Source organism: Marinicella gelatinilytica (assembly GCF_026410405.1).
Taxonomy (GTDB): Bacteria; Pseudomonadota; Gammaproteobacteria; order Xanthomonadales; family Marinicellaceae; genus Marinicella; species Marinicella gelatinilytica.
In genome coordinates this window covers 1-57,671 of the sequence record NZ_JAPMLN010000017.1, presented here as the reverse complement: position 1 = coordinate 57,671, position 57,671 = coordinate 1, and the positions used below count along the sequence as shown (strand labels likewise).

Annotated in this window: 49 protein-coding genes and 1 other RNA gene (1 of these 50 running past the window's edge); 22 read left to right on the top strand and 28 right to left on the bottom strand. The window is 43.7% G+C overall.

All coding sequences use genetic code 11. The features are described 5' to 3' along the window. From OS173_RS13345 to OS173_RS11530, 3 genes are all read left to right on the top strand, one after another. Nucleotides 1–337, top strand: the 3' end of a protein-coding gene (locus OS173_RS13345) for a S8 family peptidase (protein WP_323373189.1). It extends 1,670 nt beyond the left edge of the window; 337 of the gene's 2,007 nt are visible here — the last part of the coding sequence; its start codon lies off the left edge, out of view; it ends in the stop codon at nt 335–337. Between the two features lie 187 nt (nt 338–524). Further along, nucleotides 525–2,378, top strand: coding sequence for a PLP-dependent aminotransferase family protein (locus tag OS173_RS11535; protein ID WP_267184445.1), 1,854 nt, complete (start codon nt 525–527; stop codon nt 2,376–2,378). A gap of 138 nt (nt 2,379–2,516) precedes the next feature. Then, nucleotides 2,517–2,690 carry a CCGSCS motif protein gene (locus OS173_RS11530; RefSeq protein ID WP_267184444.1) on the top strand — a complete coding sequence of 58 codons (174 nt, stop codon included), beginning with the start codon at nt 2,517–2,519 and terminating at the stop codon, nt 2,688–2,690. A gap of 582 nt (nt 2,691–3,272) precedes the next feature. Here OS173_RS11530 and OS173_RS11525 read toward each other — a convergent pair. From OS173_RS11525 to fusA, 3 genes are all read right to left on the bottom strand, one after another. Continuing rightward, nucleotides 3,273–4,538: an OmpA family protein gene (locus OS173_RS11525; RefSeq protein ID WP_267184443.1), complete on the bottom strand. Its 1,266-nt coding sequence runs from the start codon at nt 4,536–4,538 to the stop codon at nt 3,273–3,275. Between the two features lie 472 nt (nt 4,539–5,010). Beyond that, entirely contained in the window at nt 5,011–6,483 is a 1,473-nt protein-coding gene (gene dgt / locus OS173_RS11520; protein WP_267184442.1) for a dGTPase, read from the bottom strand. A 75-nt stretch (nt 6,484–6,558) separates the two neighbouring features. Continuing rightward, the gene (gene fusA, locus OS173_RS11515; protein ID WP_267184441.1) at nt 6,559–8,646 is read right to left on the bottom strand and encodes an elongation factor G; all 2,088 of its coding nucleotides are present in this window, start codon (nt 8,644–8,646) and stop codon (nt 6,559–6,561) included. A 356-nt stretch (nt 8,647–9,002) separates the two neighbouring features. Here fusA and OS173_RS11510 point away from each other — a divergent pair, with 356 nt between their 5' ends. Together OS173_RS11510 and OS173_RS11505 are read left to right on the top strand one after the other, a co-directional pair. Continuing rightward, entirely contained in the window at nt 9,003–10,298 is a 1,296-nt protein-coding gene (locus OS173_RS11510; protein WP_267184440.1) for an acetyl-CoA C-acyltransferase, read from the top strand. Between the two features lie 4 nt (nt 10,299–10,302). Then, the gene (locus tag OS173_RS11505) at nt 10,303–12,408 is read left to right on the top strand and encodes a 3-hydroxyacyl-CoA dehydrogenase NAD-binding domain-containing protein (protein WP_267184439.1); all 2,106 of its coding nucleotides are present in this window, start codon (nt 10,303–10,305) and stop codon (nt 12,406–12,408) included. Nucleotides 12,409–12,464: 56 nt separating this feature from the next. Here the strand turns inward: OS173_RS11505 and OS173_RS11500 are convergent, their stop codons facing one another. From OS173_RS11500 to OS173_RS11485, 4 genes are all read right to left on the bottom strand, one after another. Next, a complete protein-coding gene (locus OS173_RS11500; RefSeq protein WP_267184438.1) occupies nt 12,465–13,427 on the bottom strand; it encodes a GGDEF domain-containing protein in 963 nt (320 codons plus the stop codon). 169 nt (nt 13,428–13,596) lie between these two features. Next, complete coding sequence (rpsI, locus tag OS173_RS11495; protein ID WP_267184437.1) at nt 13,597–13,989, bottom strand: 30S ribosomal protein S9; 393 nt, start codon at nt 13,987–13,989, stop codon at nt 13,597–13,599. Between the two features lie 2 nt (nt 13,990–13,991). Continuing rightward, a complete protein-coding gene (rplM, locus tag OS173_RS11490; RefSeq protein WP_267184436.1) occupies nt 13,992–14,420 on the bottom strand; it encodes a 50S ribosomal protein L13 in 429 nt (142 codons plus the stop codon). A 153-nt stretch (nt 14,421–14,573) separates the two neighbouring features. Continuing rightward, a complete protein-coding gene (locus OS173_RS11485) occupies nt 14,574–15,122 on the bottom strand; it encodes a UPF0149 family protein (protein WP_267184435.1) in 549 nt (182 codons plus the stop codon). A gap of 191 nt (nt 15,123–15,313) precedes the next feature. On the opposite strand from OS173_RS11485, the gene OS173_RS11480 reads away from it, so the two are divergent. The 5 genes from OS173_RS11480 to rpiA all read left to right on the top strand — a co-directional run bounded on the left by OS173_RS11480 (nt 15,314) and on the right by rpiA (nt 17,246). Continuing rightward, nucleotides 15,314–15,517: a TIGR02449 family protein gene (locus OS173_RS11480; protein WP_267184434.1), complete on the top strand. Its 204-nt coding sequence runs from the start codon at nt 15,314–15,316 to the stop codon at nt 15,515–15,517. Then, the gene (locus OS173_RS11475) at nt 15,514–15,807 is read left to right on the top strand and encodes a cell division protein ZapA (RefSeq protein ID WP_267184433.1); all 294 of its coding nucleotides are present in this window, start codon (nt 15,514–15,516) and stop codon (nt 15,805–15,807) included. The genes OS173_RS11480 and OS173_RS11475 overlap by 4 nt, the downstream gene beginning before the upstream one ends. Nucleotides 15,808–15,822: 15 nt before the next feature. Beyond that, nucleotides 15,823–16,010, top strand: a non-coding RNA gene (ssrS, locus tag OS173_RS11470) — 6S RNA. A 16-nt stretch (nt 16,011–16,026) separates the two neighbouring features. Continuing rightward, nucleotides 16,027–16,587 carry a 5-formyltetrahydrofolate cyclo-ligase gene (locus OS173_RS11465; RefSeq protein ID WP_267184432.1) on the top strand — a complete coding sequence of 187 codons (561 nt, stop codon included), beginning with the start codon at nt 16,027–16,029 and terminating at the stop codon, nt 16,585–16,587. Continuing rightward, entirely contained in the window at nt 16,584–17,246 is a 663-nt protein-coding gene (gene rpiA / locus OS173_RS11460; protein WP_267184431.1) for a ribose-5-phosphate isomerase RpiA, read from the top strand. The genes OS173_RS11465 and rpiA overlap by 4 nt, the downstream gene beginning before the upstream one ends. A gap of 1 nt (nt 17,247) precedes the next feature. Here rpiA and OS173_RS11455 read toward each other — a convergent pair whose 3' ends face one another. The 10 genes from OS173_RS11455 to ndk form a co-directional block, all read right to left on the bottom strand. Beyond that, entirely contained in the window at nt 17,248–18,411 is a 1,164-nt protein-coding gene (locus tag OS173_RS11455; RefSeq protein ID WP_267184430.1) for an FAD-dependent monooxygenase, read from the bottom strand. A gap of 11 nt (nt 18,412–18,422) precedes the next feature. Beyond that, on the bottom strand, nt 18,423–19,619 hold the full coding sequence (locus OS173_RS11450) for an FAD-dependent oxidoreductase (protein ID WP_267184429.1): 1,197 nt from the start codon (nt 19,617–19,619) through the stop codon (nt 18,423–18,425). After that, complete coding sequence (purF, locus tag OS173_RS11445) at nt 19,609–21,081, bottom strand: amidophosphoribosyltransferase (RefSeq protein ID WP_267184428.1); 1,473 nt, start codon at nt 21,079–21,081, stop codon at nt 19,609–19,611. Before purF ends, OS173_RS11450 begins: the two co-directional genes overlap by 11 nt. A gap of 16 nt (nt 21,082–21,097) precedes the next feature. Next, entirely contained in the window at nt 21,098–21,718 is a 621-nt protein-coding gene (locus OS173_RS11440) for a CvpA family protein (RefSeq protein WP_267184427.1), read from the bottom strand. A 2-nt stretch (nt 21,719–21,720) separates the two neighbouring features. Beyond that, on the bottom strand, nt 21,721–22,770 hold the full coding sequence (locus OS173_RS11435; protein WP_267184426.1) for an SPOR domain-containing protein: 1,050 nt from the start codon (nt 22,768–22,770) through the stop codon (nt 21,721–21,723). 3 nt (nt 22,771–22,773) lie between these two features. Next, nucleotides 22,774–24,051, bottom strand: a complete 1,278-nt coding sequence (gene hisS / locus OS173_RS11430; protein ID WP_267184425.1) for a histidine--tRNA ligase — start codon at nt 24,049–24,051, stop codon at nt 22,774–22,776. A gap of 111 nt (nt 24,052–24,162) precedes the next feature. Then, entirely contained in the window at nt 24,163–25,116 is a 954-nt protein-coding gene (locus tag OS173_RS11425) for a helix-turn-helix domain-containing protein (RefSeq protein ID WP_267184424.1), read from the bottom strand. Nucleotides 25,117–25,151: 35 nt separating this feature from the next. Then, nucleotides 25,152–25,874, bottom strand: coding sequence for a type IV pilus biogenesis/stability protein PilW (gene pilW / locus OS173_RS11420; RefSeq protein WP_267184423.1), 723 nt, complete (start codon nt 25,872–25,874; stop codon nt 25,152–25,154). Beyond that, a complete protein-coding gene (rlmN, locus tag OS173_RS11415) occupies nt 25,871–26,971 on the bottom strand; it encodes a 23S rRNA (adenine(2503)-C(2))-methyltransferase RlmN (protein ID WP_267184422.1) in 1,101 nt (366 codons plus the stop codon). The genes pilW and rlmN overlap by 4 nt, the downstream gene beginning before the upstream one ends. Before the next feature lie 11 nt (nt 26,972–26,982). Continuing rightward, nucleotides 26,983–27,402 carry a nucleoside-diphosphate kinase gene (gene ndk, locus OS173_RS11410; protein WP_267184421.1) on the bottom strand — a complete coding sequence of 140 codons (420 nt, stop codon included), beginning with the start codon at nt 27,400–27,402 and terminating at the stop codon, nt 26,983–26,985. Nucleotides 27,403–27,691: 289 nt separating this feature from the next. Here ndk and OS173_RS11405 point away from each other — a divergent pair, with 289 nt between their 5' ends. From OS173_RS11405 to OS173_RS11385, 5 genes are all read left to right on the top strand, one after another. Continuing rightward, entirely contained in the window at nt 27,692–28,315 is a 624-nt protein-coding gene (locus OS173_RS11405; protein ID WP_267184420.1) for a TetR/AcrR family transcriptional regulator, read from the top strand. 19 nt (nt 28,316–28,334) lie between these two features. Then, nucleotides 28,335–30,650, top strand: coding sequence for an acyl-CoA dehydrogenase domain-containing protein (locus tag OS173_RS11400; RefSeq protein ID WP_267184419.1), 2,316 nt, complete (start codon nt 28,335–28,337; stop codon nt 30,648–30,650). Continuing rightward, entirely contained in the window at nt 30,640–33,006 is a 2,367-nt protein-coding gene (locus OS173_RS11395; protein WP_267184418.1) for a 3-hydroxyacyl-CoA dehydrogenase/enoyl-CoA hydratase family protein, read from the top strand. The genes OS173_RS11400 and OS173_RS11395 overlap by 11 nt, the downstream gene beginning before the upstream one ends. 48 nt (nt 33,007–33,054) lie before the next feature. After that, nucleotides 33,055–34,242 (top strand): acetyl-CoA C-acyltransferase, encoded by a 1,188-nt coding sequence (locus OS173_RS11390; protein WP_267184417.1) that lies wholly within the window; start codon nt 33,055–33,057, stop codon nt 34,240–34,242. 633 nt (nt 34,243–34,875) lie between these two features. Further along, nucleotides 34,876–35,592: an SDR family NAD(P)-dependent oxidoreductase gene (locus OS173_RS11385; protein WP_267184416.1), complete on the top strand. Its 717-nt coding sequence runs from the start codon at nt 34,876–34,878 to the stop codon at nt 35,590–35,592. Between the two features lie 121 nt (nt 35,593–35,713). On the opposite strand, the gene OS173_RS11380 is transcribed toward OS173_RS11385, so the two are convergent. Next, nucleotides 35,714–39,205: a Kelch repeat-containing protein gene (locus tag OS173_RS11380; RefSeq protein ID WP_267184415.1), complete on the bottom strand. Its 3,492-nt coding sequence runs from the start codon at nt 39,203–39,205 to the stop codon at nt 35,714–35,716. Nucleotides 39,206–39,257: 52 nt separating this feature from the next. Then, nucleotides 39,258–41,321, bottom strand: coding sequence for an IPTL-CTERM sorting domain-containing protein (locus OS173_RS11375; protein WP_267184414.1), 2,064 nt, complete (start codon nt 41,319–41,321; stop codon nt 39,258–39,260). A gap of 257 nt (nt 41,322–41,578) precedes the next feature. Here OS173_RS11375 and OS173_RS11370 point away from each other — a divergent pair, with 257 nt between their 5' ends. After that, nucleotides 41,579–42,508: an AraC family transcriptional regulator gene (locus OS173_RS11370; RefSeq protein ID WP_267184413.1), complete on the top strand. Its 930-nt coding sequence runs from the start codon at nt 41,579–41,581 to the stop codon at nt 42,506–42,508. Between the two features lie 686 nt (nt 42,509–43,194). Then, the gene (locus OS173_RS11365; RefSeq protein ID WP_267184412.1) at nt 43,195–43,389 is read left to right on the top strand and encodes a DUF2061 domain-containing protein; all 195 of its coding nucleotides are present in this window, start codon (nt 43,195–43,197) and stop codon (nt 43,387–43,389) included. Here OS173_RS11365 and OS173_RS11360 read toward each other — a convergent pair. Then, nucleotides 43,386–44,342 carry a peptidylprolyl isomerase gene (locus tag OS173_RS11360; protein WP_267184411.1) on the bottom strand — a complete coding sequence of 319 codons (957 nt, stop codon included), beginning with the start codon at nt 44,340–44,342 and terminating at the stop codon, nt 43,386–43,388. The genes OS173_RS11365 and OS173_RS11360 overlap by 4 nt on opposite strands. Before the next feature lie 94 nt (nt 44,343–44,436). Between OS173_RS11360 and OS173_RS11355 the strand changes: the two genes are divergently transcribed. Both OS173_RS11355 and OS173_RS11350 read left to right on the top strand, forming a co-directional pair. Then, nucleotides 44,437–45,360: an EamA family transporter gene (locus OS173_RS11355; protein WP_267184410.1), complete on the top strand. Its 924-nt coding sequence runs from the start codon at nt 44,437–44,439 to the stop codon at nt 45,358–45,360. Further along, entirely contained in the window at nt 45,347–45,847 is a 501-nt protein-coding gene (locus OS173_RS11350; RefSeq protein ID WP_267184409.1) for a hypothetical protein, read from the top strand. Before OS173_RS11355 ends, OS173_RS11350 begins: the two co-directional genes overlap by 14 nt. A 419-nt stretch (nt 45,848–46,266) precedes the next feature. Here the strand turns inward: OS173_RS11350 and OS173_RS11345 are convergent, their stop codons facing one another. The 4 genes from OS173_RS11345 to OS173_RS11330 are packed head-to-tail and all read right to left on the bottom strand — an operon-like array spanning nt 46,267 to nt 48,654. Next, nucleotides 46,267–46,743, bottom strand: a complete 477-nt coding sequence (locus OS173_RS11345; RefSeq protein ID WP_267184408.1) for a GNAT family N-acetyltransferase — start codon at nt 46,741–46,743, stop codon at nt 46,267–46,269. Between the two features lie 5 nt (nt 46,744–46,748). Then, complete coding sequence (locus tag OS173_RS11340; RefSeq protein ID WP_267184407.1) at nt 46,749–47,297, bottom strand: GNAT family N-acetyltransferase; 549 nt, start codon at nt 47,295–47,297, stop codon at nt 46,749–46,751. Nucleotides 47,298–47,305: 8 nt separating this feature from the next. Further along, on the bottom strand, nt 47,306–48,016 hold the full coding sequence (locus tag OS173_RS11335; protein WP_267184406.1) for a DUF3307 domain-containing protein: 711 nt from the start codon (nt 48,014–48,016) through the stop codon (nt 47,306–47,308). Next, nucleotides 48,013–48,654, bottom strand: coding sequence for a hypothetical protein (locus OS173_RS11330; protein WP_267184405.1), 642 nt, complete (start codon nt 48,652–48,654; stop codon nt 48,013–48,015). Before OS173_RS11330 ends, OS173_RS11335 begins: the two co-directional genes overlap by 4 nt. A gap of 214 nt (nt 48,655–48,868) precedes the next feature. Between OS173_RS11330 and OS173_RS11325 the strand changes: the two genes are divergently transcribed. Beyond that, nucleotides 48,869–50,998, top strand: a complete 2,130-nt coding sequence (locus OS173_RS11325) for a pilin (RefSeq protein ID WP_267184404.1) — start codon at nt 48,869–48,871, stop codon at nt 50,996–50,998. A 65-nt stretch (nt 50,999–51,063) separates the two neighbouring features. Here the strand turns inward: OS173_RS11325 and OS173_RS11320 are convergent, their stop codons facing one another. Together OS173_RS11320 and OS173_RS11315 are read right to left on the bottom strand one after the other, a co-directional pair. Continuing rightward, nucleotides 51,064–52,113, bottom strand: coding sequence for an NAD(P)-dependent alcohol dehydrogenase (locus tag OS173_RS11320; RefSeq protein ID WP_267184403.1), 1,050 nt, complete (start codon nt 52,111–52,113; stop codon nt 51,064–51,066). Nucleotides 52,114–52,208: 95 nt separating this feature from the next. Beyond that, nucleotides 52,209–52,505, bottom strand: a complete 297-nt coding sequence (locus OS173_RS11315) for a hypothetical protein (protein ID WP_267184402.1) — start codon at nt 52,503–52,505, stop codon at nt 52,209–52,211. 118 nt (nt 52,506–52,623) lie between these two features. On the opposite strand from OS173_RS11315, the gene OS173_RS11310 reads away from it, so the two are divergent. Further along, on the top strand, nt 52,624–54,210 hold the full coding sequence (locus OS173_RS11310) for a leucyl aminopeptidase (RefSeq protein WP_267184401.1): 1,587 nt from the start codon (nt 52,624–52,626) through the stop codon (nt 54,208–54,210). Nucleotides 54,211–54,487: 277 nt separating this feature from the next. On the opposite strand, the gene OS173_RS11305 is transcribed toward OS173_RS11310, so the two are convergent. After that, nucleotides 54,488–55,438: a hypothetical protein gene (locus tag OS173_RS11305; protein ID WP_267184400.1), complete on the bottom strand. Its 951-nt coding sequence runs from the start codon at nt 55,436–55,438 to the stop codon at nt 54,488–54,490. 204 nt (nt 55,439–55,642) lie between these two features. Further along, nucleotides 55,643–55,924, bottom strand: coding sequence for an RNA recognition motif domain-containing protein (locus OS173_RS11300; protein ID WP_267184399.1), 282 nt, complete (start codon nt 55,922–55,924; stop codon nt 55,643–55,645). A gap of 541 nt (nt 55,925–56,465) precedes the next feature. Between OS173_RS11300 and yghU the strand changes: the two genes are divergently transcribed. Next, nucleotides 56,466–57,344 carry a glutathione-dependent disulfide-bond oxidoreductase gene (gene yghU, locus OS173_RS11295; RefSeq protein WP_267184398.1) on the top strand — a complete coding sequence of 293 codons (879 nt, stop codon included), beginning with the start codon at nt 56,466–56,468 and terminating at the stop codon, nt 57,342–57,344. Nucleotides 57,345–57,671: the final 327 nt, after the last annotated feature.

Sequence of the window (57,671 nt, the reverse complement as noted above, 5' to 3'; positions counted from 1 at the left end):
CACCTCAAATGTCACAATCTCTACGGGTGCAGCAGGTGTTGTAAACTCTTATATCAATGTGCCACGTTCAGGTGCAATCGGAAGCATTACAGTGAAAGCTGACATCAAGCACACGTACCGTGGTGACTTGTCTGTGAAAGTATTTACACCCACAGGTGCCAGTGGTACTGTCCATGCGCGGAATAATCCGTCTGACAGTGGCGATAACTTACTACTTGATGTTAATTTGAACGGTGGAACCCTTGAATCAGCCGGTCAATGGCGTTTAGAAGTGACTGACCATTCTTATCGAGATGGTGGTTACATCGATTCATGGAGTATTCAATTTAACGATTAAATTTGAATAATCCATTTTTATCAATGTTTAGGGAGGCCATGGGTCTCCCTTTTTTTTCGCCCACAAAAACAATCATCTCAGATAAAATCCATAAGGACTGACGTTAATGCTGTGCGGATGTTGAACTAACGACATTTGCCCATATCATTCATGTTCGTCATCACATGTCATCAAACTGGAGAGATCATTGAATACCAACACCGATATATTAAAATCAATTAAAACGCTGCTGAATAACTTGCCTCAAGACTGGCTTAAACTCACCACCCATCGGCTCGATATTTACAATGAATCCAAAGCCAAGACAGAATTTTTAGACGAATTAAAAAAACGACTTTCATCCGGCTTGGTGAACAGTGATGAACTCGAGAAATTACCCACAGCCTATGATTACATCCGATTAGGACATCAGCTATCAAGTTTATTGGAATGGGTTTTGGCCGAGATTAATGGGGTTGACGATGAACAGGTTATTGCCTTTGCCTCTAAAACCATGCCTATTTTGGCTATTTTGCGCCACAATGCCCTGAATAATAAAGCCACCTATATTTATTACGATGGCGAGGAATCACCGCTTCTCGACGAGTCCAGACTCAAAAACATCTACGGTTATCAATACCAATTAACCCAGGTAAAAGACAGCGATGAGATTCCACAACATAACGATGGCCGTATAATTTATGTCACCCAACAGCCGTTTAGTGAGAAGCTAACGAAAAACCCATATATTGACCAAACCGTTAACATCCACCCCGCGCTGGGTTCTATCATCATTATTCACCAATCCGATTCAACGCAGCTGGTCAGTGCAGTGCAACATGTCAGAAGGCGTGAAACCATCGCCATGTCACCGGCTAACTGTTATCAGATTTTGCAGGAACTGGTTGGCAATAAGGTCCCTGTGACAACACTTAACCATGAAGCCAAAAACACTGTGACCAAATGCATTCAAGACAATACCGGCAGTTCATCGATGCCGTTGGTGGCGTCCAGTGGTTTGTCGATTCAATACGCCATTTTGATGGGTCTGGTCGAAAATGCCCGCACCGCACATCCCGACAAACCGATTAAAATCATATTACCACCCAACTGTTACGGCGGTACCAATGACCAATCCCGACGGGTGGCTGATTTAATCCCGCAAGCAGAGATTGTCGATTTATTGGTAGATGGCGGTGCCGATTTAGTTAACAGCTTAGAGACGGTTTTAGCATCGGTTGCAAAGGTTGATGGCGTACCAATTGTCTTGGCTGAAATTCCCACCAATCCAAGGGTTGAAGTGCCCGACATGACCGCTTTGAGCGAAACCCTGAGTCTGCAACGACAAACACCCAACGGTGGCGACGCTGTGCAACCGGTTTTTATGGTGGATCAAACCTTCTGCCCCAATGTGCAATTATTACACTCCGACAGCGAGCTTAACACGGTGAAAACTATTTCATTTGCCAGCGGTTCAAAATTTCCCAGTGGCGGTCGCTGTATCGCCGGCTATTGTGCAGCCAACCAAGTGGCGAGAGATTTAATGCCATTGATCGCCGCCCATTTAAAATTATCTGATAACCAGGCCGATGCCAAGCAACTCAACACCCTGGCTGAAACCATGCCCTCCATGCCTGAACGCATCGTCAAAGCCTACCAAAACACCCGTGAATTTGTCCGACAGATACAAGCCATCCTACCCAAAGCCAAGATTTTTTATGTCACAGATGAGATGGCACAAAGAGGTTTTAAGCCTTCGGTATTTTCCCTCGACCTACCCGTCGAAGCCGAAACCAAAGAAGAACGTCAGGAACGACAAAAAGCACTGAATAAAAAATTAATCGAATTCATGATTAAAAAGCACCCGAAAGACTGCAAAAACTGCGTCAGTTACGGACAACTCAAAGGCAGCTACTGGACCATTCCGGCCACTTCAACGCAAGGCACCACCAAAGAAGAAGACAAAGATTACGTGGTCAGAGTGTCCATATCGCCGGAAACAGATGTGGCTTTACTAACTGCCTCATTTAAAGTATTTTGTCAGGAACATGATTTGATATGAATCAACTTTTAGGCAAATAGAACGCCCAAAGCGCTTAACCATGCCTGATGGCATTGTCTCCACGTAATTTTAAGTCTACACTTTGGCTTTGCGCCGTCACCGGCAGACTTTAATTGAAGATACTGAGAGAACAATCACATGGTTAACATATTTAAGAACATATTCACAAGCAACAACAAACAACAAGCAGTGGAAACAACGCCAGCCCAAAAAGAAGATACACTGGCTCAAGCCACCTCTGAAAATACGCCAACCACTGACAAGAAGCCAAAACATGGTGAAGACGGTGTCTGTTGCGGTGGTTGTTCTTGATTGTAAACAATCACTTAAACTGAACCACTTCAGCCATTGAAATGAATATAAAGGGGTCAGTAAGTACTATCCGGTGCTGACACCTTTATTTAATTGAAGTGTTCCAAATCTATTGGGTATTATTCGTATCATCCCTGATACTCACCCTCATCCATGAGGGCTTGCATGAAAATTCGTTCCTGATGAATTTTTCAGCCGTTGGAACGGTTAAGCAGCTTAAAGAATACTCACAAAAAACACAGCAACCAACAGTAGGGACCACGAGGCCAAATGGTCCGTTGGTATTCGCCTAAAACATGCTTTGAAATAGAATAACCCCAACTATTCTTCTAACCTCTTCACTTCTGTGAGGTCATACCGCTCGGCTTGAATCTGGTAAAAACCAAAAAAATATAGTCAAGAACATTAAGCTCTATACTTTTAACCAAAATACTCTAAAGTTAGTCAACTTTTCACTCTGAAAGTACCATATTATCAGAAGAAATGTATTCTAATATTGCCTCAGTTAATGCATGTCCCAAATTAAAAATCATAAAGAACCTGCCATTCTTTCTCATTCTAAAAAATACTTAAAGATATTTATCACAGAATTCTGTTTGCTTGCTGCCAGTTTCCTTGCCATTTTTCTGCATCACAATATGACCATTTGGCGTCAAATACATCGCGGTTTGGTGAATCAAACTGGATCAGAAGTTTGCCCCAGTATTTGCTACCTGCTTTTTCGGTTTTGCAGGTTTGTGAAGAGCTTTTTTTGATCCAAAAACCTTCAAACACGGTTTCATCGGTAAATTCGCCAATAATTTGGCCGCCACCTTTTTGTGTGTATTCACCACTGATGGTGTCATTGGTTTGGCGTAGTGTAGTCTGACGGTTATCTTTGGAACGCCATATACCTAAGATTCTGATGCGCTCCACATTCTGTGCAGTCTCAGTGGCGATGGATCGGATACTCAGCTCTACCCTGCGGTTCTTACTTCGGCTTTCTTCAGTCTCGTTACTGGCAATGGGGTCACTCTCGCCATGGGCTTGGATTGTTATCTTGTTTTCCTCAATACCGGTTTCGGCAATTAGGTAATCTGCGACAGATTGGGCGCGGTTTTTCGATAACTCTTGGTTTGACTCGGCGCTACCGACATTGTCCGTATGACCGCTGATAATCACCGATTGGATTTGTGCCTGATCAATATTAGCCAGGGCATCAGCAATCGCTTTGCTTGCTTCGCTCTTGAGTTGATATTTGCCGGTATTGAATAACACCGAACTGTCTAAAGCGATGTGTTGTAATGAGCCAATCGCGCCAACCGCATCAATGTCGGCACCCGGTGTATCGCCGCCACATTGTTCTTTTAAGTCAATTAATTTGACATAACGAAAGCTCATGTCACTGTCTACATAAGGCGCAATATCAATCTCCGACTTACCGCCTTCAATTTGACCAATGCCCACCCAATCTTTATTGTTATTGGACACAGCCAACGCCGTGGGCTCAATCGCCGGGCCAACTTCGAACACATACAAATCAGGACCGGGAATATCAATCAATTGGTTATCAGTGAATTTCAATATCAGCTCGCCGCTACAACCCAAGGACACATAGCCTCGCTTGTTACCTTCTTTATAATTCGGCGGACCAAGCGCCTCCTCGGGATCGCCGGCATCTTTAACAGGTTGTTCTGATCCGGTATCGCTATAGATGACTTCATCGGCAAAAGACACATCACCCTGGGGAAAGGTCACTTCACCACCATGGCCATCGGGGTAGGTCTTGGACTGAGCCAAAACCACCTGAGTGGTAAAACACATAAAAAAGCTAAACAGTAATAAAGTGCGATTAACGGATAAATACATAAACAAGTCTCCTTTTATTATTTGGTGTCAGTCAATACGGGCTGTATCTTACCCGTAAGAATTAATTTTAAGTAAATATAACCCGTGGTGCATTTGGAAAAAATCTAAATAAAAACTGTCATATCGACCGAGCGAAGCGAGTGGAGATATCTCCTTAACATGGAAATTTCCGTCAAATTTGAGGAGATTCCTCCATGCGCTTCGCTTAGTCGGAATGACGTGACGTTTTAAGTATTAAAAATATGCTTATGAAGCATTTATCGCTCCAAATGCACCACGGGTTAAATATATCATAAACATATAAAAATATCGTTACATCAGCCGGATGGGTGAAACCTGAATGGAACATCCTGTGTGACTTAATTGAGAATGGTCAAGTTCACTATTAATATCCCTTTCTTGGGCATCTGGCAAGCATCCAATAAAATCATAGCTAAGCGTCATGAATAAAATCCATATTTGCTTAATAACCTTAGCCACTCACCATCAACAACCGATACTCATCATAGGCGCTGTGGTCGGTCATGGCGCTGACGTGATCTTGTAGCAGGCGGCAGCGGTGATAGAAATCCCATAGGCTGTGGTTGGCATCAACGTCTTGCATGGCTAGTTGGTAGGCTTTTAAATGATTGGGATCCATGCGGTTAATGAGCAGACGCTGAGTGGTTAGTTTGCCGTCACTTAATAATTTTTGGAATTCTTCTGTCGATAACTTTAATAAAGAGGCATTGTGGTCCAGTATGCCGGTGATGATTTGTTGGCCTTGTAGTTCCAGGCGTTGTACTTCGTTGTGGCAATAGACGTGCTTTAAGCCCACTAGTTTGAAGGTTTTTAACAGCCGGTGGGCTTCACTGCTGTCTTCTAACAAGGCCCGATTGTAATTACCGTGATAAATGGCTTCGATGTGTTCGACAAATTGTTGCGCGGCATGATTCACCAGGTAGTGAATAATGGGCACCCGAATTTTGATAAAAAAAGCTTGGTTGCTGTTAATACTGACTTGTTGGCTGTCTTGGTAGGCTGTTTGTAAAACATCTTTAAAGCTGACTAAATTATTTGGATTCTGGCCCAAAAATGATTTGCTGATGTCTCCGCCCTCTGTCTGAAAAGCCACCAACAATAACTCAATCAAATAACTTAAAGGAATAATGTCCTTTTCCACCGCGTCTTCAATATCAGCCAAGCAATAGGCAATGTCATCAGCGGCTTCCATTAAATAGGTCAACGGATAACGATGACCGGGTACAACTGAAACGCAACGCCACATGTCATTGACAAAATCTTGTTCAGACAAGTAATAGCCGGCTTTTTTCTGTATGTAGCTGAGATTTTTTGTGGCGGATTGTTCGTTACTGCGGCTGTACTTTAAGATAGCGGCAGTTTGCGCAAAGGTTAAATTCATGCGCTGTAATTTTGCGGTTAAGCGAATGGCCTGGGCGTTGCCTTCAAAAGTGGATAAATCACGTTGCATGATTTTTTGAAGCGAATCTACGGCTTCACCTTCAGTCTTTGGCCAGTGTGATTTATCGGTTAAATAATCACAAAACCAATTAGATATCACCTGTTCACCGAAGTGGCCAAATGGTGGATTACCAATATCGTGCATTAAACAAGCCATTTCCACCAAAGAGGTGATGGCTTGTTGGCCGCCATCCAGGCCGTAATCTTCAGTTTTAGCTGTTAACTTTTTATAAACCGTTTGCACCAGATAGCGCCCGTTTTGTTGTACTTCCAGAGAATGGGTTAGTCGCGAGCGAACAGCGGCATTGCGCTCCAATGGGAATACCTGGGTTTTCTGTTGTAAGCGACGCAAGGAGGGCGAATTGATAATACGGCCACGGTCACTCTCCAAAGCCAGTTCAATGGTCTGCCAGTTGGTTTCAGGCAGGGATTCACCGTAAGGTCGGTCAATATTTATTTTTTGTTTAAAATCAATTTCAGTCATGTCCGTATAATAACGCAAGGCAAAAAAAAGGGCAGCTGTTAAAAGCCACCCTTTCTATGTTTCGTGTAAGCCGTATTAACTGGCTTTACGACGCTCTTTTGCCGCTTCAATCACTTCTTCAGAAATGTTAGAAGGACAAGGCATATAGTGCGAGAACTCCATGGAGAACTGGCCACGACCTGAAGTCATGGTACGCAATGAGCCAATATAACCAAACATTTCAGATAACGGCACATCGGCTTTAATACGAACTGCTGTGGCTGTTGGATCTTGTGATTTGATCATACCGCGACGGCGATTTAAGTCACCAATCACATCACCCACATGATCATCCGGCGTATAAACGTCCACTTTCATAATCGGCTCCATGAGTTGCGGTTTCGCTTTTGGAATCGATTGACGGTAAGCGCCTTTAGAGGCGGCTTCAAAGGCCATGGTTGATGAGTCAACCGCATGATACTGACCGTCCTGTAAAGTGAATTTCAGATCCTGCAAAGGATAGCCGGCCAAAGTACCTTCAACCATACAGCTCTTAAAGCCTTTTTCAATGGCTTGCCAGTATTCTTTAGGTACGTTACCACCGGTCACTGTGGATTCAAACACATAACCGGAACCTGTTTCACCGGGCTCAATGGTGTAGTCAATTTTACCAAACTGACCGGAACCACCGGATTGTTTCTTATGGGTATAAGAGTCTGTAATTGGCGCAGTAATGGCTTCTCGGTACGCCACTTGTGGCTGACCAACTTCAACTTCAACACCATGGGTACGCTTTAAGATATCGACTTTAATATCTAAGTGTAATTCACCCATACCTTTTAGAATGGTTTCGCCGGAATCAATGTCAGTTTCAACCTGGAAAGAAGGATCTTCTTTGACCATTTTACCCAGTACAACACCTAACTTTTCAGCCGCCGCTTTATCTTTAGGGGCCACAGCCATCGAAATAACCGGATCCGGAAATACCATTGGTTCTAAAGTGGCCGGGTCATTCGGATCACATAAGGTGTGACCGGTTTGCACATTTTTCATACCCAAAACGGCCACAATATCACCGGCTTGTGCACGTTCTAATTCAATCCGAGCGTCGGCATGCATTTCCACAATTCGACCAATTCTTTCGGTTTTACCGGTAAAAGTGTTGAGGACAGTCATGCCTTTTTCTAATATACCCGAATAAATTCGAATAAAGGTTAAGGCACCATAACGGTCATCCATAATTTTAAACGCCAATGCGCGTAAAGGTTCTTTCGGATCAACAATCGCAAACTCGCCGGTTTCATTACCTTCTAAATCCACTTCAGGTTGTGGCGGCACTTCTGTCGGTGCCGGCAGATAATCAACCACCGCATCCAATACCAATTGAACACCTTTATTTTTAAAGGCTGAACCACAATAGGTTGGGAAGAATGCCAGTTTGTTGGTACCTTTGCGGATACAAGCCTTAATGGTTTCAATTGAAGGCTCTTCACCTTCTAAGTATTTTTCTAAGGCTTCATCGTCCTGTTCCAACGCTGTTTCAATCATGGCTTCACGGTACTCTTCAACTTCGTCAACCATATCAGCAGGTACGTCTTCAACTGTATAAGCCAACGGATCGCCGCTGCCATCCCAAATGTAGGCTTTACGTTCAAGAACATCAACCACGCCGGTGAATTCATCTTCACGACCAATCGGCAGTGTCATCACCAACGGTGTCGCGCCTAGAACTTCTTTAACCTGTTTAACAACGTCTAAAAAGTTAGCACCAATACGATCTAATTTGTTAACAAAAATGATACGAGCAACTTTTGAATCATTGGCATAGCGCCAGTTAGTTTCAGATTGAGGCTCAACACCACCCGAACCACAAAAAACACCCACACCACCGTCCAATACTTTTAAAGAACGGTAAACTTCAACGGTGAAGTCAACGTGACCCGGAGTGTCAATGATATTTAAGCGGTGATCATTCCACATACAACTGGTGGCTGCGGACTGAATGGTAATACCACGTTCACGTTCTTGATCCATAAAATCTGTGGTGGCATCGCCATCATGGGTATCACCCATTTTATGAATTTTACCGGTTAAACCTAAAATTCGCTCGGTGGTGGTGGTTTTACCTGCATCAACGTGTGCGAAAATACCAATGTTTCTGTATTTACTTAAATCTGTAGTCATGATTGCCTTCTTTTGTCTTGTTAAAAAGTAGATTTGGGAAAGGGTAACTAAAAGTGGCCTTTGCACATCACATTGACGGTACCATTTATTGAAAAAAAGTATGGCAATGTACTGTGCAAAAGCCTCTCAGGTAGTTTTACCTACCCCAAAGTGCGCGCATTCTACACCAAAACTCGCTTCAGGTTAAGGATTTCCTGTTTTATTTGCTTATTTTTAGCCAGGTAAAGTGGTTTTGTTCAGCCACCATTTAATTATGTGTTTTTAAGCAGCGACAAAGTACAATCAACTGGCAAAAACTTGACAATACGCATGCGTATGGTGACAATGTATGTTATTCAATCTTAAACGCGTATAAAATGATATTTAAAGACTCACAAGTGGCTGTTATAGATGGGGTTCGCACACCATTTATGAAATCGCCGGGCGGCAAAGCCCAAGACCTGTCAGCCTACGATTTAGGTAGAATGGCTCTCAATCAAATGAAGCATCGTCATGATTTCCTGCAGTCTGAATGCGACCAGGTTATTATGGGCAACGTCATACAAAATGCAGCCACGTCTAATGTCGCCAGAGAAGCCATGATTGGCGCCGGTATTGATGTGAAAACACCGGCATACACAGTGACCATGGCTTGTATTTCCGGTAACCGCGCCATCACCAATACGGCGCAAGACATTCAGTCAGGCGCCATTAACATTGGCCTGGCCGGCGGTGTTGAGTCAATGTCAGATGCGCCGGTTCGAATCACCCATGAATTAAAAAAGACCTTAATGGCCGCTCAAAAAGCCAAGGGCTTTAAAGATTATTGGCAGGTGTTCAAACAATTTAAGTTTAAATCATTGGTTCCGGTGACACCGGCCATTGCCGAGTTCTCAACCGGTTTAACCATGGGCCAAGATGCTGATCAACTGGCGGCCAAATTTAACATCAGCCGCGAGCAACAAGACGCCTATGCCCTGCGCTCGCACCAAATGGCGGCGAAAGCTTGGCAAGATGGCCAGTTTGATCAGGAGGTTGAGTTTATTAGTATTCCGCCTAAGTTTGAAGTCGTCAAGCAAGACAACACTTTTTATGCCGACAGTTCCATGGAAAAGCTGGCATCCTTAAGACCGGTGTTTGTTAAACCTCATGGAACGGTAACGGCCGGCAACGCCTCACCCATTACCGATGGTGCTGCTGTAAGCTTATTAATGAACTTAGCAGAGGCGAAGAAAAGAAACCTTAACCCGCAGGTGGTGATTGAAGGGTTTGCGTATTCCGGTCAAACACCCAAAGGTGAATTGCTATTGGGGCCGGCCTACACCATCAGTCGATTGCTGAAGGAATCGGGCTTAATTTTAGATGACATTGATGTGTTTGAGATACACGAGGCTTTTGCCGGTCAAGTACTGGCTAACTTAGCCGCCTTACAAGATAAGGAATTTTGTAAAAACCGATTGGGTTTAGATAAACCGGTGGGAGAGATTCCCATGGAAAAAATCAACACCCAAGGCGGCTCACTGTCGTTAGGTCACCCTTTTGGTGCCACCGGAAGCCGCTTATTAACCGCTGCCAAACGGCGCTTACTGCAATCAAACGGCCAATACGCACTGATCAGCGCTTGCGCTGCCGGTGGATTGGGTTCTTCAATTTTACTGAAAAAAATAGGATAACATCATGGCCAATTTTGAATTAGTTATAGACAATAATATTGCCACCATTTGGATGGACCAACCGGGTTCTGAAGTGAACACCTTATCTGTGGCCATGCTGGATGACTTTCGCGGCTTACTCGACACCATTGAACAAAACGGCGACATTAAAGCCGCTATTTTAATCTCCAAAAAACCCAATTGCTTTATTGCCGGCGCTGACATCAAAGATTTTCAACGCATGGAAACCTCTGAAGAAGCAGAGAAATTATCCCGTGAAGGCAATCAAATCCTCAGTCGATTAAGTCAGCTCAAAAAACCCGTCATTGCTGCCATTAACGGTGCTTGCTTAGGTGGCGGCCTGGAAGTGGCCATGGCGTGTCATTACCGCATTGCCACCACGGATGAAAAAACTGTATTTGGCTTACCGGAAATGAAACTGGGATTATTACCCGGCGGTGGCGGCACTCAGCGCATCATTAAATTAACCTCCTTACGATATGGCTTAGATGCTCTACTAACCGGTAAAAACATTTACCCTTACAGCGCCAAGAAAAATGGCCTGGTGGATGAACTCATCCATAAAGAAGGACTTTATCAAGCGGCATTAAAACAGGCTGAGAGCCCGGTTAAACGCAGACCCAAAAAACAAACACTGGTAGATAAAGCTCTTAGCACCTCAGTTGGCCGTAATTATGTACTTAAAAAGGCCCGCGAAACAGTGATGAAAAAAACCCGTGGCAATTACCCGGCGCCTTTAAAAATCCTGGACTGTGTTGAAATCGGTTTAGAAGATGGATTACAGGCGGGATTGGAAGCCGAAGCCATGGCTTTTGGTGAATTACATGCTTCACCGGTCTCGCAAAACCTGATACGCTTATTTTTGGCCATTCAAGACAATAAAAAATTAAAAAACAACAATAAAACTGAGAACACCGACGCCATCACCATGATCGGTGCCGGTTTTATGGGTGCGGGAATTACCGAAGTCTCGATTAAAAATGGCTATCATGTCATTCTTAAAGACATCAACCCTGAAGGCATTGCTTCTGCCTTAAAAACAATTTGGGATGATTTTACAAAACTGGTCAACAAAAAAGCCATGACTGGTGTTGAGCGAGACCAATTGATGGCGAAAATTGAAACAACCATTGATGAGGAAGCCATTTGTGAAGCTGATTTAATTATTGAAGCGGTTTTCGAAGATTTAGGCTTGAAACAAAAAATCTTAGCTGATGTTGAGCAGCGCTGTAAGAAAAGTACGGTATTTGCCAGCAACACCTCCTCATTACCGTTAGCTGACATCACCGAAAAAGCCGCTAACCCGCAAAATGTGGTGGGTATGCATTATTTCTCACCAGTGCCTAAAATGCCTTTATTGGAAGTCATTGTGACCGACAAAACCGCAAAAAAAGCCCGTCAAATGGCCATCAATGTGGGCATAAAACAAGGCAAAACCGTGGTGGTGGTCAAAGATGGTCCTGGGTTTTATACCACACGAGTCCTGTCAGCCATGACCCATGAAGCCATCAAAGTTTTACATGATGGCGCTAAAATTGAAGATGTGGATAATGCCATGAAAGACTGGGGTTTTCCGGTCGGACCGTTGGCATTAATGGATGAAGTGGGGATTGACGTGGGTGCGCACATCGCGCGGGGTGCTTTAGGTGAGATGTTTATGGAACGGGGTATTGAACAAGATGACACCGTACAAAAACTGGCCGAAGCCAAACTTTATGGTCGCAAATCAGGTAAAGGTTTTTACCAATATCCTAAAAAAGGCAAAAAATCTGTCAATACTGACATTTATCAGTACTTTGGCGGTGAAGAACGAAAAACCATAGACAAAACCACCATTCAAAATCGCATCGGTCTGACTTTTGTTAATGAGTGTGTGCTGTGTCTTGAGGAAGGTATTTTAGCCAATGCTGATGATGGTGATTTAGCCGCGATTTTGGGACTTGGATTTCCGCCCTTCACCGGTGGTCCATTTAGATACATTGATAGCCGTGGTGCTGCCGATATTGTAGAAACTTTACAAAGTTTAGCGCGACAACATGGCATTCGTTTCGAGCCGGCTAAACTGTTAACGCAAAAAGCGGAGCAAAGTGAATCATTTCATAGCGACTAACTGAGATTGACCGCCGTTATCAGGAATCAGGTAGCGGCGGTTTGTATGAATAGTTATCAGATTTCACTCATCGTCACTAAGCCCAATGCGGTTACTGCCGAAGCAGCAGTAACGGCTTGATTCTTACCTTGTTGTTTGGCTTGATACAGCGCTTGATCTGCCCGTCTAATGGTTTGTTGTAAGTGGTCTTCTTGTTGATTATGCTCTGCAACCCCGGCACTAATTGTTAATTGTATTTCGTGCTGATGATAATAAATAACCTGCTCTGCAACTTGTTGAATAATCTTATCCGCCACTTGCTTGCCATCTGTTAACTTTGTTTGTGGCAATAACACCAAAAATTCTTCCCCACCCCAACGATAAGCAAGGTCAGATTTTCTTAAGCATTTTGCCATGATGCGACTGATTTCAATTAACACCACATCGCCGGCCGCATGTCCTAAGCCATCATTGACACGTTTGAAGTCATCTAAATCAAACATGAGTACTGAAATTGGTTGTGACAAACGGCGTGAGTTATCTAATAGGTTCTGATGAAACTGTGTAAAATGACGGCGATTATATAAACCCGTTAATTCATCGGTTTCACTTTTTATTCGCATCAACTCGCGGGTGCGACTATTGTAACGAGAAAACCGAGTGGCGCCATAGGCGCCAAAGACATAAGCGGCAACCAGTAAAACGCCACTGATATACCACACCATATTTTCCGGTAGCTGGAATATTTGCGCAAAGCCAATAAAAGCGAAGGCACCATGTCCAAACAAAAACCCCAACGCCATGGAACGCCCGCGCAATTGGGCGGCCAGCAAATCATTCACCACAAAATAATAGTATGAGACGACGGATAAAACACCGTAAATACCAATTAACAAGAAATCGAACTCAGATTTAAGCGGTAATGATTGTAAAAACAGCCAACCTAAAAAACCATTAAAACAAAAAAATACAACAACATATGAAAGCAGGGTCAGGACACTAAAGCCTTGTGATTTATGAGGGTAATGTGCTGTTGACATTGTTCACCGATAGGTAATTTTCACAATTTTAGCAAGCGTTGAATTATGTTTTTATGATGCAGTTCACTTAATATAGCAAATTTTCACTAACAAGTGGGAAGTATATAATTTTCAGGCATAAAAAAACCGGCCATAAAGACCGGTTTTTTGAATCTCTTGTAAAAAGAAATTAACGCTTGGAGAACTGTACCGAGCGACGGGCTTTGCGTAAGCCGACTTTCTTTCTTTCCACTTTACGGGCATCCCGTGTCAAGAAATTGTATTCTTTTAACGGCCCTTTAAGTGACTCATCAGACTCTAACAATGCACGTGACAAGCCCAAACGAATGGCGCCTGCTTGACCGGTGATACCACCGCCAACAACCGTACATCTGACATCAAACTGATCATTTAAGCCTAATTTCTCTAATGGCTGACGAGCTAACATACGTGCTGTTTCTCGACCAAAATAATCTTTAATGTCTTTGTCATTAATCATAATCTTGCCTGAACCCGGTGTTAAAAACACACGTGCTGAAGAAGATTTTCTACGTCCTGTTCCGTAATATTGTTCTGTTGCCATGTTTATACCTCTAAAGCTTTGGGTTCTTGCGCAGCATGAGGGTGCTCATTGCCGGCATAGACTTTTAATTTTCGATACATTTGTCGACCCAATGTGTTTTTGGGTAACATGCCTTTAACGGCTTTCTCAATCACCCGCTCAGGGTGTTTTGCCAACATATCCTTTAAGCCGATGGTTTTTAAGTTACCCACATAACCGGTATGATGCTGATAAACTTTAGCATTCATTTTATTGCCGGTAACAGCCACTTTTTCGGCATTGATGACCACAATGTAGTCACCGGTATCCACATGAGGGGTGTATTCAGGCTTGTGTTTGCCCCGAAGTCTGGTAGCGATTTCAGTCGCCATTCTACCTAAAGTTTTACCTTCGGCATCGATTAAGAACCATTCACGGTTAATTTCTTCCGCTTTTGCGCTAAATGTTTTCATATTTTTCTACGTTATCTGAACCTGGGCCTGACTTGAAACTGCCATCCAAGGCTCGGCCATTCACAAAGTGCGGGAATGTTACTTAATTACCTGCCAACTTGCAAGTAATTTATGCAGAAGTTTACCCATTCTCACCGGTCGTTGAAGACCTGATTAATTCAGCCGCTGTGATGCTGGCTGAATATGATTTAATTCGGTGTATAACAACATCACCCCGCAACGAATATATTCTACCACTTGTTGATAATCCAACTCGTCACTTTCTACCCCTTCAACCTGATTATCCAGTTGTCCTATGGCATTTAAATCACTGATAAATTCACGGCTTTCTTCGGTTAAACCCGCATAACTAAAACCCGCTTGTCCAATCCCGGATAAAAAAGCGTTGACCCAATCTGACACGGCCTTTAACCGTATCGCCAAATCGTCATTGTCATCGGGTAAAATTAAATAGTAACCATATTCAGGATCTTTTAATTCTTTTTTAGCCAACTCAAAAACCGCCGAAAAAACCTCTGTAACCGCTTCCGGCGCAGTCTCTGACAAGCAAAAATCAGCCATTGTTAACTGTAACCAGTTTTTAAAGTGGGTGTCAGCATTAAAACAAAGCATGGCACTGGCCTGGGCATGTAATTCTGCCGGCGAGGCTAAAACCTCCAAGGATTTTAAGTGTGCGGCAAATGCTTGATAGGGAATTTTCATATATTTTATAGATTTTTCATAAACTTGCCACAATAATCTAATAAGTTCATTGACCTTTTATCGTTAACAAATTATATTAAATCGGTAGAAAACCACCTGATATCGGGGGATTCCTGTAACTGGTGTGCATTATGGGGATAAAACGTTTAGGCATCAAGGATTTTTAAATATTTTAATGGCTCAATAAATCTATGAACGACATAAAAGAATTAGAGAAAAACATTGAAAAATGTCTCGAAAAAATCGAACAGTTTTCCATTGAAAATAACGCACTGCGAACTCGAATGGAAGAGCTGACCCATGAAAAAGCCCAGCTCATGCAGAAAAACGATCAAGCTAAAACCCGATTGGAGTCTATGATTTCGCGCTTAAGAAACCTGGAGCAAGTGGTATGAGTAAAGAACGTATAACGGTTAAATTACTCAATCGGGAATATCCCTTCAGTTGCGAGCCGGAAGAAAGGCCGTCGTTACTGATGGCTGCAGATTATCTTGACAGTACCATGCGAGAAATTAAGCAGAACAACAGCACCCTCTCACATGAGAAAATCGCATTAATGTCAGCCATGAACATAGCGCACGAACTTATTAAAGCACAATCTTTAAACCAACAATATGACTCCGAAGTCATGAGCACCATAAAAAAACTTAATGGTAAGCTTGAACAGGCCATTGCGAACGACTAAAATGGATCCTAATGATGTTGACTGTGGTGTTCGAGAGCTATTTGCATATGCCTTGGCCCTAATTGAAAACCACAGGAAACCGGAATCAATTATCCGTGTGCCAGCTCACCATTTGCAGTGAGAAGCCTTAGATATTGAGAGGTTTCCGCCTTGTACCTTTGGTACCAAGGACGCCAATAGTCAACGGCACCAACGGTCAACATCTTTCATTTTCTAACCATGCCTTCAGCAGATCAATCTCAACAGAAACAACAACTACGACGACACTTACGTCAACTTAGACAGGCCTTATCGGCTGAGCAAGTGCAAAAAAACTCTCAAATCATCGTCGAAAAACTGATTAACAGTGATGTATGGACACAATCAAAACACATTGGTTTATACCTACCGATTAACAATGAAGTGGATTTAAGTGCATTATTAACCTTTGATAAGTTGTTTTATATTCCTGCGATTTATAAGAACACAATGCAATTTCATTTATATTCCCCCCATACACCGCTAACAACAACCCATTATGGTTTAACACAACCTGAATTTATCGCTGATTATCAGGCACCTAAATTAGACTTGTGCTTGTTGCCATTGCTGGGTTTTGACGACAAAGGCCATCGCTTAGGAATGGGCGGTGGATTTTATGATCGTTATTTTGCCGATAATACTGGTACAATGTTGGTTGGCGTGGCACATGCCCTACAACAACTTGATAAATTGCCCATCGACCCCTGGGATGTTAAACTTCAAGGCATAATAACTGAACAACAATGGTTAACACTATGAGTAATGACGACATGAAAAAAGCGGTGGCACGTGCCGCCTTAGAGTATTTAGATGAATACGATATGTTAATCGGTATGGGCACCGGTTCAACCGTTAATCATTTTATCGATTTGCTCAGCACTGTAAAAAGTCGGGTTGATGCTGTGGTGTCAAGCTCAGAAGCCACCACTGCTAAACTTAAAGCCCATGGCTTTCATGTAAAAGATTTGAATCAAACCGGTGATATTTTGCTTTATTTTGATGGCGCCGATGAATGCGATGCCCATAATCGACTCATTAAAGGCGGCGGCGGTGCATTAACCCGAGAAAAAGTCTTGGCTGAAGCCGCTGAAAAGTTTATTTGTCTTATCGATGAAACAAAACGGGTGGACATATTAGGTGGTTTTCCTTTACCGGTAGAAGTCATTCCCATGGCGCGTAGTTTGGTGGCCAGAAAGTTGGTGGCATTAGGCGGTCAACCGGTATTCCGACAAGGTTTTGTGACCGACAACGGCAATGAAATCATTGATGTTAAAAACTTAACCATAACCGACCCCATTAGTTTAGAACAGCAGATTAACGCCATTTCCGGGGTGGTGAGTAACGGTCTATTTGCGCGTCGCGGTGCCGATATAACTTTAATCGCAGACAGTCAAGGTCAAGTGACGACCCAAAAATAAGCTAGCTACCTGCTTGCGTCACTAACCAGTTTTTTAATGGTTTAAATCCATTCACCAAGTTCATGCCGGTGCCACGTAACCAAGTGAGTGCCGGCTGATCAATGGCATAAAAACGCTGTAAAAAACTCATTAATTCTGAGGTGGCCAATACCTCACTTTGGCGTCGGCGATAATAACGTTTTAGAGCCTGCTTTAATGCTTCTGTATCTCGCAGATTAATGTCTTTAATCTGCCTGACTAATTCAACCACATCACTGAGACCTAAATTCACGCCTTGTCCGGCCAAAGGATGCACCACATGGGCACTGTCACCCAAAAGCACCAAACGATTTTGTATGGTCTCATTGGCATACATTTGCCGTAACGGGAAAGCTGCTCGATCACTGATAACTTTGATGGCACCAAAATCGCGGCGTATGTGCGCTTGTAAACCTGCGATAAAGTGACTTTCTTCAGCGTCTAACCATTGTTGATAATAATCTTCATCGCAAGTCCATACCAAAGAGAATACATCGTCTTTAACTGGTAATAATGCCACCGGTCCACTGTGATTAAACGCTTGTAACGCTGTGCGCTGTGGCGCATTCTCTATTTGTAAATAACAGACAATGGCGAATTGTCGGTAACTGTTAGTGCGCACAGTTATACCAGCCATTTCACGTAACGGCGATCGGGCACCTTCACAGGCTATCAGTAAACGACCTTGAAGCCGTTCATTGTTATCAAGTGATACTGTTACTTGACGATCTGATTGTTCAAAAGACTGGATGGTGTGATTATATAATACTGCTACATGATCATTATTTTGTAGCTTCTTTTGTGCCGCATAAACCACCCACTTGTTTTCAATAATGGCCCCTAAATCAGTACCATTATCACCAGTGAAATCTAAATGACCACGGCTGTGGTTATCCCAGACCATCATATTCTGGTAATAACCCATGCGTTCGCCATCTATGTGAGCCTGAATGCCTAACGCCTTGAAAAAGTTGAGATGTTTATCGGCTATCGCAGATACCCGCAAACTTCGTTCATCATCGGACTGACAACTAACCTGCGGCGCTGCCTCAATCATGGCCACCTTAAAGTCGGCAGCAGCCATGGCATTGGCACACACAGCACCCACCATACCTCCACCACTAATAATTACGTCAAATTTATACATGATTAATCACCTCAAAAACCACCGGCCAGTCGATAAAATTGCTTTTTTAACAACAAGGAACTATCCACCGCCAACATCCCCAAACCACGTAAACCGTTAATCACCGGAACATCCAACTTAAACCACGTCATTAAGTCATCGGTGTACTGTAAAATTCGCTGCTGGTCTGGCCAAGATTGTTGCTGATACGCCTCCAGTACAAGATCACTACCGATATCGTGATTTTGCTTTCGGGCATCGCTGAGCGCTGCCATTAACCGCTGAATTCCGCGAACGCCCAGATTTAAACCTTGTGCCGATACCGGAGACACCGTATGTGCGGCATTACCTATTAATAAAACCCGACTCTTGTATTGCTGTGGAACTGTGATGCGATAAAGCGGATAACTACTGCGCTGGCCAACTCGAGTTATGCGACCTAAGCGATGACCCATGGCGTGTTGTAAAGCATCCATAAATGTCGCATCATCTGTATCTAGCATCTGTTTCGCTTGCTCTTGAGGTAAAGTCCATACCAGTCCCAAACGATCATGAAATGGCAATAACGCCATTGGTCCTGATGCCGTGAGTCGTTCGTATGCACATTGATGATGGGATAATTCTGTGGCAACGTTGGCAATGATGGCAGTCCGGTGGTAGTTTTTAGTGATTGTGGGCAAATTTAATTGTTCACGCACAAAAGAACGCGCCCCATCAGCTGCTAACAGCAACAATGCCCGTTGATTTTTCTGCTGCGCATCTTGTTGATAATGAACCTGAATACTTTTTTCATCGGCAGTAAAGTGCGTTAACTTTGCCGGGGCGGTTAATTGAATGTGCTTATGACGGTACACTTTTTCCCATAACAACCGACCTAAGACCCTAGCCTCAATCACATGCGCCAAATGAGGAACATGCATAGCATCATGATTAAAGCGAACTGCGCCAAACCGTCCATTTTGACTAACATGAACAGAATTAACAACTGTACTGTGGGGCGCTAACTCAGACCATACACCTAATTTCTCCCAAAATAACTGCGAGGCCGGGTTCACAACCAACGTTCGATCATCAAAACTCGGATGGGTATCGGTCTTCACTTGCTGTGGCTCACCGGCCTCCAGCAAGTGCACACGGTAGTCCTGAGAAGCCAGCGATAAGGCTGTTGCTAAACCAACCATACCACCACCAACAATGATTACATCACAATCTGTTGTTTCACTCGCCATTGTGTTGTTTTGCTAAATCACTGCGGTTTAAACCGATACTAACAAAATATTCATCTGCCACATCAGTCACATAATCGTTAGAAAAACAGGAAGAATCAAAACGGTCAATTTTAGGGTTACCTTCCCAACATGCAGCTTCTAAATCCTCTAAAGTTTGATAAATTAACCCATCCGCACCCAGTAATTGACAGATTTCGTCTTCAGTGCGATTGTGTGCTATTAATTCGTCTGAGACAGGCATATCGATGCCATACACATTTGGATAACGCACTGGTGGTGCAGCAGAGGCAAAAAAGACTTTTTTGGCACCCGAGTCACGCGCCATTTGAATGATTTGTTGTGAGGTGGTACCACGCACAATGGAGTCGTCTATCAACAGCACATTCTTACCGCGAAATTCCAATTCCACAGCATTCAACTTTCGTCGAACCGATTGAATTCGTTGCTCTTGACCAGGCATAATAAAGGTGCGGCCAATGTACCTGTTTTTAATAAAGCCTTCGCGAAATTTTAAATTCAATGCATGTGCCAAAGGAATGGCGGCGGTGCGCGATGATTCAGGGATTGGAATCACCACATCAATGTCTTCATCAGACCAGCGTTCTTTAATACGTTCTGCCAGCTTTTCACCCATACGTAACCGCGCTTTATAGACGGACACATCATCAATCATGGAATCGGGACGAGCAAAATAGACGAATTCAAAGACACAGGGCGATAATTGGGTTTTATCGGCACATACTTGTCGATGAACTTGACGGTCGTTGGTGATAATAATGGCTTCCCCGGGAGCCACATCAGACACCAGATCAAAATGATGCAAATCCAGCGCCACACTTTCTGAAGCAACCATATATTCATCACCCTCTTCTGAACGGCGCACACCGTAAACCAAAGGGCGGATACCATTGGGGTCACGAAATGCCACAATACCGTACCCAGGAATTATTAAGACCCCGGCATAGGCACCCTGGCAACGTTGATGGACACGCTTAACGGCATGGAAAATGGCCTCGGGGGTGATTTTTAAACCTGATGCGTTAGCCAATTCATGAGCAAATATATTAAGCAACACTTCGGAATCGGAGCGGGTATTAATATGACGCCTGTCTTCTGCAAATAATTCACGGGTTAACTGTTCGGTGTTATGTAAATTACCATTATGAGCAAAAGCAATTCCAAAAGGAGAATTAACATAAAAGGGCTGAGCCTCTTCATAATCACTGGATCCGGCTGTCGGATAACGCACATGTCCAATACCGGCATTTCCTTTCAGCTTTTCGGTGTTCTTGCTTTTAAAAACATCACTGACTAAGCCATTATTTTTGACCAATTCTAGTTTACGGCCGTGACAGGTGGCAATACCGGCAGCATCTTGGCCGCGGTGTTGTAAGATGGTTAAACATTCATAAATGGTTGAGGCCACTTCGTGATTGGCCATAATACCCACAATTCCACACATATTTGTTTAGCTCCTTTTATTGCTGATCCGGTTGTTGCGGTACCGGTTGAGGCTGAGGTTGATTATCATTGGGTGCAGGTTTCGAGGTTTCTGATTCATTATTGGTCGGTAATCCTGAACGTAATGATTGTTGGATGGTTTCATCGTTCATAAAAGAAAAATATTCTCCTATGTCGTCAGGCATTCTTTGCTTGACCCAATCGGCTAATTTAGAAAAGTGCGGTTGTAAGGTGGATTGTTGCCACCATGGGTCACTCGATAAAGGTGTAGCCTGTAAAAATAGCACCATGGCAGTCACCGCCACAGCACCACGTAATAAGCCAAAAAACATACCTAAAAATCGGTCAGTTCCGGTTAATCCGGTGCCGGAAATAATTTTACCCAATAAAAAGTTAATTAAACCACCAACGATCAAAGCCGATAAAAACAAAGCCACAAATGCAATCAAATGTCTCGCTGAAGGTAACTCAATATAGGCTTGTAACCAGTTAGCACCGACATCCACATAATGCCAAGCCAGCCAAAAAGCAGCCACCCAAATAATAAGTGACATCACTTCACGAATTAAACCACGGAATAAACTGACCACCACCGATATCAGTAAAATAGCTAAGATGGTTAAGTCAAACCAATTCATCGTTAATCCACCAAAGTCGCTAACTCATGGGTTTTGACTAAACCGTCTAATTTTAATTTTTCACTGATTTGTTGTTTCATTTGATCGGCTTGATCACGGCTGTTAACAGGCCCGACCCGCAAACGGTAACGGATTTCACCTTGACTGTTATTCACCTGATCGACAAACGCCACAAAACCGGCTAATTTAAGTTTATTGCGTAAATCGAGGGCATTGTCTTTGGCTGCAAAACTACCTAATTGTACCACCCAACCCAGTTGCCCCTGATCAGCACTTGCTTTGACCTCCGCCTCACTAACGGTAATAACTTTAGGACTCCCAATGTTCAATTTAAGTTTATTAACAGCCGTCACATATTCGTTGGCTTTATTCTTATCTTGATACAAGGCATCAGACCAGACGCGATACAAAGCCCTATCCGGTGCCGGCTCAACCAAAGAACCAATGCCTTGTTGTGCTAATTTATTTTTGACTTGTTGGGCATTATCGGCTTTCGAAAAACTACCCAATTTAACCCGATATATGATTTTGTCTTGTTGATCGGTAGTACTGACCGCTGTGGTTTCGCTTTGATTATCTGCTGCTGTACTTAATTCTTTGGGTTTTTCTGCGGGTGTCGTATCCACAGTCGCTTCATCAAGGTCATCTTGTTCAATATCATCATCGCTGACATCAGTGACTACAGCCATCGAATTTTTTGTGTCTTGGCGTGCATCTTTATCTGAATCAGTTTGATTTGTATCAGTGGTCTTTGGGAGGGGGTCAATTAAACCATTTCCACTGACGGTTTCACGGGACACCACAGCACCATCAACCAAATTAAGTTCTGTTTCAGGCACACTTTGTTTATCTACTTCTGGATTTTGTTGCTCATCATCCAAAGAGAATGTCTTCACAGTTAATTCGTGCCGACCAGACTCAGGAATAACAATATCAATTTTTTTATCACCTGTTTTTTCAACCTCACCATCAAACAACATAGGAATAAAAATGACCGCCAAAGCGATGATAACTGAGGCTCCGATTAAGCGTTGTTTAAGTTCTTGATCCATAATTTATCCGGTTAACTGTTGCTTTAAAAAAGACACCACAGCTGGGTAAGACAATTGTTGCTGCGGCAAATTCCGATCCTGCATGGCTTTAACAGATATTAATTGCTGCGACATTTCTTCAGGCCCAAAAATCAATGCAAACTGGGCACCGGTTTTATCGGCTTTTTTGAATTGGGATTTGAATGAAGCGCTACCTAAATGCATCATGATGGTGAGTGTCGGCAAATCATGGCGTAACTGTTCGGTTATCGCCATGACTTTATCAACCTCAACCTGCTTATCCCAAACCACATATATATCTGTTAATGGATCAGGCTGCCACAGATTTTTATCGACGATTAATTCAACCAAGCGGTCAAGACCCATGGCAAAACCGGTTGCCGGTGTGGGTTTACCACCTTGCATTTCCACCAGCGCATCATAACGGCCACCGGCACACAAAGTGCCTTGTGCACCCAAATCTTCGGTTATCCATTCAAATACATTATGGGTGTAATAATCTAAGCCACGAACCAACCTTGGGTTGACATGGTATGAAACACCACAAGTATCCAAAATATGACAAAGCTTGCTGAAATGTGCTTGTGAGGCTTCGCTTAAATGATCTTGAATGGTCGGCGCTTGTTGAATAACAGATTGCATCTCAGGATTTTTAGAATCTAATAATCGCAATGGATTACTGTGCAGCCGGTTTTTTGCTTCGCTGTCCAACACATCAAGATGCTGTTCAAAGTAATCAATTAAAATCTGACGATAAGCCGCTCGGCATTCGCTGGAACCTAAACTGTTAATTTCCAGCCGAACATGTTCTATACCCAACAACTGCCACATTCTGTGGGTCATCAACAAAAGCTCAGCATCGGCATCCGCATCCGGATAACCAAAAACCTCCACACCAATTTGTGAAAATTGACGATTTCTTCCCTTTTGCGGCTTTTCATACCGAAACATCGGTCCCGCATACCACAACTTCTGAGGTTCATTAAAAATCAATCCATTTTCTAACACCGCTCGCACTGTGGATGCGGTGCCTTCAGGGCGTAAACTAATGGACACCTCTTTACGATCGGTAAAGGTAAACATTTCCTTTTCAACCACATCAGTGACTTCACCGATGGCTGTTTGGAACAGGGCGGTTTTTTCTATCAGTGGGAAACGAATTTCTTGGTAACCGTATTGTTTCAATAATCCGGTGACAATGCTTTCCAGCTTTTGCCAAACCCAGACACGATCCGGAGTGACATCATACATGCCACGGAGACGTTTAACTTTTTTGCTCAAGTATTTACCTTATTTTCAAAGAATCACAGGCTATTTTATATGACAGGGCTCGCCACGTCATGAGCTGTTTCAGAATTTTTTAAATTTACGGTTGTATCTTAAGGTAACCGTTTAATCTTGATCTTTCGGCCAGTTGAAATCTGCCACGTTTTGTCGGGTATTTTGACTCATATCAACCTCAACACCATTGATTTTTAACTCAGTATTAGAGGCATTACCGATGCGAAAATGCATCGCCTCATTGGCTGAATAGTGACGCTCGCCGGGACCAATCAAATCAGTGATCACAGGGGTACCACTTTGGGTTTTAACGGACACCCACGCTTGCTCAGCCAAATTAAAGTGTATGGAATACATGGGCTTATCTGACTCATCTTGATTGACTGCATCAGTTTGCTGCGGTGCTTCAACAGCATCACTGTCAGCCTCATCCATTGGTGTTTCTGATGGCTCTGTATCGCCATCAAAACTTTCTGTCATGATTTCAGATTTCTCATCATGGTCAACAGCTTCGATATTCTCTTCCTGGACAGCCTGCTGTTCCGGTAAATCAGCTTGCGGAAGTAAAGATGAGTAAATCACTTTTTTCTGTTTATTATTATCTTTAGTGGATGTGTCTTGGTTTAATTGTACGGTTTGAATAACATTGTCTTGTTGGCCATTGTCCCATTTGTCATAAACAAAATAAAAACTCAAACCCAAAGCAGCCACTAAAAATGTTCCCAGCACATAACGACCAAAGCCGCCTGATTGGGTTTTTACCCGTGATAAGGGGTTTGAAACTTTACTGGAGGATAGTTTCATTTCAAAAGGCTTTAAATGCTCTTCAGGGACTAAACTGAGAACAGATCGCGGGTCCAGGCCAATTTCTTTGGCGTAATTACCCACATGGCCACGAATAAACGTGGGTGAACCGATGCGATTGAACTCACCTTCTTCAATGTAATTGATGATTTCACGACTGACTTTAATGCGATTAGCCACCTCAGCCACAGACAGACCCTGCTTATCTCTGTGGGCACTTAATTGTTCGATTGTCAGTTTGCTTGATTTACTATCTGTCATGGTTATCTATGTGTTTGTTACCACGTTTTGTGGGGTTATTTTAATTTTCTCAATTGTGTTAAATACTTATTGGCCTCATTTTCGTTGCCTAATTTTCGCTCTACTTGATAGGCAACTGTCAACATACGCTCATCCAAGGCTTGTAATCGAGACAATCGCTGAATAAAAGCGCGGGCTTTAAGAGGCCGATCCTGGCCGGCACTTAAAATAGCCATATTGTAGAGTGACACGGTCATTTCGGGATTAACCGATAAAGCCGCTCGAAAATGTCGTTCAGCCTCATCGAACAAATCATCTTTCATTAAACAAACGCCGGCATTTTCATGCACCGTTTCAGGTGTTTTATAAAATGGATTGGCTAATGTTCTTTGATAGAATTCGAGGGCCTTTTTATAATCACCTTGCTGGCATAAAAAAGTACCATAATTATTTAAAATAATGGGATCGTTGGGCGCAAATTTGACCGAGGCCTTGTAATGTTTTGAAGCTTCATTTCCTGCACCCATGGTGCTATAAACCAAGGCCAGAGCTGAATGGGCAATGGCTAATTTGGGATCCATAGCAATTGCACGCTTTAGCTTCTCTAGCGCCAAATCGTAATCCTGGCGTTCAAAATAGGCTACACCCATTCTGACATTTAACATCGCCGGACTGTTTGGATCAGATCGATTGGTGGGCTCGTCATATCCGGTAGCGGGCCCGGTTTGAGCACAAGCCACCAACAACATCATGCTGAGACATAAAAAACAGTGTTTCATCGAACCTCCAAAGGTATTTTCTTGGTGATGTTTGCAGAACGCCGCGTTCGATCCATAAACTCACCTGCCAATTGACCGCATGCAGCGGCAATGTCATCACCACGGGTTTTACGCACGGTGCAAATGTAGCCCGCCGCCATACATATTTCTTTGAACTGGTCGACTTTTTTAGCGCTTGGTGACTTATAGCGTGTGCCCGGAAACGGATTAAAGGGAATTAAATTAATCTTACAAGGGATATCACGTAACAATCGCGTTAATGCGCGTGCTTGCTCAGCGCCATCATTAACATCACCTATCACTGTATATTCGAAGGTTATTCGTGCTTTTTTCTTATCGGCAACAAACTCACGACAAGCTGCCAGTAAACTGGCAATGTTGTATTTTTTATTCAATGGTACCAGTTGCTCTCTTAATTCATCCGTGGGAGCGTGTAAAGACACCGCCAACGAAACATCTGCATCGGCATTTAACTGTCTAATTTGTGGCACCAGTCCTGAGGTACTGACCGTCACCCGTTTATTAGCAAAACCAAAACCAAAATCATCTCGCATAATATTTAAGGCCGGTAACACCCGTTCATAATTAGCCAACGGCTCACCCATACCCATCATCACCACATTGGTTATGCGACGATTTTTATGGCTGTGATTGAGCTGCTTGGCGGCCACCCAAACTTGGGCAATGATCTCTGCTGTGGTTAAGTGACGATTAAAGCCTTGGGCACCGGTGGCACAAAAAGTACAGTTTAGAGAACAACCCACTTGCGATGAGACACAGAGTGTCCCCCGATTCTTTTCAGGAATATATACAGTTTCGATGGCGTTATCACTGTCCATCTTTAACAACCATTTGATGGTACCATCAGTGGATTGATGCTCACTGACTAATTCCGGCACAGCGGTATTGAAATGAGCCGCCATTTTATCGCGTAAAGTTTTAGAGAAATTGGTGAATTGTTGAAAATCTAACTGATAATCCCCGTAAATCCATTTCATGGCTTGGGTGGCGCGAAAACGCTGTTCACCGAAATCAGTGAACAGCTTTTCCAATTGTAGTCGGTCGTAATCGAGTAGGTTTTTTTTTGGGTTAGTCAAAGTTTTTCACATTACGTCAAATCTATTGTCGAGAAAAAATAAGCAATCTCAACAGCTGCTGTTTCAGGGGCGTCTGAGCCGTGGACAGCATTGGCATCAATACTATCGGCAAAGTCCGCACGTATGGTACCGGCATCGGCTTCTTTCGGATTTGTGGCACCCATTATTTCTCTGTTCTTTGCAATGGCGTTATCGCCTTCCAAGACTTGAATCATGACCGGGCCTGAGGTCATAAATTTTACTAAATCAGCAAAAAAAGGACGTTCTTTATGCACCGCATAAAAACCTTCAGCTTCTGATTGACTCAGTTGCTTCATTTTAGCAGCAACAATTTTTAAGCCACCATCTTCAAAACGCTGATATATTTGACCGATAACGTTCTTCTTAACCGCATCCGGCTTAATGATTGATAAAGTTCTTTGCACAGTCATTTTTACTCCATTTGACATTTAATATCAAGACAAAACCATTTAATTTCTGATATTTACGCCATTTTCTAAATACTTATTATTAAAATGGTCGATAAGATCACTTAACAGACGTTAAGCGACACCTTATGACCTGAGGACAAAACGTCAGGCATTGTAACAATTTTTTGCTGTCAATAAAAGCCGGAACATGAATGGCCACGCAATTAAATAGCGATTTAAACAGTCGTTTGAATTGCGTCTTACCCAGCTATCTTATAAAATGCCTGAACCTTTCTTATTTCATTCAGGCATGAGTACACTATCAACAAAGGAACGGATACTTAACAGCACCGAAAAACTGATTGCGGAACATGGATTTTCAGAACTGTCAATTCGTAAAATCAGCCAGCGCGCCCACACTAACTTGGCAGCGATAAACTATCATTTTGGCAACAAACAACAACTCATTGATCAGGTTTTGGAACGCCGCTTGAACAATCTCTTTGACATCCGCAAAAGTATGTTAGATGAATTGAATCAAGGCGATTCAAATAAAGTGTGTAATCTAGAACAAATCTTGCACGCCTTTATCGCTCCTGCTCTTTTTATGATTAATGATGAGCATCAAGGCGGTCGTATATTTATGCAAGTGCTGGCCCGAGCTTATGCAGAGCAAAGCGAATCTTTACATGAACTAATGAAAGACCGTTATGCGCCAATTATTAAGGCATTTGCTGAAGCCATCGGCTTGGCCTGCCCTGAGTTACCGCGTGAAACCATTTTTTGGCGTTTTCATTTTATTATTGGCGCACTCACCTACACCATGGGGCATTTCGGCGCCACAAGTGTCGCCCGACAAATGCCTGAAGCCGAATATTTTGAAAAGTCAGTGGCTGAATTAATCGAGTTTGCCAAAGCAGCTTTGCGCACATAAACTCATGGTCATTTACTTTTTGACATTATTTTTTATATTAATCATTCATCTCTATTATCGACTGCCTTTTTGGATGTTGTCAATATTCTGGTTCTTCACACCTTTTATATGCTACAAGTTAAAATTAATTACCAATACCCAAGGCATCATCACCCTGTTTTTAATTCTAAATATCATTATTATTGGCAATTTTAGTCATCTTCGTCGGTTATTTTTTACCTTACCTTTTCTACGGGTATTTAACAGCAAAGACCGCATTAACTGGCAACGCTTTAAAAACATTGATGATGGCTGGCTAGTCACTGATTTTGAAAAAGCCATTTACAACGGTCAACCTGATTTCAGTTACCAAATCCCCGAATCCAAGCCTTCTGAGGATGCGCAAAATTTCCTTAACAGCATAGGCCAAAAATCTGATATGGATCCCGAACGCTATCGGCATTTTCTCAGCGAACATGGCATTTCAGCCTTAGCCATCAAAAAAAAATATGCCGGCCACGGCTTTAATCGCCGTGATGTGGCACATATTATTAATGGTATCAGTCAATATAACCCTTTATTAGCCGCACTGATTGGAATTATCAATACTGAATCGGTCATCAGTTTAATTAGCCGTTATGGCACCAAAGAACAATGTGATCATTATTTACCGGCTTTTGCAAAAGGCCACAAACAACCTTTCTTAAACACCACGTTCTTATATGAGTTATTGGAAAATGGTCGCTCTTCCATTGAAGGTCGGGTTGAAACCGAACTTCATAAAGCGCAAGACACCGTGGGTATTCGCTTAAGTTTTACAGACATTATCATGTTAGGTACCGCACGTTCATCGGTGTTTTATCTGGCCGTTAATTTAAGTGATTTTACCAATGAAATAAGCAATCACACACGATTAGGCACGGTATTGTGCTTATTTGACAGCGAACATGACGACATCAAAGTAATTCCTGGTAATGAAGTTTATAAAGGTTTATTCAAATATTATCGCTGTTCAGCAAAGGATATTTTTATTCCATTGAGTCAAATTATTGGCGGAAACGCGGCCATCAATCAAGGCATCAAACAACTATATGTCAACCAAGCGCAGGGGGCAGGAATTTGGCCGGCAGCGGTGTCTCGCTATATTCAGGACAGTGCCAGCTATTTTTCCTGGTACTTTGCGCACATTAAAAAACAAAACTCACGGCCACTGATGGATTATCGCCTGGTGAGAAAGCAACTGAATCGTCAATTTAGTTACCGTCAACGGCTTATCAATGTCCAACAAACTGCCTTAATAAATGGCCAAAAGCCATTAATGAGCTACAGTAACATTTTATTTAAAAACAGTCTGTTTGATGACAGCTTGCAACAACTCAATTGGCTGCGGACAATTTTAGGCTCACATGCTCACCAAATAAAAAGCGAACATAAATTAAATCAATATTTTCGTGTTAAACACCTGAGCATGGAACTGGATGGTCACAGCCACGAAATCAATCAATTGCCACTGATGAAAAAAGTGGCTTTATCAGCACATCCCTGGTACAAACTGGAAATTGCTGAGTTAGAAAAGAGTCAAATTGATTCCAAAAAAGTCGATAAATTGTTATTCAAGCACATGGCTTATATTTTGCACAACGTAACCAAAATATGGGTCTATTCCGTCCGAACATCATGGCTGGGGCGTTTTTTCTGGCGAAAATCAAAACATAAAAACCGCATTCGTCGCTTAAGCAGCAGCTATGCACTGGTGGCTGATTTAGCCTTAATCAAATGGTCATTGCGTAAAGACAATAACACTGAATTTACTGCTTTTTTAGCGGAATGTAATCAACACCTCATCACCCAAGTGGCGGTATTAAGCGAATATCGACAACATAAGAACCATGACATGCGACGTTTTGTTTTGAAACAATCTCTGCGTGACAGTTATTACTTATGTCAAAAAGCACTCAATCAAAGTATCAACAGTGCCTTTAATCACTATCCATCGCTATTTTTAAAAGTCCTAATCTTTCCATTCGGAAAACCATTTCATCCGGCCGGTTTTGCCACCGATGAGATGCTTGAGCCATTACCTGAAAATGGCTTACAACACCCCATTCAAGCCACCCGCAGTATCACCCGGGTGGCCGATGCCAGTCATCAATTACTGGCTGCAAAAAATATTGAAACCGCGGTCACCAATGCCACCGGATTAACGGTGACCAGTAAGAACTATCAAGTTTTGATTGACCGCTCATTAGCCGCCGGCATCATCAGCGTAGAACAAGCCGAACAATTACGCGCTGCCTATGATGCCATTCACGATTTAGAAATCATTAACCATTTTGGAACCCATTATGACCAATAAAAATATTCACAAAGTCGCCATCTTAGGCGCCGGTGTCATGGGCGCTCAAATCGCTGCCCATTGCGCCAATGCCGGTATTCCGGTACTACTTTACGATTTGGCTGCCAAAGACGGCGATGCCAACGGTATTGTTAATAAGGCGCTGGCCGTTTTAAAAAAACTCAAGCCTGCACCTTTTGGCACCGCCGATGCCATGCAATTGATTGAACCGGTCAATTATGATCAACATTTAGAGCGGTTATCTGAAGCTGACCTGGTGATTGAAGCTGTGGCTGAACGCATGGACATTAAAAAAGCCGTTTATGATAACGTCGAAGACCATGTGGCCAAAGACGCCTTGTTTACCACCAATACCTCGGGCTTAAGTATCACTGAACTCGCCACGGTGTTACCGGATTCTTTGCAGCATAAATTCTGTGGTGTGCATTTCTTTAATCCACCGCGTTATATGCATTTGGTGGAATTAATTCCCACCAAAGACACCGAACAATCGGTATTGGATCGTCTGGAAGCGTTTCTAACCACCACCTTAGGCAAAGGTGTGGTGATTGCCAAAGACACACCCAACTTTATTGCTAACCGCATTGGTGTGTTTTCCATTATTTCTACCATGTTCCATGGGCAACGCTTAGGTATTCCATTTGAAACCATTGACGCCCTCACCGGTGTATTAATTGGTCGACCGAAATCAGCCACCTTTCGCACCGCCGATGTGGTCGGATTGGATACCCTGGCACATACCATCACCACCATGGATAACGGTTTGCCCGATGATCCCTGGCACAAGTACTATCAACAACCCGAGTGGATGGCGACTTTGATAGAAAAAGGTCAACTGGGTCAAAAATCAGGGCGTGGGGTTTATTGGAAAAAAGGCCGTGACATTTTAGTCCTCGATCCTGAAACCGGAGAGTACCGCGAACAAAACGCCGAAATTGATGAGGCGGTTTTGGCCATTATGAAAAAAGCCAAACCCCAAGAGCGCTTACAACAATTACACGCCTTAAAAGACAACAAACAAGCGCAATTCTTGTGGTCGATTTTCCGTGATTTATTCCATTACTGTGCCTACCAGTTGTCTGACATTGCCGACACCGCGCGTGACATTGATTTCGCCATTCGTTGGGGCTTTGGCTACAGCCACGGTCCCTTTGAAACCTGGCAAGCCGGTGGTTGGGAACAGGTTGCAGCCTTAATCGAACAAGACATTCAAGCCGGCCAAACCATGGCCAATGTGGCTTTACCAAGCTGGGTACTTGAAGTCAAAGGTGTCCACCAGGCCCGTGGATCATACTCTTCTGCAGACAAGGTCTTTAAGCCCCGCTCTGAAGCAGCCGTTTACCAGCGTCAATTATTCCCCGACAGTTTATTGGGTGAAACCGTAAACTACGGTGACGCCGTATTTGAAGACGATGACATTCGCATGTGGCACCAAGGTGACGGCATCGCCATTGTTAGCTTTAAAACCAAAAAGCACATTATCTCTGATGGCGTGTTAAAAGGCTTGCGCAAAGCCACACAACTGGCCGAACAAGACTATAAAGGTTTGGTGATTTGGCAAACCGAAGAACCCTTTACCTTAGGCGCCAATCTGGCACCGGCGGCACAAGCCGTGGCTGCCGGACAAGTGGCACAAGTGGAAGCGCTTGTTAATGAATTCCAACAAACATCCCAAGCCCTGCGCTTTTGCGGGGTACCGGTGGTGGTTGCCACCCGTGGCATGGTGTTAGGCGGTGGTTGTGAATTTTCCATTCATGCCGATGCTGTGGTCGCCGCCTTTGAAAGTTATATCGGTTTAGTCGAAGCCGGTGTGGGTTTATTACCGGCCGGCGGGGGCTTAAAAGAGATTGCCCGCCGTACCGCGAAAGACACCTTTGGCAATGATCTGTATCCGATGTTGGAGCATTACTTTAAAGCCGTGGCCATGGCCCAAGTCTCCGGCAGTGCCGCTGAAGCTCAACAGATCGGCTTCTTAGACAGCCACAGTGAAGTGGTCTTTAATCCCCATGAAATACTCTACGTAGCCAAAGCCAAAGCCGCTTATCTAGCAGAGAAAGGTTATCGCCCGCCTGTGCAAGAGCAACATATTAAAGTCGCCGGGACACCGGCGATTGCCAATATGGAAATGCTGCTGGCCAATATGCTCGAAGGTCATATGATCTCAGAACATGATTACGCCATTGCCAAACGCATTGCCATCGTCTTAGCCGGTGGTTTTGTGGAATCTGGCAGCCTGGTGAGTGAACAATACCTATTGGATCTGGAACGCCATTACTTTATCGAGCTGATTCAAATGCCCAAAACATTACAGCGCATCGAACATACCCTGAAAACCGGTAAACCGCTGCGTAACTAATAAAAAAACAATCCGAACTGAAAACTATTCGGATTAAAGGAGATAACTATGAAACCTGTCTATATTGTAGAAGCTGTCAGAACCCCGGTGGGTAAAGCCCCCCGTGGGATGTTCTCAAAAACCCGCCCCGATGATTTATTGGCACGCTGTTTAAGTGAAATTATCGGCCGTCATCCCGACTTCGACCCCCAGGAAATTGGTGATGTGGTGATTGGTTGTGCCATGCCGGAAGCCGAACAAGGCATGAATGTCGCCCGTATTGCCAGCCTGCTTGCCGGTTTACCGGAAAGTGTGCCGGCCATGACCATTAACCGCTTTTGTTCCTCGGGTGTTCAAGCGGTGGCCATTGCCGCGCAACAGATTGCCACCGGGCAAATGAAAGCCGCCATTGCCGGCGGTACCGAAAGCATGAGCATGGTACCGATGATGGGACATAAAGTGACCATGAACCCAAAAGTCTTTGAAGATGATCATGTCGGCATTGCCTATGGCATGGGTATTACCGCTGAAAAAGTCGCCGAACAATGGCAAGTCAGTCGTGAAGACCAGGATAAATTCGCCTATGAAAGTCACCAGAAAGCCATTAAAGCCATTGAAAATGGTTGGTTTGATGATGAAATCATCGATTACGAAATCACACACCAATACCCCAATCCGGACAAGCCCACAGAGCCCATTGTTAAAACCCATGTGGCAGACACCGACGAAGGCCCACGCGCGGATACCAGTGAAGCTGTGCTTAATAAATTACGCACTGTTTTCAGAACAGACGGCTCAGTCACCGCCGGCAATTCATCACAAATGTCTGATGGGGCCGGAGCCTTATTGCTGGTCGATGAAGACACCTTGAAAAAATACAACATGACCCCGATTGCCATGTTCCACGGCTTTTCTGTGGCCGGCGTACCGCCTGAAATTATGGGTATTGGTCCGATTAAAGCCATCCCCAAAGTGTTGGAACAAACCGGCATTAAACTCGATGACATCGAATGGATTGAGCTTAATGAGGCTTTTGCGGCCCAAAGTCTGGCTGTGATTCGCGAAGTGGGTTTGAACCCGGATGTTGTCAACCCCAATGGCGGCGCCATCGCTTTGGGTCACCCTCTGGGCGCCACCGGCGCCATCCGCTCCGCCACCGCCATCCACGGCCTACGCCGTACCGGTGGCAAATATGGTTTAGTCACCATGTGTATCGGCACCGGTATGGGTGCCGCCGGCTTATTTGAAGTGTTATAAACCGAAAAACATTGAACCACAAACGCCGACCAAACAGTTGGCGTTTTTTTTCATCCAAAACCATCGCGCCATAAAAAAAGTTTAACCACAAAGAACACGAAGGATACTCAAAGAACACGAAGTAAAATAATTTATATTCCTTTGTGACCTCTGTGAAAACCTCTGCGAACTTTGTGGTTAATAAAAAAGATAACCACAGAGACACAGAGGGCACAGAGAAAGAGTATTTTTCTATGACAATCTGTAAAAAATTATTCCGTACCGGCGCAGGCCTGTATCCAGGGTCTTTGAGAACACAACTGACCTATTTAGACAAACACTGTTTAATGAAAAAATCTACCACAAAGTACACGGAGTAAAAAATTATTTATTTTACTTTGTGCCCTTTGTGAAAACCTCTGTAAACTTTGCGGTTAATAAAAAAGATAACCACAAAGACACAGAGGACACAGAGGGAGATGATTTTAAAACTACTTTTGATCTATAAAACTAACAGTCGGCTGAGCTCCGTCGAAGCCTGTTAAAGGTATACCATGCACTTCGACGAGCTCAGTGAACTTAAAATATAATGTGTTCACAGTCTTTTAAAATACTTTTTATGAAGTACTGATTTATATTTGTTAAAATCAAACCATGAATAATCAATCAGAACAACACATTACATTTATCGCCGGTGGCTCGAAGGGTTTGGGCCTCGCCATCTACCAACAACTCCGTGAAGCCGGTCATACCTTAGTGGAGTTTTCTCGCAGTGGCGATCATTTAGGGCATTTGGATTGTGATTTCGCCCAACCCGACAAAGCCATTAATGTCTTTAAAACTGCTTTTAATGAAAAGTACGATCAGGCCGGTCATATTAACCTGATCATCAACACCGCCACACTGGAACCCTTTGGTCCCATTCAAAGTGCCGCCGCAAAAACCATTAATGAACACATCACCATTAATGTGGAAACCATCACCCATTTAGTACGGTTATTCGCCCGTGCTTATCAGGGTCATCCTGCACAAAAAACCTTATCCTATGTCTCCTCAGGCGCTGCCAACCGTGCCATCCCGGGTATGAGCATGTATTCCGCCAGCAAAGCCTACGGCGAACGCCTAATTGATACCTTTCGCGAAGAACAAAAAGAACAAGCCAGTCCCATTCAAACCATGATCATTAATCCCGGCGTGATGGATACCGACATGCAAGACACCATACGCGCCCAAAAGAAGCAAGACTTCCCGATGCGTGATCACTGGCAGCAGCTCTATGACAATAACGAATTAGCCGAGCCTGAGCAAATTGCCCAATTTGTCATAGATAAAATTAACAATCCTGATCCCGGATACCATCAAGCACAGTGAAATTAGAAGGATAGAATCTACCAACAATATTCTTTAATAGTTAAAGAGCACATTGTTTTCATGTGCTCTTTTTAGATTAAAGACTGCTTTTAATCCACTGGATTAATTTTTCAAAAAATGTCTATAGTTGTTCAAAACCGTTACGGAAAATTAAATCATTACCAGAGTCACAGCTAACGAGAATATCAAGCACGTCTGTGCCTGAAACTGTGCCGCTATTTTCAGATAATACACAATTTTGTATGGGGGAATTGGGCTGACTTTTAATACTCACACCATAACTTTGATTATCATCAACCAGAGTGGAAAAAACAAAAGGGCCTTCTTGCTGTATAACCAAATCATCACTTAAATTATTTTGAAGCACCATGTAATTATTAGGAAATAATCCTTCCACATAACCACCAATATGATACTGATTCATTACACAATTAACATTAATATTATTTACATTGTTACCGACTATAAATCCCGAGCCGTTACTGACTGTACATGTTTGATTAGGTAGTTCAGGATGCGTCAAAACAGATACTACATAGTTGGAGCCCCCCATTAAGGCGGTATTAAATATAAACGCACCATTATTGGTTAGGGTTAAATCATCACCGGTATTATTTTGCAGGACAACTTGATTGCCGATTAAGCCGGATAATGTACCACCAACACTGTAGGTATTATATGTATAATAAACCCCCATTGAATTTATATGACCACTAGCCCATCCACCCCAAACAATCATCTCACTGCCGGTCCAGACCGCGGTGTGACTTTGTCTACCACTGGGCGCACCAGTGGTATTGGTCGGTTGCCAGCTGTCGTTGCCGGGGTTATAACGGCCACCGGTATTTAAATTACCACCATCAAATCCACCCCAAACAATCATCTCACTGCCGGTCCAGACCGCAGTGTGTTTTTCTCTACCACTGGGTACACCAGTGGCAGAGGTTGCTTGCCAGCTATCCATGCCGGGATCATAACGGCCACCGGTATTTGAATAACCACTAGCCCATCCACCCCAAACAATCATCTCACTGCCAGTCCAGACCGTGGAGTGAAAAAGTCTAACACTGGGCGCACCAGTGGTATTGGTCGGTTGCCAGCTGTCGTTGCCGGGGTTATAACGACCACCGGTATTTAATCCACCACTAGCCCATCCACCCCAAACAATCATCTCACTGCCTGTCCATATCGCGGTGTGTCTTTCTCTACCACTGGGTGCACCAGTGGTATTGGTCGGTTGCCAGCTGTCGTTGTCGGGGTCATAACGGCCACCGGTATTTGGACTACCCGCATCAAATCCACCCCAAACAATCATCTCACTGCCGGTCCAGACCGCAGTGTGTTTTTCTCTACCACTGGGTGCGCCAGTGATATTGGTTGCTTGCCAGTTGTTAGATGCGGGGTTATAACGGCCACCGGTATTTGAATAACCACTAGCCCATCCACCCCAAACAATCATCTCACTGCCGGTCCAGACCGCTGTGTGGAATACTCTACCACTGGGTGCGTCAGTGGCAGGGGTTGCTTGCCAACTATCCGTGCCGGGGTCATAACGACCACCGGTATTTAATCCACCACCATCCCATCCTCCCCAAACAATCATCTCACTACCGGTCCAGACCGCGGTGTGTCTGTCTCTAGCACTGGGTGCAGCGGTATCAGTTACTTGCCAGCTGTCGTTGCCGGGGTCATAACGACTACCGATATTTAATCCAGCATCAAATCCACCCCAAACAATCATCTCACTGCCGCTCCATACCGCTGTATGATACTGCCTACCACTGGGCGCACCAGTGGTATTGGTCGGTTGCCAGCTGTCGTTGCCGGGGTTATAACGGCCACCGGTATTTAAATTACCACCATCAAATCCACCCCAAACAATCATCTCAGTGCCGGTCCAGACCGCAGTGTGTTTTTCTCTACCACTGGGTGCGCCAGTGATATTGGTTGCTTGCCAGTTGTTAGATACGGGGTTATAACGGCCACCGGTATTTAATAATAGACCACTAGCCCATCCACCCCAAACAATCATCTCAGTGCCGGTCCAGACCGCTGTGTGGTATGATCTACCACTGGGCGCGCCAGTGGTATCGGTTACTTGCCAGCTATCAGTGCTGGGGTCATAAAGACCTCCCGTATTTAAAGTACTACCAGCCCATCCACCCCAAACAATCATCTCAGTGCCGGTCCAGACCGCAGTGTGTTCTTCTCTACCACTGGGTGCGCCAGTGATATTGGTTGCTTGCCAGTTGTTAGATGCGGGGTTATAACGGCCACCGGTATTTAATAATTGACCACTAGCCCATCCACCCCAAACAATCATCTCAGTGCCGGTCCAGACCGCTGTGTGGAATGCTCTAACACTGGGTACGCCAGTGGCAGGGGTTGCTTGCCAACTATCCGTGCCGGGGTCATAACGACCACCGGTATTTAATAGACCACTATCCCATCCACCCCAAACAATCATCTCAGCGCCGGTCCAGACCGCTGTGTGAGATTGCCTAACACTGGGTGCACCAGTGGGATTGGTCGGTTGCCAGCTGTCTGTGCCGGGGTTATAACGGCCACCGGTATTTGAATAACCATTAGCCCATCCACCCCAAACAATCATCTCACTGCCGGTCCAGACCGCGGTGTGTCTTTCTCTAGCACCGTATCCAATATATTCCAGGCGCCAGGTATCACCTGTTACTGCCCCGGCTTTTGTATTAAAAGATTCTTTTGATCCGGTAATTTTAGGTAAATTAAAGCCTTTTTGTTTAAACGTAGGGGTTTGAATGTTTTGTGCTTGACTTGCAACCCATGAGTTTATACTTTGTTTTGGCCAAACAAGGGTTTTAACGCTAACACTGTTTTCACTTTCCTCTAAAACTTCAGTGTAAATAAAAGCATGAGGCTTTTCTTGTAAGTACTTGTTTTTAAGCTCAGTTAGCTTCTGCCGGTACTCTTGCTCATCGAGCTCGATGACAATCTCATCACCGGGCTGCTTTAATGGTGCATCTTGGGCTTTCTCTTGAACTATATTTTGGGCTTTTATTTTAAACGTGACGGTTGAGGTTTCTGCACTGCTGATGTTTTTATTGTTTAGGTAGTTTCCTAAGTCCTGTTCAGCCTGCGCTTTTACATCTTGATGAATGCCATTGTGCTGATTAAAGCTGTTTTGTAATTTTTTATTAACCAGATAAGGTCGGGAAATACACTCTGCGATTGTAACGGGGTCATTGTCAAACAGCGCAAACAATGACTTGAGGCCTTTGGCATCCCTGGTATTCGCGGCCATGCGATCGAGATCGTGCTGTAACATGGCATGGCTGATGTCTATGTTGAATTGGTTTGATAAAATATATTCTTTATTTAGATTGTCTAAGACCTTTTGTCGAATTTCATCAACCTTAATCACTTCACTAAAGGCAGGCTTCGGTGTTTTATTGGCTTCCGGCCAGATATTCTTTGACCATTTATGTTCTTGAATTTTTAATTCACAGCTCAGCCGCTTATCCACATAATCATCGTCAGATAAACCAGACCAATTATTTTTATTGGCTTGTGCCTGGCCGATTAAAGTAAAACACAGTAAAAGCCAGACCAAAACAGTTGGTATTGACTTATTCATAGAAATATCCTCTTTTTGTAGATTCTTAATATTTAACATCGATTTACTCTGCCTAATCCAGTCGTTCTCGGCGGTACCTTAAACCACCAAGAACCATCAATCCGCTTAACAAAATCAAAGCCCACTGGCTTAACGTCGGTACCGGAGTCACCGCACCGGCTGAGCCACGGCCTGCTATATCAATCACATCAGGGCTGCTGGGGGCGTTGCTTGTTATGCTTAGCTGGGCTGTTTGGTTGCTTGAGTCGCTTGGACTGAACGTCACTTCAATGGTGCAGTCACTGCCGGGCGTTAAGGTTATTGGTAAAGGATCACAATTGCCGCCAGTCACTGCAAATGGTGCAGATAAGGTGCCGAGGCTGTTCAGTGTTAAATCAACCGTGCCTGAGTTCGTGACGGTTATGACTTGAGCTTGATTTTGTCCGATTAATACCCCACCGAAATTAAGCGAATAGGTACTCAATTGGATTTGAAGATTACCGTTAACATTCACCGTGCGGGTGATTTGCGCAGCAGGATTCCCGGCATTATCACTGACGTTATAAGTCACGGTGTAGCTTCCGGCGACATTGGTGTTGACCGGGTTATTGACCACAATAGTTCCTGTTAAAACCGTATCATCATCGACCAGATCAGTGGCGGTGGCACCGGCATCGCTGTAAGTATCACCGAGGTTCAGGTTCTCAGGTGATGAGCCGACTAAGCTTAATACCGGCGGTGTGGTGTCTTGGACGGTCAAAGACTGTGTGTCTGTGCCTTGGTGGCCGTGGTTGTCGGTGGCTGTCCAGGTCACGGTGTGAACGCCCAGCGGATAATTGGTCGCCGCATCGTTGCTGGTGGTTAAAGACAGGTCATCACTGTCGGCATCAGTGGCTGTGGCGGAGCCCAAAGCGGGTGTGTTGGTGTTTGGCCCGGTGGCTTCCTGGACAACATCAGCCGGGGCAATGACCACCGGAATCTGGGCTTCATACGCCCCGATATCGCGCAAGCCATCGGCATTGAAACCGCGTTGGTCTGCGGCAGTCCCCCCAACTGCCACATCCAAAACCTCAGAATTCGCTAATAAAGCATGGGTCATCACACAAGAACCATCAGCCAACGGCGTAACACAGCCGTTATCGGCCAAGGGTCCGACTGTTGCTGCGCTTAAGGTTGTGCCGCTTAAAATGCCCGGACAATTCGCTCCTGATGTGCCATCGGCTATGTTATTGCTGCCAGTGAATGTGCTCCCAAAACCATTCGCATAACCACAACTTGAGCCATTATGAAACAAGCTGTTTTGCAGGTTACTAACGGTGGCAAATTGATTCACCATCGCGCTGCCAAAGTTCGCCGTGTTGCCTGAGAAAGTCAGGTTATTCATCATCGAAACAGTCATGTCCTCCACATATATACCACCACCATCGGTGCCAGTGTTGTTCGAAAATGTTGTGTTTGTGATGGCGGCGATGATGCCATTATATTGATTTAAGCCACCACCTCTGAGCTGTGCATAGTTATTCGAGAACGTGGTGTTTTCAATATTTTCAATGGTACCACCCACGGAATGCAGGCCACCGCCATAACCCCCTGATTGGTTATTATCGATGACACTGTTGACAATTGATAACGTCCCCTCATTGACAATCCCGCCGCCATCAGAATTAGTTTGGCCATTGCTGTCCGAACAGCCACCGCGAACGACTGTGTTATCTAAGGTGAGATTACCTGTACTGGTCACCCGCAGAATACGGAATTCACCGGTATCACTGGTGAAGTCAATCGCACAGGTATTAGCCATGTCATCACGCTCAAGTATATGACCTTGACCGTCTAAGGTTATGGCGGTTGTGACTGGTGGTGTCCCAGTGCTTCCCCAAGTAGCATCATTTTCATACTCAGTCATCAAAGTGATGTCAGCGCTGAGGTTAATGGTGTCTGCACCACTGCCGGCGGCACAATCAATGTGGGTCTGGAAATCGTTATTAGCGTTGATAATCGCTTCTGAAATGGAACACAACCCATCATCAGCAAGCGAATTATCGGTACCTGTGACAGTAATGGTGGCGGCTTGCGCGTAAAATGAGCACAGCAGTAAAGCCGTGGTGGTTAAAAGTCGCTTGTTTATGTTGTTCATTAGAACCTCTTGTTTATGTGTTTTAGGCTTTGTATAGTTTTTTGTTTAAGGCTTTTTATTTACGACCAACGTCATTGGCTTTATCAACTTTTAAAAGCGTAAAACCAAGCTGTTATCCTCAAAATATTTTTATTTTTCCCGGTAATCAGCTTAGCAAATGTTATTTACAGGCTCTATCAGAAACTGTTATCATTAAAATAAGTTTTATCATTTTTAGTTGATAAGTTCCCTAAACCCAAAAAAAACATACCTATCCCATGCCGACTGAACCTTTGACTAACCTTAAATCACATGACATCTACATCGAACAGGGCGTGACTATTGAGGCACCCGGCGTCAGCGGTCGCATGGACCAAACAACCCTTTCAGGCGGTGGTTTTTTGTATCGTCTGGAATTCAAAGCCAATGAAGACTGTGTGTTAAATCTTCTTTCAAGCTACACCGAGCCTTGGGTTGGCAGTATTTTTCACCTGCAAGGCCATTCGCTCATGCGTCAAACAGATGGACAAGAAGACCTGATCAATCCGGAAAGTGCACTGTTAATACGTGTGGATACAGAAGGTGTCGCTTTCCACCTTAAAAAAGGCGTGTTAATCCGCCATGTCGGCGTGGCCATGACCATACAAGATTTAAAGAACAACCTCAGTGAAGCCGGTTTCAATAAGTTAAGTGCATTTAACCAACCTTATGGCAAGGTCATCGTCACCAAGAAAATCATTCCCACGAAAAAAATGCAAAAATTAGGCACCGGCTTATTTTTGTCCTATGCCCGCGGCCCCTTTAATCAAATGAAACTGGACGGCGCGGCACGCCTGTTCCAGGCCGAATGCTTTGAACAATACTGCGAACCAACAATCAAGCAAAACAAACTCAGCATCATCGATCAACAAATACATAAAAAAACCGCGGCCTATATTAAGGCCAACTTAAACCAGACCTTTTCAATCGAACGACTGGCAGAACAACATGAAATCAACAGCAACCGCCTGAACTGGATTTTTAAACAGCACACCGGTAACAGTGTGGCCGACTTTATTCGCAATGAACGCCTCATTGCGGCACACAAATTACTGTTAGAAACCACTCAGCCCATTAAACAAGTCGCCTTGGCAGTGGGCTACCAACACGTCGGTAATTTTTCCCGAGCTTATAAAAAGAAGTTTGGCGAAGCGCCTTCCAGAACCTAACAGAAGTAACAATTAAATACAAAAAGAGATCACCACAGAGGCACAGAGAACACAGAGGAAGGATTAACCACAAAGCACGCAAAGATTTTCACAAAGTTCACAAAGAGTTTTTTTTATTCACTCCGTGTGCTTAGTGTATTCTTGGTGTCCTCAGTGGTTAAGCTTTTTATGTCAAACGATGGTTTTCTCAAAGGCACTGGGTAACGGCCTTCGCCGGTACGGAAAAATGCGTTGTATAAAATCCTATAAAATTTAGATCAATACAACATCTATTTCTGTTGATACTGTTCGTTACATTCAAATTACAGAAGCAACTTCTCTACCCTACTTGCCGTCGCAGGACGACATCCAGTGTCTTTTAGTTGAAGCCTATGCAAAGTAACACTTTCAAACTAAGTGAGATGATTAAATTTTGTCTGTGGCGATTACTTTATAAACCACAAAGTTCGCAAAGGTTTTTAATTATTCTTTACTCCGTGAACTTTGTGTATTCTTGGTGTTCTTTGTGGTTAAACTTTTCTATGAAACGATGGTTTTTCTGGAAGACGCTGGTTACCGGCCTTCGCAGGTATTGCGGAGTGATGCTTCGCATCAGCTCCTTATCTGTGGTTATTTTTTAAGATAATTGCTGGACATTAGTTTATCTTTAATTATAATGATAAGCATTCTCATTTAAGAGTGTTATTATGCTTAAGACATTCACTTTTGCCATTCTCCATTTTAGTGTGGCCTTTTTAGTGGTCTATGCCCTCACCGGTAGTTTTTTAATCGGTGGTGCGGTGGCTCTCATTGAACCAACAATCAACACCCTGGTGTTTTACTTTCACGAAAAGGTCTGGCGTTATGTTGAGCATCGACATACAAGCGGGATGACAGCTTAATCTGCTAATCGCACCGGAATTGCTACGCCACAGGCATCGATGTAGTTGTGTTGATACAGAAACCAGTCTTCGTTGCGGTTTTTACGGGCGGCTAATAATTGTTTAAAACTCACTGAATCAGTGCGCATCACTTCAAGTTGGGGTCTTTGACCCGGTGGCAGTTGTGAAGCCACCACAATCTGCTTAATTACATTCTCATCTATTTTAAGTTCTACTGCACCGGATAAATCTTGTGTTCTTTTCAACGCTTGAATGGCGTCCATACCCTCTAATACCCGACCGAACACGGTGGTATTGCGGTCCAAATAACGCTGCGCCGGACCGTTGACGATATACAATTCTGTACCACCGGTATCCGGATCATTGGCACGGCCTGCGGCAAGCACGCCATAACAATGTAATAACCAGCTTTTTTGTTCACTGATATCTCGACCCACGGCGAAGCCTTTATAAAACCCGGTTTCATCGGCAAAGCCATCATCGCCATCAAAAGCCAAATACTGCTCTCCCAAATCAATGGATGAGGTTAATTCAGCAGGAATACTTAATCGCCCTTCAGTTAATTCAGGTAAGTCACTGTCATCGTCAAACATCGGTCCGCCCTGCGCTACAAAGCCATCAATGACACGGTAAAACCGGGTGTTATCAAATATACCTTGTTTAACCAGAGCCTGGGTATTGGCTACATGCCCAGATGCTAAATCCGGTAACAGTTCAAAGACCACCGTCCGCTCTTCACCCGCCAAAGACACTGTCATCACCAGCATATTATCCGCGGACACCGGCCGCCAATCACTGTCCGGTGATTGTTCAACCACTTCATAGGGGCCGGCTTTAATCGGGGCAAATAAATCTTCGCTGGACTGTTTATTTTCGGTTATTGTTGCACAAGCTGTGAGCGTTAAGGCAGCCAGTGAAATTAATAATTGAGCGTGTGTTTTAAATGTTATCATGGAATCTATCTCTTATTTTTTCTTGTTGTTTTAGCTGATCACAAAGATAATATTACACTCTTTTTATCTCGATCACCCATAGATAATGCCAGAAATGTCGAACAAAACACCTTTTAATATCCCGGCCATGGCCATTCTTTGGCTGGTGACTTTTATTTGGGCATTTAGTTTTTCACTAATCGGTGTATATCTAAGCGGTCATGTGGACAGCTATTTGGCGGTATTTATTCGGGTGTTTATTGCTTTACTGGTGCTTTTACCTGTCTTCAGGCCGCGCACTTTTGCGCTGAGAAAATTACTCGCTTTGGTCGTTATTGGCGGCATTCAAGTCGGCGCGACGTATTTATTTTTATACAATGCCTTTAGCTATTTAAGCGTTCCGGAAGTATTATTGTTCACAATATTTACACCGCTGTGGATTACCGTAATTGATGAATTTATTCTGGGTCGGCGGCGCCTACCCTTACGCTGGTGGCTGGCCGCCGGAATCGCTGTGCTCGGTGCAGCGGTGATTCGTTATGACGGCATTAATCAGGGCGCACTGATGGGTTTTATACTGATTCAAGGTGCCAATCTATGCTTTGCCATCGGCCAAGTGGCTTATAAACGTCTGCCGCTGGGTGATGTTAAACAACAATCTCAAGTTTTCGCCTGTTTTTTCCTGGGTGCCTCGTTGGTTTCAGGGCTGGGCGTTGTGCTGTTTGGTGATTGGCATATTAAAGCCATCGAATTAACCCAGTGGTCGGTGCTTATCTGGTTAGGTGTCGGTGCTTCGGCCTTCGGCTATTTGGCCTGGAGTATGGCCATTAAACAGGTCAACACCGGTCAGGTCGCGACCATGAATAATATGCTGATTCCGGTGGGTATTTTGGTGAATTTTTTGTTTTGGAACAGTGATATTGAATGGCTGAGGTTACTTATTGGTGCCGGTCTGATTATATTATCTGTGTGGCTTTGTTCACAAAGCAAAGCCATTAACCGGCCTATGAGCCAGGACAAACCGCATGCATCTATTTGAGTTAAGTTTGGTTTTTATCACCATGGTGCTGTGTAGTGGCGTGATGTTTTATTTTATTCGCAACCACGCCAACCCTGATTTTCAGAAACTCTATAAAGATGACGATGATCTTGAAATAGAGGATGACTTCTTAGATTCACGTCCATCAAATAATTACAAAGATTTTTTGGCCAATAAATGGCTTTCATTTGGTGGCGGCTTCTATGGATTGGTGGCGGTATTGACCTATATTATTGTCGAGGCCCAGGAAATTTTCGACCTACTCTCGATGCCAAACGGATCAGAGGGTGTTTTTAGCGGCATCAGTATCGGTATGATCATCCGTTTTTTTATTGATTCTTTGATGAACTTTATCACCGCCATCTCCTGGCCGGTGTATTGGATGAATACCGGCCAAGCACCGTTTTGGCAATGGTTTATGGCAGCCTATGGTGGTTATTTAGCCGGTAAAACACTGGTCAAGACATATTACCCGCTAAAAAAATAGTGTCTTTAGATATGAACAACTTCGTGAAGACACATAAAAAAAGATTTTAACCACAAAGATCGCAGAGGTTTTCACAAAGGGCACAAAGTGGAATGACGCTTACTTAAAATCTAAGTTATTGATAGATTTAGTCATTAATGAGCCATCAAAGTTTAAAATAAAGCAACAAATAGGAGTCCCAAGGGTAGTTGGCTTTAAAGCTTGTCGGCTGAAGTCGACTACCCTAAGGTTCTTTGACTGAGTTAATAATTTGCTATATATTTCATCAATTTAGACATATAGAACCACTTAAATAAGTGCCATTCGGCAAAGTGTTTTAAAAATTATATTTCCTTTGTGCACTTTGTGTCTACTTCGTGTCCTTTGTGGTTAATTTCTTTAATCTTCAAAGCATACTATTCCAATTGATTTAATTCGATTTATAACCAACGCGACATCAAAACCTCACAACCACCATGCCCGGTATCACCCAAACGGGTATCTCGGTATTCAAAGCCATGCTTTAAATACAGCTTTTGTGCGGCTTTCATTTCAGGCGTGGTTTCTAAATACATCTGCTTAAAACCCGCTTGTCGAGCACCTTCGATGCACTTAATCAACAGCCGATGACCCCAACCTTGCCCCCGCAATTCAGGCCTGAGATACATCTTGCGCAATTCAGCGATGCCCTCACCTTCACAACCGGCCAAAGGTGCGAAGCCACCGGCACCAACAATCTCACCGGCTTGTTCAATCACATAATAGGCAGCCATTGAACCCCGATACGCCGAATACATATCATCCATTTCCGGATCTACACCGGCAAAACCCTCACCGGATAGGCCATGCTCAATCAGGACATCATGCACCAGTTGTTTAACCGCTGCGTTGTCTTGCTTTTGAATGCGTCTAATCATGGCTTTCAATTACTTTCCATTGTCACTGAATAATAAACCGCTTCCAAATCACCCAATGGATCTTTATGTAGCGCCGTTTTTTGATATTGCATATCCAATTTTTCCATCATTCGGATTGAACCAATATTATCCGGCACCGCCACGGCTGAAAATTTTGTGTAACCGACTTGTTGCTGTAATGCGGTCATCACGGCTTTGGCGGCTTCTGTGGCATAACCTTTACCCCAACTCTTTTGCATAAAACGCCAACCCAGTTCTATATCCTCATCATCACGTTCATCGCTGAAAAAATGCATGGGCCTGACCAAAATCCAGCCGATAAACTCATCATCCGCCAGCGTATTGACTTGCCATAAGCCCCAGCCTTTTTCCGGATTTCGATATTGCATCATTCGTGGAATAAAAATATCATTAATTTCAGCACGGCTGGTGGGATTGCCCTTATTAATGTGCTTCATCACCGCCGGATCCTGATCTAATTCGAACAATAAATCGGCATCGGTATCATCCATTATTAGATAGCTCAATCGCTCACTGTGTTTTATCGTTAACATAATATCTCTCAACTTAAATAAACCACCAACATAGCGGTGGCCACGGCAATGGCAAAGCTCAATAAAGTGCCAATCAAAACATACTCGGTTAATTGCCGGTTCTTGGATTCTTTCAAGTCACCAAAACGAAACACCGATTTAGCGCCTAGTAAAAAGCCAATGGCTTGCCACTGCCCCACCACAATAAAAAAAAACACAAACAGTCGTTCCAGCATACCAATGTAACGACCGGCATGGGCCAAAGATCCATCTTGCAGGTCATTTAAGGTATCGGTCCAGCGTGACATCAGAATTTGCACCACCACACCCGCCACAAAGGTTAAAAACAACAACGCCGTGGCATACAACCAAAGAGACTGACTGTTAAACCAGGTCGATAGATCAATGCTGGGCTTAAACAACAAAAACCATATAGCTACAAGGCCGATGATATGCAGGCTTTGATCCATGATAAACCAACGGGTTCGGGTGTCTTCGCTTTGGGCATAAAGCTTCAGGACATCAACGACAAAGTGCAACAGCATCACCGCCAAAGCCAGTAACCAATAGTGTATTGATCCCAAGACCACCATAACCAATAAGCCATGAATCAGTACATGTGCGTATAATCGCCATGACAACAGCTTATTGTTTTCTTTTGCTTGCACCCATGATCGTGGCTGTAAAACAAAATCACCCAATAAATGAGCAAATATTAGTTTAATTAATATCAGCATCATAATTGCGCCACCAGTTGTTGTCGAAAAGCCGCTTCAACGGCCAGCATCTCATTGATATGAGCCCTATGCCAACGACCGCTGACAGAGTTTTGTTTTATACCCAACCGGGCACCAATTTCAGCCTGGGTGGCCTCCGGATTATTTAAAACATGGGTCACCAACTGCGCTGATAACACCGACCAATCATCCATAAAAGTACCGGCCAGTTTTAAGTACAGATTCATTTCAGCATCAAACTCTGACCAGGGGCTTTTCACAGAAAGCGTGGATTTTGATTTTTCCGATTGCTGAAAAGCATCGTCGGCATGAATAAACACAGGTCCATTACTTTCCGACACCCGTTCACCGCTGAAGGTTTTTTCGCCGATACCAATACCCATGCGCACATCTAAAGGACTGATTGTTTGCGTGGATTGTTCCGGCATAATTTGCTTTATCAGGGCTTTAATGGCCAGCGCTTTATGCAACACTGTCGCCGGCTCTGTGACTTCCAACTGAAAAGAATCACCCCATACCAGCTCCCACTGAGTCGGACTGCTGCCCCATTGAGCAAACAATGTCTTCAAAGGCTGTAACCATCTATTGGCATCATTTAATTGCCGTGATGCCACGATATCGCCTTTTATCACTGAAATCACCAAATGATATCTCCTAATAATCCGATATATTATAATATCATCTTTTTAAACGATATACAAATATATCATTTTTTTAAATGATACTAAACATGAATTTATTCTATCATTAAAACCGCCTAACAAACAGATTACTGGGCAAGAACACATAACAATTAAATGTCAACAACGCGGTACTTTGGCTTAAAATGTCATCACTAAAAATTTCAAACTCACCATGCCAATACGCTCCGCAGTTATTATCACCATTCTTGCTCTGACCACCTTTCTCAGCGGTTGCCGGGAAGACAGTCAGGAAACCAAGCTGTTACCGATTTTAGAAAGTTCTGACTTTGCCGTGGAAAAAAGCAGCTGGTTACGCAATCATCTACCGGCTGAAACGGTGGTCTATATCAGCGTACCGAATCTATGGAATTATTTATTCGATCCAAAGGGTGACAGCCTGCATAAACTACAAACAAATACAATTTTCCAAAAACAAATGACAGCGATTAAACAGGCCGCAGAGCACAATTATTTGGGTTTAGTGCCGGCCAACAGTCAACTGTTATTGAAAGCCCTGCTAAACAAACAAACTGGTCCCATTGAAATTGCAGCGGTCAATTATGTGGCCGGTGGTCTGATGCCAAATGTTGCTATCGGCACTCACTTTTCAGATTTTAGTGCGGCTCAAATGATTGAGCTGGTCAATCAAGTGCTGACCGACTATGCACCGGGCATCAGCCCTGAATTAAGCCGCCAGGACGATAAGCAACTATGGCGCTTTGACTTTCAGAATATGCCGAACTGGATTCAATACCAGGAAAAAACCGGTCAGTTTCTTATGCTATCAGGTCCCGGTGCCAGCAATGAAAAACTCAATCAACTATGGAATAAACCCGCTGATCCGGCGCTAAACGATGTGCTTGATCTGGATAAACGACTCGACCCCAGCGGTCTAAACTTGCGCATGTGGATGGCAGCGGCAACTCTTTACCAATTAGGTGCCGGTTTTGTCCCTCCGGAACAACATCAAAAACTTGAGCCATTGGCCATCGATAAAACGCAGTACATCTGGTTAGGCACTTCTTCTAATGCCGGTAAATCAAGTCTTGCCATCCATTATCTCATGCCAGAAACCGGCTGGCGTATGTTCCTGCCACGCAGTGAACACAGTTTCGATATCACCACCGCCGGCGCACCCAAAAGTGTTATGCAAATGGCTTTACCAACCCGTCAGCAGTGGCAAACTGCCGTCAATCAGCCAATGATTCCACAAGATACTAAAAATGCACTGCAAGAAATTAGCAACAACCTTAAAAATATCTTAGGGTTTGAACCCAGTGAAATGTTGGACGCCTATGAACAACAAGTTTATTTGGTCAATGATGACGTCGGTCGCTGGATGGCACTAAAAATTAAAGATTCGGCTTTGCACAATACATTAAGCCAACAAATGCTAGGTGTTCTCGATGAACAGCCTCAGCAAAATAAACTGGCCGGCGTGACCATTTATCACATGCATTTTTCCAGCATCGAAAAACTCTACCTCAGCGCCGGTAAAGCCAATAGCAACACAACAGATATCGAGCGATATTTAGGCTTACTTAAAGAGCATCATTACTGGATGCAAAAAGACGATGTCATTTATATGGCTAAGGTGCCACAAATCCTGGCTGAATTAGCCAACACCGACAATCCCACCCAACTCAGTCAATGGCAGGCAACCCAAGGCCTTGATTGGCACAATTCAATACTGGCTTATGGCACTGAAATTGACGATATGCCCCGTGACATTTACTATTTTTATTTAACATTTGTGCAAACATTGGCGGATTTAGCAGACACCAACATCGATCTATTCACTTTACCAACAGCCCAAGAACTTAAGCTGCCGCCCAAAGGCCGTTTAAGCTTGTCAGCGCATTCTGATCGTCAAGGTTTTAGCGTAGAAATAGATTATGAATACTCACTGGCTGAGCATTTGATTCGGCCTGAGACCGGCATGCTGACTGTGGCTGTGGCCGGAATTCTCGCCGCCTACGCCATTCCGGCTTATCGAGACTACACCATGAGAGCTAAAATAATGCAGTCAATGTCTTACACCTCAGTGATAAAAATAACTGTCGCGGAACACTATATTGACAGCGGTGATTTTCAAGGGGCCACTGAGCTGTTACCTGATTTGCCAGCCAATATCAGCCTCGAAGACGCCACAGGAGTTATTACGATTCATCTTGACGCCATTGATGACAGCTTTAGTGATGAGGACTACGTGCAACTTTTCCCTGAAGTAACTGAATCGGGCATTGCTTGGCATTGTGAATCGACTGTCAGAGCCAAATTGCTGCCGGCTTTCTGTCGCTAAAAAACCTATTTTGCCGGTGCTTTAAAAAACTAAGCACCGGCAACATGTTTCTCATACCGTTCTATTTAGACCGCTTTAAGCGACTGCATATCAATCACAAAGCGGTATTTAACATCGTTATCCATAACCCGCTTATAAGCGTTATTAATGTCCTGCATATCTATCATCTCGACATCCGAAACGATGTTATGCTCAGCACAAAAATCCAGCATCTCTTGGGTTTCCTTAATGCCGCCAATCAACGATGCGGCAATCACCTTACGCCCAAATGCCAAGCCAAGGCTGTGACAATCAATCTGCGTGGCGCCCAGTAACGACATGGTTTTACCCATTTTTAATAAAGGAATGTATGGATCTAAATTATGCGCCACCGGAATGGTGTTCAGCAAAAAATCAAAACTTCCGGCATGGGCTTCCATGGCGGACTCGTCTTTTGAAACCAACACCGAAGAAGCGCCTAAACGTTTGGCATCTTCACCTTTTTCAGGTGAAGTGGTAATCATCACCACTTCTGCGCCCATGGCCGCCGCTAATTTAACCCCCATATGACCCAAACCACCGAGACCAATGACCCCAACTTTATCGCCGGCTTTAACATTCCATTGTCTCAGTGGTGAATAGGTGGTGATACCGGCACATAATAATGGTGCCACCGCTTTGGTATCTAAATCTTCGGAAACCCGCAGCACAAAATCCTGATCAACCACAATTTGGGTTGAGTAACCACCATGAGTCATCTCACCGGCTTGATGCGGGTCGGGACTACCATAGGTCATCACCATGCCCTGTTCACAATGCTGTTCCAAATCATCTTTACATGGATCACATTCTCGGCATGAATCCACCATACAACCGACACCGACTAAATCACCGGCTTTAAAATTTTTGACATCAGCACCGACGGCTTTTACCCGGCCGATAATCTCATGACCGGGCACCACCGGATAAACCGTCATGCCCCAATCATCATGCGCCACATGAATATCACTGTGGCAAACACCACAATAAGTGATATCAATCTGGACATCGCTAGAACCGAGTTCTCGGCGGTTAATACTGTGTGGTTTTAAATCGTCTTTGCTATTAAAGGCCGCGTAGGCTTTGGTATTTGACATGGTCTTCCCCTCGTTAAAGACATCAATATACCAGAAAAGGTGTAATTTATTTGTAAAAATTGCCAACGACAAGGCATGCCTTGTCGCTACAGTCGTCAATCCGAATTATCTAAAATAGATTGGGTTTCAACATCAACTGAAGGCAGTCGATAAACTTTAATTATATACCAAGAACCCACAGTCATCGCCACCACCAGTAATGGCAATAGCACCATCATCAGAATGAGCTGCCGTTGTGACATCGGACCGGTTTTAGGCGGCTGGCTAACGTCCTGTTGAATGGAATTCAGAGCATGTCCACATTTCGGGCAAAGTTTAGTGTCTTGATGTGTCTGGCCCTGAGCGATGTCAAGACCGCAACGGCTGCAGTGATTGTTGGCTGGTAAATTCATATGGCCATTATAAAATAAGCTTTAAATCCGACCAATCCTTTAATGGTACTATTTACACATGCATTAAACAAAGTGATTTGCTATTCTATGCGGCTGACATTAACCAAGGAATCCAGACATGAAAACAAATCCCCTACTCACACTGTGTCTTTTAATGCTTGGCAGTTGGCAATTGACCGAAGCCACCGCTGCGCGATCCACCCAACCTACCCAAATTAACTTCACTAACACCATGCCAACAGAAGGCAATTTAGTCCTGGGTATTTTTCAAGACGGTGTTTTAGGCCCACAAGCTCAAGCCATGGATCAGGACAGTAATGGCGCTCTGAGCCATGCCATTAAAGCTGCTGATTTTGAAGCTAAAATCAAAACCACACACTTAATTACCGCGCCAATGGGCTCTGGTTTTGACCAAATACTGTTAGTTGGCTTAGGTGAACAGGATAAAAGTAAAACCAATCTGCAATGGCAAGAAATTGGTGGTCATGCGGTGCAACAAGCGGTGAAAGCTTTTAAAACAGTGCCGACGATAACTATGGATATCTCGGAACTGGACAACAGCATCGAAATCAATGCCAACGTGGCTTATGGTGCAAAATTAGGCAGCTACTATTTCGACAAATACTACACCGATGAAAAACGCCACAAACATCAACAGCGACTGACATTCATCACCAATCAAGCCGACCAAACCAGTCAATACTACACACAAGAACTCAATCCGGTGGCAGATGGTATCTGGTTCACCCGTGATATCGCCAATGAACCGGCCAATATTATTTACCCGCAAAGTTTTGTCGATCAATGGCGCAGTCATTTTAAAGGCATCGATCACATTAAAATCCATTCACTGGATGAAAAAGACATGCTCAAACAAGGCATGGGCGCAATATATGGCGTCGGTCGTGGCAGTAAAAATCCACCGCGTATGATGATTGTTGAGTATATGGGTGGTGAAAAAGGCCAAGCCCCTATCGTTCTGGTGGGTAAAGGCATCACCTTTGATACCGGCGGCATCAGTATTAAAGGCTCTTCCAACATGTGGAATATGAAATTTGATATGTCCGGTGCCGCCGCCACCATTGGTACGGTTTACGCGCTGGCCGGCCGTGAAGCCAAAGTCAATGTCGTCGGCATTGCGGCACTGGCCGAAAACATGCCCGGCGGTAATGCCCAACGCCCCGGTGATGTGGTTACTTCCATGTCCGGTAAAACCATCCAAATCCGCTCCACCGATGCCGAAGGCCGATTGGTACTGGCTGACGGTGTTTATTACGGTGATATAACCTATAACCCGGCTTTATTGGTCGATATCGCCACCCTCACCGGCTCCGCCAGCCGTGCCCTGGGCAAAGATTACGGTGCCCTATTCACCCGCCATGATGAACTGGTCGCGCCCTTTATCGAAGCCGGCAAGCAATCCGGCGATGAAGTCTGGCAGCTACCGTTAAATGACAATCACTTTAAAGCCATCGAAAACAACGTCGCCGATGTCATGAATTCAGGGCCTGACGCCCCAGGTGCCAGCGCCGGTGCGGCTTTTATCGGCACCTTTATTCGCGATACCACCCCCTGGGTTCACCTTGATGTTGCCGGCGTCTCCTGGAGCGATAAAACCACCCCGGTTAAAGCCTCCCCCGGCTCAACATCCTTCGGCGTGCGCTTGCTTAATCAATACATCAAAACGCATTTTGAGAAAGAATAAATAGAGCTCTGATACGCCATTACAAACAGATAAAAGTTCTTGTGCCCATGCTCCGGCGTGGGCCCATTTATTTTAACTATTGGATCAATCCTTTCCCTCATTGCGACGTGTTCGGGCTGCCCTAAGAGGCCCTTATTTTGTTGACCCGGACACCCAGTTATCGCCAGATAACAAAAGCGAAGCTTTTCTAAAAATTTAAAAACGACAAGGCATGCCTTGTCGCTACGATTTTATAACTTTTGATTTAGAAGTTTAGGTTGGGAGCTTTTTACTTCCGCTAATAATATTTAGCTTTAATTTTAACCTCAGGGAAATTTATCACTATCATTTCTAATATATGGCTATCAAAATCAAATTTTTCTTTGTCATTTAGGATTTTGTTAATCACACTTAGGTTAAACTTTTTAAAGTTACTCTTTGAGAGTTTTCCAATAATTCTAAAATCACCTTCAAATGTTGATATATATCTATCTTTAACTTGCTCTATTACATCTTCTAGTTCAAATAATGCATTTTCAAATTTTATATTTAATTTTTTAATATTTTCTAAATTTAATTCTTTTGGTAAAATAAATTCAAACCCAGTCTTATCAAATTCATTAAAATAACCATTCATTTCTTGTAATTCCTGAACAAACTCTTTCATTTCATTTAAATCACAATGTGAAATTGATTTTTCAATCTTTAAAAATATATCCTCATTCCTTTTAGAAAAGTCATTCAAAATTAATCTTAACTGCTGGTCCATTTCATATTTAAAAATTAGTTCATTACCTTGAGTTCTTGTTATATCTTTAGAAACATTAATTCCATATTTTTTCAACTTATTAAATGAATATGATGTGATTGGCAAATTTCCAACACGTTTTATTTCAGCCTCCCTGATTTGTTTCAGTTGTTCTTCTTTATCGTTTATTAGTTTCTGGGCTTCAAGGAAATTAATTTTCTCGATATCAAATTTGATTTTATAATTTTTTAAAACTTCTAACTGATTTTTTGATACACCCAATATATTTATGATTTCATAAAAATAATTAATCGACTTCCACTTCTTTTTATTATAAAAACGGCCAGAAGAAGGTTTTTTTGTAAACTTAGCCGACAAAAAATCTTCAAATTTTATTAATTTATTGGGTTTATCCTCAGCTTCCCATCTAACTAATATTCTCTCATATCTCTCAGGAGTTTTAGAGTAAAACAGCTTGATCATTATTTTTTCAAAATTCATTTGATCATTGGTTTGTAAGGTTTCAATTATTACAGCATAATAAGCAAAAACTTAAAAGCAAACAATTCTTAATTATCATTCCACTAATAAATAATTATAATTTAATACATTATGATGGCACCATTACTATACCCAAACATAATGGGCGGAGCCCATCCTACTTCCACATAATAACTTTTACTTTTGCTTTCAATTGATTACGGCCTATTTCTCTACATCCTTGGAAACTCTTGGCGGTGTCGCCACTTTATCTTCAGCCTTCTTTACCCGTATCTTATTACCGGCGATATCTTTGTTATTGAGTTTTTGGATGGCGACTTTAGCCTCACCGACTTTTGGCATTTCGACAAAAGCGAAACCTTTGGATTTACCGGTGGCTTTATCGAGTACCAGATTACAGGACTGAACCCTACCAAAGTCGGCAAAAATGGCTTTTAATTCTTGTTCCGTGGTGGTGCGAGCGAGATTACGAACTAATAATTTCATGGAGATGACCTATTTGATGTTATTAAACCGGCTATCGATATCAGACAGTAGGGTTTAGACGTGAAAAAGTATTATTAATAAGATGATAACATGGCTAAGGCGTTAAATGTAAAAGGTGTGTTCTTGGGACTTCATTCACTTTTGTTCCCGACAAAAGTGAAAGCGGCCACGGCGAACACTTCTTATAACTTCGCACGAATGACGCCATTCACACAAGGCTTCTTCACTGCGTGAAACCGCCATGTGTTCATTGGCTATTCTCTTCGCCTCTGATTGGCCTCCAGGGATGGAGGCCTGTCGCGAGAGCTTGGAGCGGAAGCGGCTGCTTCGCTCACCAACCGGCTCGGCGGGTCGTGCTGCTCAGCAGCACTCCAAGTATCGTAGGATGGGCTCCGCCCATCAAAATAACTGATGCGATAAGATTGTCATTGGGTTTTGATGGGCAGAGCCCATCCTACTTCCACATAATGACGACGTATTGGACTTGATAATGGCATCATCAGATACAACATCTAAATAACAATCAAATCAGGAAATCACCATGAGCGATACCAGTGAATATATACCACCCAAAGTCTGGCAATGGGACACTACCGACGCCGGACAATTTAGTAACATTAATCGCCCCATTTCCGGCGCCACCCATGAAAAGACCTTAGCCATCGGCAAACACCCGCATCAACTGTACTCTCTGGCGACACCCAACGGCGTTAAAGTGACTGTTATGTTTGAAGAACTGCTGGCCTTAGGTATCCAGGACGCTGAATATGATGCCCATAAAATTGATATTATGGAAGGCGATCAATTTGGCAGTGGCTTTGTGGCGGTTAATCCAAACTCAAAAATACCGGCGATGATGGATCACAGCACAAACCCACCCACACGCTTGTTTGAATCCGGCTCAATCCTATTGTATTTGGCTGATAAGTTCGATGCCCTTATCCCAAAAGAGCCAAGTCAACGGGCTGAGTGTCTTAATTGGCTGTTCTGGCAAATGGGCAGCGCACCCTATTTGGGTGGTGGCTTTGGTCATTTTTACAGCTATGCCCCGACCAAGATTGAATACTGCATTGACCGTTTCACCATGGAAGTAAAACGTCAGTTGGATGTTCTGGATAAACAACTGGCTGATAAACAGTTCATTTGTGGTGATGAATACAGCATTGCTGATATCGCCATCTGGCCATGGTATGGTGCTTTGGTACTTGGTCGTCTGTACGATGCTGCTGAATTCCTCGATGTTAAAAGTTATCAAAACCTCTGCCGCTGGGCCAAAGAAATTGATGCCAGACCCGCCGTGCAACGCGGCAGAAAAGTTAACCGGTCCTGGGGCGAACTCAACGAACAGCTGCACGAACGTCACGATACCAGTGATTTTGAGCATAAAACCCAAGATAAATTAACGCCCGAAGAAAGCTAAAATCCCAACTGATTGTGCCAAGTTGCGAGCAACTTAGTGAAGATGCCATGTCGTAACCCGCTCGCGGCTTGCATGGTGATTAACTAAAACTGTGGTTTATGTTTTGGTTTGACTGTGAGATAGGTCGATACCGAATCCAGCCTATCTCGACATATATGAACGCCTCCTTCATTTCAAAGGCTTTTTGTGGTTTTCAGCCTATTTTGGCTGTGTTGTTTTTAAGTTTTCATTCTTTTTCTCTTACACTTACCCACGGCACTGCGCCGAGCAGCGGGGTTTGGGGCAGCGCCCCATTTATGAGTTAAGTTTTTAATCACTGATAATAAA

Excerpts from the sequence above, each read along its gene's own strand:
- OS173_RS11530 (WP_267184444.1), top strand. The coding sequence starts at position 2,517 with ATGGTTAACATATTTAAGAACATATTCACAAGCAACAACAAACAACAA.
- OS173_RS11525 (WP_267184443.1), bottom strand. The coding sequence starts at position 4,538 with ATGTATTTATCCGTTAATCGCACTTTATTACTGTTTAGCTTTTTTATG.
- dgt (WP_267184442.1), bottom strand. The coding sequence starts at position 6,483 with ATGACTGAAATTGATTTTAAACAAAAAATAAATATTGACCGACCTTAC.
- fusA (WP_267184441.1), bottom strand. The coding sequence starts at position 8,646 with ATGACTACAGATTTAAGTAAATACAGAAACATTGGTATTTTCGCACAC.
- OS173_RS11510 (WP_267184440.1), top strand. The coding sequence starts at position 9,003 with ATGATATTTAAAGACTCACAAGTGGCTGTTATAGATGGGGTTCGCACA.
- OS173_RS11505 (WP_267184439.1), top strand. The coding sequence starts at position 10,303 with ATGGCCAATTTTGAATTAGTTATAGACAATAATATTGCCACCATTTGG.
- OS173_RS11500 (WP_267184438.1), bottom strand. The coding sequence starts at position 13,427 with ATGTCAACAGCACATTACCCTCATAAATCACAAGGCTTTAGTGTCCTG.
- rpsI (WP_267184437.1), bottom strand. The coding sequence starts at position 13,989 with ATGGCAACAGAACAATATTACGGAACAGGACGTAGAAAATCTTCTTCA.
- rplM (WP_267184436.1), bottom strand. The coding sequence starts at position 14,420 with ATGAAAACATTTAGCGCAAAAGCGGAAGAAATTAACCGTGAATGGTTC.
- OS173_RS11485 (WP_267184435.1), bottom strand. The coding sequence starts at position 15,122 with ATGAAAATTCCCTATCAAGCATTTGCCGCACACTTAAAATCCTTGGAG.
- OS173_RS11480 (WP_267184434.1), top strand. The coding sequence starts at position 15,314 with ATGAACGACATAAAAGAATTAGAGAAAAACATTGAAAAATGTCTCGAA.
- OS173_RS11475 (WP_267184433.1), top strand. The coding sequence starts at position 15,514 with ATGAGTAAAGAACGTATAACGGTTAAATTACTCAATCGGGAATATCCC.
- OS173_RS11465 (WP_267184432.1), top strand. The coding sequence starts at position 16,027 with ATGCCTTCAGCAGATCAATCTCAACAGAAACAACAACTACGACGACAC.
- rpiA (WP_267184431.1), top strand. The coding sequence starts at position 16,584 with ATGAGTAATGACGACATGAAAAAAGCGGTGGCACGTGCCGCCTTAGAG.
- OS173_RS11455 (WP_267184430.1), bottom strand. The coding sequence starts at position 18,411 with ATGTATAAATTTGACGTAATTATTAGTGGTGGAGGTATGGTGGGTGCT.
- OS173_RS11450 (WP_267184429.1), bottom strand. The coding sequence starts at position 19,619 with ATGGCGAGTGAAACAACAGATTGTGATGTAATCATTGTTGGTGGTGGT.
- purF (WP_267184428.1), bottom strand. The coding sequence starts at position 21,081 with ATGTGTGGAATTGTGGGTATTATGGCCAATCACGAAGTGGCCTCAACC.
- OS173_RS11440 (WP_267184427.1), bottom strand. The coding sequence starts at position 21,718 with ATGAATTGGTTTGACTTAACCATCTTAGCTATTTTACTGATATCGGTG.
- OS173_RS11435 (WP_267184426.1), bottom strand. The coding sequence starts at position 22,770 with ATGGATCAAGAACTTAAACAACGCTTAATCGGAGCCTCAGTTATCATC.
- OS173_RS11425 (WP_267184424.1), bottom strand. The coding sequence starts at position 25,116 with ATGACAGATAGTAAATCAAGCAAACTGACAATCGAACAATTAAGTGCC.
- pilW (WP_267184423.1), bottom strand. The coding sequence starts at position 25,874 with ATGAAACACTGTTTTTTATGTCTCAGCATGATGTTGTTGGTGGCTTGT.
- ndk (WP_267184421.1), bottom strand. The coding sequence starts at position 27,402 with ATGACTGTGCAAAGAACTTTATCAATCATTAAGCCGGATGCGGTTAAG.
- OS173_RS11405 (WP_267184420.1), top strand. The coding sequence starts at position 27,692 with ATGAGTACACTATCAACAAAGGAACGGATACTTAACAGCACCGAAAAA.
- OS173_RS11395 (WP_267184418.1), top strand. The coding sequence starts at position 30,640 with ATGACCAATAAAAATATTCACAAAGTCGCCATCTTAGGCGCCGGTGTC.
- OS173_RS11390 (WP_267184417.1), top strand. The coding sequence starts at position 33,055 with ATGAAACCTGTCTATATTGTAGAAGCTGTCAGAACCCCGGTGGGTAAA.
- OS173_RS11385 (WP_267184416.1), top strand. The coding sequence starts at position 34,876 with ATGAATAATCAATCAGAACAACACATTACATTTATCGCCGGTGGCTCG.
- OS173_RS11380 (WP_267184415.1), bottom strand. The coding sequence starts at position 39,205 with ATGAATAAGTCAATACCAACTGTTTTGGTCTGGCTTTTACTGTGTTTT.
- OS173_RS11375 (WP_267184414.1), bottom strand. The coding sequence starts at position 41,321 with ATGAACAACATAAACAAGCGACTTTTAACCACCACGGCTTTACTGCTG.
- OS173_RS11370 (WP_267184413.1), top strand. The coding sequence starts at position 41,579 with ATGCCGACTGAACCTTTGACTAACCTTAAATCACATGACATCTACATC.
- OS173_RS11365 (WP_267184412.1), top strand. The coding sequence starts at position 43,195 with ATGCTTAAGACATTCACTTTTGCCATTCTCCATTTTAGTGTGGCCTTT.
- OS173_RS11360 (WP_267184411.1), bottom strand. The coding sequence starts at position 44,342 with ATGATAACATTTAAAACACACGCTCAATTATTAATTTCACTGGCTGCC.
- OS173_RS11355 (WP_267184410.1), top strand. The coding sequence starts at position 44,437 with ATGTCGAACAAAACACCTTTTAATATCCCGGCCATGGCCATTCTTTGG.
- OS173_RS11350 (WP_267184409.1), top strand. The coding sequence starts at position 45,347 with ATGCATCTATTTGAGTTAAGTTTGGTTTTTATCACCATGGTGCTGTGT.
- OS173_RS11345 (WP_267184408.1), bottom strand. The coding sequence starts at position 46,743 with ATGATTAGACGCATTCAAAAGCAAGACAACGCAGCGGTTAAACAACTG.
- OS173_RS11340 (WP_267184407.1), bottom strand. The coding sequence starts at position 47,297 with ATGTTAACGATAAAACACAGTGAGCGATTGAGCTATCTAATAATGGAT.
- OS173_RS11335 (WP_267184406.1), bottom strand. The coding sequence starts at position 48,016 with ATGATGCTGATATTAATTAAACTAATATTTGCTCATTTATTGGGTGAT.
- OS173_RS11325 (WP_267184404.1), top strand. The coding sequence starts at position 48,869 with ATGCCAATACGCTCCGCAGTTATTATCACCATTCTTGCTCTGACCACC.
- OS173_RS11320 (WP_267184403.1), bottom strand. The coding sequence starts at position 52,113 with ATGTCAAATACCAAAGCCTACGCGGCCTTTAATAGCAAAGACGATTTA.
- OS173_RS11315 (WP_267184402.1), bottom strand. The coding sequence starts at position 52,505 with ATGAATTTACCAGCCAACAATCACTGCAGCCGTTGCGGTCTTGACATC.
- OS173_RS11310 (WP_267184401.1), top strand. The coding sequence starts at position 52,624 with ATGAAAACAAATCCCCTACTCACACTGTGTCTTTTAATGCTTGGCAGT.
- OS173_RS11305 (WP_267184400.1), bottom strand. The coding sequence starts at position 55,438 with ATGAATTTTGAAAAAATAATGATCAAGCTGTTTTACTCTAAAACTCCT.
- OS173_RS11300 (WP_267184399.1), bottom strand. The coding sequence starts at position 55,924 with ATGAAATTATTAGTTCGTAATCTCGCTCGCACCACCACGGAACAAGAA.
- yghU (WP_267184398.1), top strand. The coding sequence starts at position 56,466 with ATGAGCGATACCAGTGAATATATACCACCCAAAGTCTGGCAATGGGAC.